At 69.6% G+C, this 57,671-nt stretch carries 32 protein-coding genes (2 of these 32 running past the window's edge); 26 read left to right on the top strand and 6 right to left on the bottom strand.

What is annotated here, in order from left to right; genetic code table 11:
- On the top strand, positions 1–1,011 hold the 3' portion of the coding sequence (locus tag RS84_RS06530; protein WP_045256942.1) for a zinc-binding dehydrogenase. The gene continues 15 nt to the left of window position 1, outside the view; only the last 1,011 of its 1,026 coding nucleotides appear in the window; its start codon lies beyond the left edge, outside the window; it ends in the stop codon at positions 1,009–1,011.
- Between the two features lie 74 nt (positions 1,012–1,085).
- On the opposite strand, the gene RS84_RS06535 is transcribed toward RS84_RS06530, so the two are convergent.
- Complete coding sequence (locus RS84_RS06535) at positions 1,086–1,631, bottom strand: ECF transporter S component (protein ID WP_045256943.1); 546 nt, start codon at positions 1,629–1,631, stop codon at positions 1,086–1,088.
- A 167-nt stretch (positions 1,632–1,798) separates the two neighbouring features.
- Between RS84_RS06535 and RS84_RS06540 the strand changes: the two genes are divergently transcribed.
- Positions 1,799–4,828, top strand: coding sequence for a S8 family serine peptidase (locus tag RS84_RS06540; protein ID WP_052676246.1), 3,030 nt, complete (start codon positions 1,799–1,801; stop codon positions 4,826–4,828).
- Positions 4,829–5,001: 173 nt separating this feature from the next.
- Here RS84_RS06540 and RS84_RS06545 read toward each other — a convergent pair whose 3' ends face one another.
- Positions 5,002–5,940, bottom strand: coding sequence for a pirin family protein (locus RS84_RS06545; RefSeq protein WP_045256944.1), 939 nt, complete (start codon positions 5,938–5,940; stop codon positions 5,002–5,004).
- An 81-nt stretch (positions 5,941–6,021) separates the two neighbouring features.
- Between RS84_RS06545 and RS84_RS06550 the strand changes: the two genes are divergently transcribed.
- The gene (locus RS84_RS06550; protein ID WP_152641771.1) at positions 6,022–6,402 is read left to right on the top strand and encodes a hypothetical protein; all 381 of its coding nucleotides are present in this window, start codon (positions 6,022–6,024) and stop codon (positions 6,400–6,402) included.
- Between the two features lies 1 nt (position 6,403).
- Here the strand turns inward: RS84_RS06550 and RS84_RS06555 are convergent, their stop codons facing one another.
- Positions 6,404–6,712 carry a GNAT family N-acetyltransferase gene (locus RS84_RS06555; protein WP_045256946.1) on the bottom strand — a complete coding sequence of 103 codons (309 nt, stop codon included), beginning with the start codon at positions 6,710–6,712 and terminating at the stop codon, positions 6,404–6,406.
- Between the two features lie 106 nt (positions 6,713–6,818).
- Here RS84_RS06555 and recQ point away from each other — a divergent pair, with 106 nt between their 5' ends.
- A complete protein-coding gene (recQ, locus tag RS84_RS06560) occupies positions 6,819–8,852 on the top strand; it encodes a DNA helicase RecQ (RefSeq protein ID WP_045256947.1) in 2,034 nt (677 codons plus the stop codon).
- Between the two features lie 212 nt (positions 8,853–9,064).
- Positions 9,065–11,758, top strand: a complete 2,694-nt coding sequence (locus RS84_RS06565) for a CshA/CshB family fibrillar adhesin-related protein (protein ID WP_160298163.1) — start codon at positions 9,065–9,067, stop codon at positions 11,756–11,758.
- Between the two features lie 57 nt (positions 11,759–11,815).
- Here the strand turns inward: RS84_RS06565 and RS84_RS06570 are convergent, their stop codons facing one another.
- The gene (locus RS84_RS06570) at positions 11,816–13,078 is read right to left on the bottom strand and encodes a TetR/AcrR family transcriptional regulator (protein ID WP_235281404.1); all 1,263 of its coding nucleotides are present in this window, start codon (positions 13,076–13,078) and stop codon (positions 11,816–11,818) included.
- Between the two features lie 139 nt (positions 13,079–13,217).
- Between RS84_RS06570 and RS84_RS06575 the strand changes: the two genes are divergently transcribed.
- The 8 genes from RS84_RS06575 to RS84_RS06610 all read left to right on the top strand — a co-directional run bounded on the left by RS84_RS06575 (position 13,218) and on the right by RS84_RS06610 (position 32,777).
- Positions 13,218–14,516, top strand: a complete 1,299-nt coding sequence (locus RS84_RS06575; RefSeq protein ID WP_045256950.1) for an MFS transporter — start codon at positions 13,218–13,220, stop codon at positions 14,514–14,516.
- Positions 14,516–16,276 (top strand): glycoside hydrolase family 3 protein, encoded by a 1,761-nt coding sequence (locus RS84_RS06580; protein WP_045256951.1) that lies wholly within the window; start codon positions 14,516–14,518, stop codon positions 16,274–16,276. Before RS84_RS06575 ends, RS84_RS06580 begins: the two co-directional genes overlap by 1 nt.
- Positions 16,277–16,567: 291 nt before the next feature.
- Complete coding sequence (locus RS84_RS06585; RefSeq protein WP_152641773.1) at positions 16,568–23,290, top strand: hypothetical protein; 6,723 nt, start codon at positions 16,568–16,570, stop codon at positions 23,288–23,290.
- Between the two features lie 100 nt (positions 23,291–23,390).
- Positions 23,391–24,728 (top strand): copper amine oxidase, encoded by a 1,338-nt coding sequence (locus RS84_RS06590; protein ID WP_235281405.1) that lies wholly within the window; start codon positions 23,391–23,393, stop codon positions 24,726–24,728.
- Positions 24,729–24,987: 259 nt separating this feature from the next.
- The gene (locus RS84_RS06595) at positions 24,988–28,491 is read left to right on the top strand and encodes a choice-of-anchor G family protein (RefSeq protein WP_160298164.1); all 3,504 of its coding nucleotides are present in this window, start codon (positions 24,988–24,990) and stop codon (positions 28,489–28,491) included.
- Between the two features lie 77 nt (positions 28,492–28,568).
- On the top strand, positions 28,569–29,372 hold the full coding sequence (locus RS84_RS06600) for a DUF5819 family protein (protein WP_045256954.1): 804 nt from the start codon (positions 28,569–28,571) through the stop codon (positions 29,370–29,372).
- 167 nt (positions 29,373–29,539) lie between these two features.
- Positions 29,540–30,538, top strand: a complete 999-nt coding sequence (locus tag RS84_RS06605; protein WP_235281410.1) for an HTTM domain-containing protein — start codon at positions 29,540–29,542, stop codon at positions 30,536–30,538.
- A gap of 196 nt (positions 30,539–30,734) precedes the next feature.
- Positions 30,735–32,777, top strand: a complete 2,043-nt coding sequence (locus RS84_RS06610) for an acyl-CoA dehydrogenase (RefSeq protein ID WP_045256955.1) — start codon at positions 30,735–30,737, stop codon at positions 32,775–32,777.
- An 82-nt stretch (positions 32,778–32,859) separates the two neighbouring features.
- Here RS84_RS06610 and RS84_RS06615 read toward each other — a convergent pair whose 3' ends face one another.
- Positions 32,860–33,882: a hypothetical protein gene (locus RS84_RS06615; RefSeq protein ID WP_045256956.1), complete on the bottom strand. Its 1,023-nt coding sequence runs from the start codon at positions 33,880–33,882 to the stop codon at positions 32,860–32,862.
- Between the two features lie 107 nt (positions 33,883–33,989).
- Here RS84_RS06615 and RS84_RS06620 point away from each other — a divergent pair, with 107 nt between their 5' ends.
- From RS84_RS06620 to RS84_RS06670, 11 genes are all read left to right on the top strand, one after another.
- Positions 33,990–35,030: an NAD(P)-dependent alcohol dehydrogenase gene (locus RS84_RS06620; protein ID WP_045256957.1), complete on the top strand. Its 1,041-nt coding sequence runs from the start codon at positions 33,990–33,992 to the stop codon at positions 35,028–35,030.
- Between the two features lie 123 nt (positions 35,031–35,153).
- On the top strand, positions 35,154–35,723 hold the full coding sequence (locus RS84_RS06625) for a DNA-3-methyladenine glycosylase I (RefSeq protein WP_045256958.1): 570 nt from the start codon (positions 35,154–35,156) through the stop codon (positions 35,721–35,723).
- Positions 35,724–35,826: 103 nt separating this feature from the next.
- Positions 35,827–36,954 carry a serine/threonine-protein kinase gene (locus RS84_RS06630; RefSeq protein WP_235281406.1) on the top strand — a complete coding sequence of 376 codons (1,128 nt, stop codon included), beginning with the start codon at positions 35,827–35,829 and terminating at the stop codon, positions 36,952–36,954.
- Complete coding sequence (locus RS84_RS06635; RefSeq protein WP_052676249.1) at positions 36,954–42,866, top strand: Ig-like domain-containing protein; 5,913 nt, start codon at positions 36,954–36,956, stop codon at positions 42,864–42,866. Before RS84_RS06630 ends, RS84_RS06635 begins: the two co-directional genes overlap by 1 nt.
- 37 nt (positions 42,867–42,903) lie before the next feature.
- Entirely contained in the window at positions 42,904–43,869 is a 966-nt protein-coding gene (locus tag RS84_RS06640) for an AAA family ATPase (RefSeq protein WP_045256959.1), read from the top strand.
- Positions 43,866–45,236, top strand: a complete 1,371-nt coding sequence (locus RS84_RS06645; RefSeq protein WP_045256960.1) for a DUF58 domain-containing protein — start codon at positions 43,866–43,868, stop codon at positions 45,234–45,236. Before RS84_RS06640 ends, RS84_RS06645 begins: the two co-directional genes overlap by 4 nt.
- Positions 45,233–47,767: a transglutaminase domain-containing protein gene (locus RS84_RS06650; RefSeq protein ID WP_052676250.1), complete on the top strand. Its 2,535-nt coding sequence runs from the start codon at positions 45,233–45,235 to the stop codon at positions 47,765–47,767. The genes RS84_RS06645 and RS84_RS06650 overlap by 4 nt, the downstream gene beginning before the upstream one ends.
- Complete coding sequence (locus tag RS84_RS19570) at positions 47,764–49,725, top strand: DUF5684 domain-containing protein (protein ID WP_045256961.1); 1,962 nt, start codon at positions 47,764–47,766, stop codon at positions 49,723–49,725. The genes RS84_RS06650 and RS84_RS19570 overlap by 4 nt, the downstream gene beginning before the upstream one ends.
- Entirely contained in the window at positions 49,722–50,555 is an 834-nt protein-coding gene (locus tag RS84_RS06660) for a PP2C family protein-serine/threonine phosphatase (protein WP_045256962.1), read from the top strand. The genes RS84_RS19570 and RS84_RS06660 overlap by 4 nt, the downstream gene beginning before the upstream one ends.
- Complete coding sequence (locus RS84_RS06665; protein WP_045256963.1) at positions 50,555–51,367, top strand: hypothetical protein; 813 nt, start codon at positions 50,555–50,557, stop codon at positions 51,365–51,367. The genes RS84_RS06660 and RS84_RS06665 overlap by 1 nt, the downstream gene beginning before the upstream one ends.
- A gap of 86 nt (positions 51,368–51,453) precedes the next feature.
- Complete coding sequence (locus RS84_RS06670; RefSeq protein ID WP_045256964.1) at positions 51,454–52,206, top strand: DUF4870 domain-containing protein; 753 nt, start codon at positions 51,454–51,456, stop codon at positions 52,204–52,206.
- Between the two features lie 154 nt (positions 52,207–52,360).
- On the opposite strand, the gene RS84_RS06675 is transcribed toward RS84_RS06670, so the two are convergent.
- The gene (locus RS84_RS06675; RefSeq protein WP_045256965.1) at positions 52,361–53,782 is read right to left on the bottom strand and encodes an HNH endonuclease signature motif containing protein; all 1,422 of its coding nucleotides are present in this window, start codon (positions 53,780–53,782) and stop codon (positions 52,361–52,363) included.
- Between the two features lie 195 nt (positions 53,783–53,977).
- Here RS84_RS06675 and RS84_RS19290 point away from each other — a divergent pair, with 195 nt between their 5' ends.
- The gene (locus tag RS84_RS19290) at positions 53,978–54,139 is read left to right on the top strand and encodes a hypothetical protein (protein WP_160298165.1); all 162 of its coding nucleotides are present in this window, start codon (positions 53,978–53,980) and stop codon (positions 54,137–54,139) included.
- A 190-nt stretch (positions 54,140–54,329) separates the two neighbouring features.
- Positions 54,330–57,671, top strand: the 5' portion of a protein-coding gene (locus RS84_RS06680) for an Ig-like domain-containing protein (protein WP_045256966.1). 2,778 nt of this gene lie beyond the right edge of the window; 3,342 of the gene's 6,120 nt are visible here — the first part of the coding sequence; it begins with the start codon at positions 54,330–54,332; the stop codon falls past the right edge of the window.

Here is a 57,671-nt window from a genome sequence, read left to right on the forward strand (position 1 = left end):
CTGCACGCCCCTGGCGACGTGCGCATCGAAGAGCTTGAGATGCCCGTCATCGTCGAGCCCACCGACGCGATCATCCGCGTCACCGCCACCTGCATCTGCGGCTCGGACCTGTGGCCGTACCGCGGCGTCGAGCAGCTCACCGGCCCGCAGAGGATGGGCCACGAGTACATCGGCGTGGTCGAGAGCGTCGGCGACGCCGTCGCGCTGGTGAAGCCGGGCGATCACGTGGTCGGGTCGTTCGTCGCGTCTGACAACACCTGCGAGATCTGCCGCGCCGGGTATCAGTCGCGCTGCGTGCACCAGGTGATGATGGGCTCGGTGGGCACCCAGGCGCAGTACGCCCGCATCCCGCTCGCCGATGGCACTCTCGTCGTCACGCCGGGCGAGCCTCCTGCGGATCTCGTTCCCTCGCTGCTCGCGGCGTCCGACGTGCTCGGCACCGGCTGGTTCGCAGCAGTGGCTGCGGAGGCCGGCCCCGGCAAGACGGTCGCGGTCGTCGGCGACGGCGCGGTCGGCCTGCTCGCCGTCCTCGCCGCCGCGCAGCTCGGCGCCGAGCGGATCATCGTGATGTCCCGGCACGCCGACCGGCAGGCCCTCGCACGTCGCTTCGGCGCGACCGACATCGTCGCCGAGCGCGGTGAGGAGGGCGTCGCGAAGATCAAGGAGCTCGCCGACGGGCTCGGCGCGCACTCCACGATCGAGGCCGTCGGCACACAGGAGGCCATGGACCAGGCCATCCGCGCCACTCGCGCCGGCGGACATGTCGGGTTCGTCGGTGTCTCGCACGACGTCTCGATCGACGGGCTCGAGCTGTTCTTCTCGAGCGTGCATGTGCACGGCGGCCCGGCACCGGTGCGCCGCTTCCTTCCCGACCTCATCCGATCGATCTGGAACCGCGAGATCGACCCTGGCGCGGTGTTCGATCTGACGCTGCCGCTCGACGAGGCCGCAGAGGGCTACCGGGCCATGGACGAGCGCCGCGCGACCAAGGTGCTGCTCACGACGGACTGAGCGCCCGATCACCGGCTGCCGGGCCCCGGGGGACTCTGTCTTCCGGGGCCTGGCACAAGGGGGAGGCTCCGCGGCTACCGCCGTGTGACGCCCGCGCGGGTGAGTGCTGAGCCGATACTGAGGCCGACGGCCGTCCAGGCGACCGGGCCGAGCACCGCGATCACGAGGTAGGCGATCTGCTCCCAGGTCGGTCTGACCGACAGATCGACGGCGAGATACACGACGACTGCGACGATCACGCCGATCACGGCGGCGGAGATGAAGAAGCGCCATGCGCCCCAGCTGCGGTAGCGGGTGAGCGCAGCCACGCCCTCCTGGATCGCACCGAACAGCAGGGCCGTGCCGAGGAAGCGCATCGTCCACGCCGGATTGAAGGCGCTCGCGATGAGAGCCGCGACCACATGAGTGATCAGGGCGACGAGCGGGCGTCGCAGCACCTCCTGCGCGATGATGCCGGGCAGCACGTGCGAGCCGAGGACCAGGCCGTACAGGAACGCCGGTCCGGCGATCACCGGCACGGTCACCCAGCCGGCGACTCCGCCGAGCATCCCGGTCGCCACTCCGATCGCGGCGCACACGAGCAGCACACGGGTCGACAGCGCGGAGGAGGGGGATGACACCCATCCAGCCTACTGTCGACCATCGGATGCCGAGCCTGGCCGATCGGCCAGGAAGCACCTGTGGATCTGGTGTGAGTCCGAGGGCGCGGCTACGTTGAGCGATGGCGCGGCAACCCAGCCGCGCCGTGATCATCTGGGAGCACCACATGGGTCGAACCCCCCTCCGGATGGCAGCAGCCACAACCCTGGCAACGCTGTTCATCGCGTCGACGGCCACAGCAGGCTACGCAGGCGTGGAGGAGGTGACACATCCCACTCCCGTCGAGGGCACGCCGGGGCACTACATCGTCGTGATGAAGTCCGACCCGCTCGCCAGTTACACCGGCGACGTGAAGGGCCTCAAGGCCACGAAGCCCGCAGAAGGCGAACAGCTCGAGACGGACTCCGCCGAGTCCCAGCGCTACGTGCAGCATCTCGAGACCGAGCAGCAGAGCCTCGCCCAGCAGGTCGGCGTGACACCCGACACCAGCTACCAGGTCGTCCTCAACGGCTTCAGCGCACAGCTCACCGGCGAGCAGGTCGACAAGCTGCGTGCGTCGAAAGACGTGTACGACGTGTACCCCGACGAGATCCGCCACCCCGACGCGCAGACCTCGACCTCGTTCCTCGGGCTCGGCGACGACAAGAAGGGCCGCGGCGGCATCTGGCAGGCGACAGGAGGTGTCGACCGTGCGGGCGAGGGCGTCGTCGTCGGCGTGATCGACACGGGCATCGCGCCGGAGCATCCGTCCTTCGCGGGCAAGAAGCTCAAGAAGCAGAAGAAGCAGCAGAACCGTCACAAGGGCGCAGAGCCCTACACCGACGGCACCTACATCTACTTCGACAAGTCCGACGGCGGGCAGTTCCGCTCGCTGATGGTCGAGGGCCAGGAGTGGGACAGGAGCGACTACTCCTCGAAGATCATCGGCGCGCAGTACTTCTACACGGGCGCCGAGGCCGACGGCTTCGACTTCCAGTACGACTTCCTGTCGCCGCGCGACGGCGCCGGCCACGGCTCGCACACCGCGAGCACGGCGGCCGGGAACTTCGGAGTGCAGGCGTCGATCGAGAATGTCGACTTCGGCAAGATCTCGGGCGTCGCACCCGGCGCGAAGATCTCGGCCTACAAGGCCTGCTACGAGGGCCCCGACCCGGCGGTGACCACGGATGACATCTGCGCGCTCAGCGACCTCGTCGCGGCGATCGATCAGGCCGTCGCCGACGGCGTCGACGTGATCAACTACTCGATCGGCGGAGGAGCAGCCAAGACCGTGCTCGCTCCCGAGGACATCGCGTTCTTCAACGCCGCCGCTGCCGGAGTGTTCGTGTCGGCCAGCGCCGGCAACGACGGCCCCGACGTCTCGACAGCTGACCATGCCTCACCCTGGTACACCACTGTCGCGGCATCCACGATCCCGACCTGGGAGGGCACCGTCACCTTCGACGGGTTCGCGCAGGCCGGGGCTTCGGTGAGCGTGCCGTTCGGCGGCGAGGTGACCGGCCCGTCGATCTATGCGGGTGACGCGGCCGCGGCGGGCGCCGCGAACGCCCAGCTCTGCTACCCCGGCACGCTGGACCCGGCGAAGGTCGCCGGTCACATCGTGGTCTGCGATCGCGGTGGCAACGCGCGCGCCGAGAAGTCGCAGGTCGTGAAGGATGCCGGCAGCATGGGCATGATCCTCGTGAACGTGCCAGGCGGAGCCGACTCGCTCGACAACGACTTCCACGCCGTGCCGACAGTGCACCTGGCCTCCGCCTACCGTGCGGCCGTCCTCGCCTACGTGCAGGGCGGCGCCGACCGGCCCGTCACGCTGATCGGCGAGAACACCACGGGCGTCACGACTCCGGTCCCGCAGATCGCGGGATTCTCGAGCCGCGGCCCGATGCTCGCCGACGGCAGTGACATCATGAAGCCCGATGTCGCCGCGCCCGGCGTGGCGATTCTTGCGGCCACGAACAACGCCGCCGACGAGGCGCCGACCTTCGGCATCCTCTCGGGCACGTCGATGGCTGCTCCGCACGTCGCAGGCCTCGCGGCCCTGTACCTGGGCGAGCGTCCGAACGCGACCCCGGCCGAGATCAAGTCGGCCATGATGACGACGGCCTACGACACCGTGAACGCCGACGGCTCGAAGAACGCCAACCCCTTCGAGCAGGGCGCGGGTGAGGTCGACCCGAAGCGCTACCTGGCACCGGGGCTTCTGTATCTGAACGGCGTGCAGGACTGGGCCGCGTTCCTCGAGGGCAAGGGCCTGGCGCAGTTCGACGGCGTCGACCCGATCGACGGCAGCGATCTCAACATCGCGTCCTTCTCGATCGGTTCGCTCGCGAGCGCGCAGACGGTCACCCGCACGGTGACCTCGACCGAGGCCGGCACGTTCACGGCATCCGTCGATCTGCCCGGCGTCGATGTCACGGTCGAGCCGTCCACGCTGAACTTCAGCAAGGCCGGCGAGACCGCGACCTTCACGGTCACGTTCGACAACGCCACCGCCCCGGTCGAGCAGTGGGCCACCGGCTCGCTCACCTGGTCGAGTGCGAAGAACACGGTGCGCTCGCCGATCGCGGTGTTCCCGGTGACGGCGGATGCTCCGGCCGAGGTGTCCGGCACGGGCCTCGACGGAGCCACCACGGTGGAGATCACGCCGGGTCTGGACGGAGACCTGGCCCTGAACCTGTCGGGCCTCGCACCGTTCCAGCTGCTCGCCGACCCGGATGGCCGGGTCGAGGGGCACTCGGGCGACGAGGCGTCGGGCGACGAGAACAAGGACGTGGCGTGGATCGTGGACGTGCCTGCCGGTACGACGCTGTCGCGCTTCGACCTCGACTCGTCCGACGACACGGGCAGCGACCTCGACCTGTCGGTGTACCACGTGGTGAGCGCGGACGACCTGCGCTACTACGACAAGTGGACGTCGGCGACGGGCTCTGCCGATGAGCAGGTCACGCTCACCGCTCCCGAGGCGGGGACGTACATGGTCGTCGCGAACGTGTACTCGACCTCGGCTCCGATGACGTGGGACATGACCTACGCCAACGTGCTGCCGGCCGGCGAGGGCGCGTTCGCGGTGAACCCGAACCCGATCGCCGCGGTCCGCGGTGAGAAGACGAACTACGAGCTCAGCTGGTCCGGCCTCACCGCCGGCACCCGCTACCTCGGACTCGTCCGGTACGCGGACTCGGCGGTGTCGACCATCCTCACGGTCGACGCGCAGTAGCACTCAGCACACGACGCCCCGTGCTCATCGAGCGCGGGGCGTCGTGCTGCCGGGGTGGTCGTGGGACCGATCGCACCCTTGAATAGGCGCCTGCTAATTCAAGGTTGTTGCTTCTGAACGTGAATATCGCGCCCGCTGTTGGCCGACGCAGAGATCGAGAAGCGATCGGTCGTTCAGATCTTCCGCCCTCGGGGCATCAGCCGCACATCGGGCAGGGGCGGCGCAGGGATGCGCACGTCGTGTCCGTCGACGACGCCGAACCGGCCGGTCGGGCCGCCGGCCGACTCGTTCTCCCAGTCGGTGCGCGCCCGCGCGATCTCGTCATGGCTGCGGCCGGCGAAGTTCCACCACATGACGATCTCGGCCTCGAAGGGCTCGCCGCCCAGCAGGAACAGCAAGGCCCCTTCGGCGCTCGACACGTCGACGTGGTCGCGGGAGTCGCCGAGGTAGAGCAGGTCGTTCAGAGCGAGCGCATGCTGCGCCACGGTGATGTCGCCCTCGACGAGCATCACGGCGTGCTCCCACTCCACGTCGAGCGGCAGCCGAACAGTCGAGCCCGCAGGCACCACGATCTCGGCGCCGACGATCGGCGTGTGCACGGTCGCGGGCGATCGCACGCCGGCGAACTCTCCCAGGACGACCGTGGCCTCGGCATCCGTCCCCTCCACCGCGGGAAGAGCGACGTTCGGCAGATCCGTGTGGCGCTCGAAGCCGGGAGCCCCGTGCCGGGCGGACTCCGGCAGCACGACCCAGAACTGCAGAGCGTCGAGCGGGATCGGGTCATCGCCGATCGAGTACTCGGAGTGCGAGATGCCGTTGCCGGCCGTCATGAGGTTGAGCTGTCCTCGACGAAGATCCGCGTCGCTGCCGAGCGAGTCGCGATGGCGGATCTCTCCGACCAGAGGCCAGGTCACGGTCTGCAAGCCGATGTGCGGGTGCGGCTCGACGCGCATCTTCGTGTCGGCAGGGCCGAAGCGGTCGAGGAAGCACCACGCGCCGATCGTGGGGAGGTTGCGATGGGGGAGCGCACGCAGCACGTTCATGCCGCGGACCCCGCCGAGCGGAACCTCCCTGGGCTCGAGGACGATGCGCCGTTCCCCGACAGATGCCATCGGATGCTCCTTCTTCTGCCGTGGCGGACCGCGCCGCTCGGGGCGGCGGGCCTTGCTCGGCGCCTGGTTAGACTCGACGGCATGCGTGCCGCCGTGTCATCGTCGATTGTGGCCGTCTTCGGCGCTTCCCTCATTCTGAGCGGCTGCGCCTCCGGAGGCAACGCGGGGTTCTGCGGGCCGCTCCTCGACGACACGGAGATCGCCGCCGTCGCGTTCAACCCCGTGGTCCCGGGGATGGACGTCACCGCCCACGTGCGGGACCGGCTCGAGCTGGTCGAGAAGCTCTCGCCCGCAGCCGATCTTGCAGACGAACTCGAAACCTGGAAGGCCTATCTCGAGAAGGTCGTCGATGTCACGGATGCGGACTTGTCGGGGACGTTCGACGCGTACCACGATGACCCGGCGGTGGAGAAGGCCGGGACCGCCCTACGTGATTACTACACCGACGTCTGCTTGAGGTAGCTCAGCCCGCGGCCCCCGGTCGCTTCGGCCAGCGAATCTCGGCACCGGGGATCTCGTGCGTCTCGAGGTACTTCGCGATGTACGGACACAGCGGCACGATCGCGTCGCCGGACGCTGCGGCGTCTGTGAGCGCCGCCTTCGCGAGGATGCCGGCCAGTCCGCGTCCCTGGAACGCGGGGTCGACCTCAGTGTGCGTGAAGCGGATCGCGCCGGGGCGCAGGTCGAACTCGGCGAAGCCGGCGAGCACATCGCCGACCGTGATCTCGTAACGGGACGCGTCGTCGTTGCGGGTGACGGTGGTGTCGGTCATGCGACCAACCTACGCCCGCCGCAGAGCGCGAAGGCCTGGGAAGGGTGCGGATCTCGCCCTGTGGAGAACGCGGCCGGTTGTCGGCGCTGGTCGTTACGCTGGGGGGATGCCGCAGACCTCCCGTGATCCCTACGCAGGATGGGTTCCTGAGCCCGTCGAAGGGTACGCAGACGAGCCCTGGGGTGATGGCTGGGAGCCGAGTGAACCGCCGGAGCCCATGGACTGGGAGCCGCAGGGCGCAGGGTATGAGCCGCCGCTGGACTGGGGTCCGGGCCCTGTGACACCGGTGACGGCATCCGCCTCTGCCGTGAGACGGGCGACGCCGAGCCGATTCGCGACCGCCGGCGAGGCGCTGCACACGGTCTTCGGGTACGAGGAGTTCCGCGGCGACCAGGCCGCGATCGTCGAGCAGGTGATCGGCGGCGGGGATGCCGTCGTGCTGATGCCGACCGGCGGCGGCAAGAGCATCACCTACCAGGTGCCGGCGCTGGTGCGCGAGGGCACCGGTCTCGTGATCAGCCCTCTCATCGCGCTCATGCACGATCAGGTCGACGCACTGCGTGCGAACGGCGTGAAGGCGGCGTACCTGAACTCGACGCAGTCGATCGACGAGCGCCGCGAGGTCGAGCGGGCGTACGTCGCCGGCGAGCTCGATCTCATCTACGTGGCTCCCGAGCGGCTCTCCAGCCCCGCCACGACCTCGCTGCTCCAGCGCGGCACGCTCAGCGTCATCGCGATCGACGAGGCGCACTGCGTGTCGCAGTGGGGTCATGACTTCCGCCCCGACTACCTCGCGCTGGGCGACCTGGGTGAGCGGTTCCCCGGGGTGCCGCGCATGGCGCTCACCGCCACCGCGACCCATGAGACGCACAAGGAGCTCACAGAGCGGCTGCATCTCGACGACGCGAAGCACTTCGTGGCCAGCTTCGACCGTCCGAACATCCAGTACCGGATCGTGCCGAAGGTCGATCCGCGCAAGCAGCTGGTCGCGTTCATCCGGTCTCAGCCCGAGGGCGCGGCCGGCATCGTCTACGCGCTCAGTCGCAAGTCCGTCGAGCAGACCGCGACCTATCTCGCGGCGCAGGGCCTCGACGCCCTGCCGTATCACGCGGGGCTTCCCGCCGAGGTGCGGGCCGCGAACCAGTCGCGCTTCCTGCGCGAGGACGGTGTCGTCATGGTCGCGACGATCGCATTCGGCATGGGCATCGACAAACCAGACGTCCGGTTCGTCGCCCACATCGATCTGCCGAAGTCCGTCGAGGGCTACTACCAGGAGACCGGACGAGCCGGCCGCGACGGCGAGCCGTCCGTCGCCTGGATGGCCTACGGGCTCGGCGACGTCGTGCAGCAGCGCCGCCTGATCGACCAGAGCCCCGGCGACCGCACGTTCAAGATGCGCATGGGGCAGCACCTCGACGCGATGCTCGCGCTGTGCGAGACGGTCGAGTGCCGTCGCCAGAACCTGCTCGGCTATTTCGGCCAGGAGTCGCAGCCGTGCGGCAACTGCGACACATGCCTCGAGCCCTCCGACACCTTCGACGGACTCGTGCCCGCCCAGAAGCTGCTGTCGACCATCGTGCGCCTCAAGCGCGAGCGCAACCAGGCCTTCGGCGCCGGACACCTGATCGACATCCTCCGCGGAGCATCGACCGAGCGCATCCGCCAGCAGGGGCACGAGCAGATCGCGACGTACGGCATCGGCGCCGACCTCTCCGATCAAGACTGGCGCAGCGTGATCCGCCAGCTCCTCGCGCGCGGCATCCTCGTCGCGCAGGGGGAGTACGGCACCCTGGCGCTCGGGGAACCCGCCGCCGGTGTGCTCAAGGGCGAGACCGCGGTGCCGCTGCGCAAGGACACGATCGGCCGGCCCGCATCGTCCTCACGTGCCCGCAAGGCGAGCGCCGCCGACGCGCTGGATGCCGGCGACCGCCCGCTCTTCGAGGCGCTGCGCACCTGGCGTGCCGAGACCGCGCGCGAGCAGGGCGTGCCGGCGTACATCGTCTTCGGCGACGCCACTCTGCGAGCCCTGGCCGAGCACCGTCCGATGTCGATGGATGCTCTCGACGGCATCACGGGCATCGGCGCGAAGAAGCGCGAGGCCTACGGCGAGGGAGTGCTAGCGGTGATCGCCGCGGCCTGAGGGGAGCCCCTCCGCAGCCGCTGATTCTCGGCATGGCAACGTGCGCCTGCGCCGGCTCGGGCTTGGGCGGCCAAGCGCGCTCCGGTACCCTCATGGATGGGAATACGGTCGGCGCCTCTCTGCGCCACCGCGTCGAACCGCTCGGGGGAGTGATCGCGATGCGTCCATCGGACGCGCCTGCCCCCCGGCGGCAGAGAAACTGGGGGAAGCACATGACGTCCATATCGACCGCAGGATCGACGAGGCGCCGCAGGGCAGGATCCATGGTCGTCGCCGCCGCGCTCGCGGCCGCGAGCCTGCTGTTCACGGCCGCTCCGGCATCCGCCACCTACGCCGAAGGCGGAGACGGGCTGTACCGCGGTTCCATCGACTGGATGGAATGGGGCGCGAGCAACACGCCGATCGTGAACGGCTCGGTGGCCGAGACGACCCGTGTCATCGGCGGCCAGACCCTGAAGACGACGTGCACGATCGACGGAGTCTCGGGGAACGTGAAGGCCTACCGCTCCGGTGACTACCGAGGCGACGCGATCGACAACCTGTACAACATCGGCGGCGCCGGCACCGCCAACCAGATGGTCTACGGCCTCGCCAACACGGACAACGGCGCCACCGTGAGCTTCCACTTCTCCTGCGCGACCACCCTCGACGGCCGTGCGGTGCCGCTGAGCGGTCTCGTCGTCGCTGATGCCGAGTCGAGCAACCTGCGCCAGGGCGAGTACATCCAGGCCGACCCCGACGAGACCTCGGCCAGCTGGCGTATCATCGAGCGTGCGCGCAACTGCGCCACGAGCGTCAACGCCACCCTGCAGTCGGGTGGTCAGCTGCGTCTGTCTCCCGACGCCGATCAGTGCTCCCAGCGGGCAGACGGCTACGGGCCCATCGCGATCGGCTTCATGGAGGGGGCGACCGGGGCGAGCGTTCAGATGAAGGGTGGTGGGCGCACCGCCATCGCGCTGGGCGTGATGCTCGACGCCGACTTCGGCGACGCACCCGAGAGCTACGGTGAGGCCGGAGCCCTCCTCGACCGGGACTGGCAGGGCGGCTCTGTGCCGATCGGCACCACGAACGTCTCTGACGACGCCTTCACCCTCGCGACGCCGGGCGCACCGGCGCTCCGGCTCGGTGCATCCGTCGATGCCGAGTCGTCGCACCTGTTCAGTGCCGCCGCTGACGGCGACGACCTCTCCGGATCAGACGACGAAGACGCCGTGGGCGCGATCGGCACGGTCGCGGTGACGCCAGGCGAGCAGTACACGCTGGCCTCGGTCGCGTGCACGGGCAACGGCGTCGTCGCCGGCTGGATCGACTGGAACCGCAACGGCGTGTTCGATGACGGCGAGCGCTCCGCACCCGTGCCGTGCGCCGGGGGCACGTCCACGCTGAGCTGGACCGTGCCGCTCGATGCGAAGAGCGGGGCGAGCTTCGTGCGGCTGCGCATCGCGTCTTCCGAGGCCGAGCTGGCCTCTCCCATCGGCATCACGACCTCGGGCGAGGTCGAGGACCACGCGCTGACCCTCTCGCTGCCTGGTCTGGCGATCGAGAAGATCTCTGATGCGACGGCCGACACTCGTCCCGGCGACACCGTCACGTACACGGTGCGGGCGACGAACACCGGAACGACCCCGTTCACCACGCAGTACCCCGCGGTCGTGGTCGACGACCTCGCGGGTGTGCTCGACGACGCCGACTACGCTGACGATGCGTCGGCCGACCGGGCCGGTACAGTCTCGTACGCCTCGCCGCTTCTGTCGTGGACGGGGGTGCTCGCAGTCGGGGATCGCGTCGAGATCACGTACAGCACGGTCGTGAAGGGCGGCGGCGACGGCACAGCCCGCAACGTCGCCTGGGCGCCGGCCGACCCGAAGAATCCTGTCACGCCCGATTGCGCGGATGCCGTCGACGGCAGGGACCCGGTGACGGGCGAGTCGTGCGCCGAGGCTGTGCACCTGTTGCCGAAGCTCACGGTGAAGAAGACGGCGCTCACGGCCGACCTTCCGGCCGTGGGAGGCGCGGCCCGGTTCCGCGTCGAGCTGACCAACTCCGGGCCTGGCGCCTTCACCGCGGACGCTCCTGCCGTGGTCCGCGACGACCTCATCGAGGTCCTCGACGATGCGACCTTCGACGCCGTGACCTCGGATGTCGACCCGCAGCCCGAGTTCGACGGCGATCGCTACCTCACCTGGCGTGGCGCGCTCGCGAGCGGTCAGACCGTGACGATCGAGTACTCGGTGATCTACCGCGGCACCGGCGACCACCTGCTCTTCAACACCGTGTGCGTCGACCCCGACGACGCGGCGGCATGGGCGGATGCGTGCGATACGGCCCAGGTGCCGGCAGCAGACCCGAGCTGGTGGAAGGAGGTCAAGGCCAGCAGTGACCCTGTCGTGGCCGGGACGACCCTCGACTACACGCTCTGGTTCGCGAACGAAGACGGCCTGGCTTCGGCGGCGATCGACGCGGCGGACCACCTGACGCACGTGCTGGACGACGCCGACGTCACGATCGAGCCGGCATCCGACACCCTCACTGTGACCCGCGAGGGCGAGATCATCTCGATCACGGGGGAGGTCGAACCCGGTGAGCTCGCGTCGGTGACGTATCAGGTCACCGTGCGTGCCGACGGGCAGCGCGGCGACGACATCGCGGCGAACTTCCTGCTCGACGGAGGCACCCCGCCGCCCGCGACGCCGGAGTGCACGCCGCAGGACGCTGAGCGCCCCGACTGCACGGTCACCCCGATCCGCACGCCGGCGCCGACACCTGATCCCACGACGCCGCCTGCCTCGCCGCTCGCGACCACAGGTGGAGCCCTTCCGGTGGCGGCGCTCGTCGTCGGAATCCTCGCCATTGCCGTAGGGGGCGTGTTCCTGTTCCGTCGCCGTCGCCGCGACGACGCGGACTGATCCCCCACTGCCGGGCCGAGCATCCGTTCGATGCTCGGCCCGGCATCGGCCGGCGACTCAGTGTGCAGGCAGCACGTCGTCGAGGTGGGCCCGCAGCTGCTCCGCGACGTCGACCGCCTTCCGGTCGTAGAGCCACTGATACTGCAGGCCGTCCCACAGGGCGATGAGCCAGATCGCCTCGCGCTCGGGATCGCGGTGCTCCGGCAGATCACCGTCGAGTTGCGCGAGCCGGAACATCTCGGTGAAGTAGTCGATGCTGCGGCGGAAGCGATCGGTGAAGTAGTCGTGCGCGGGATGGGAGGCGGGCACCGCCTCGCATGACAGCACGGCGTACACCTCGATCAGGCCCGGCTCGTCGGTGGCGTTGCGCTGTGCGCCCTCGGGCATCCCTCGCAGCACGTCGGCGGCTCGCGCGGTGGCGGTCTCCTCGCCGTGCCCTCGGATCGCCCGGTCGCGCTGGATCAGCACCGCGCTCAGCAGCGCCTCCTTGGTGGGGAAGTGGTGCAGCAGCGTCGACTTCGAGACGCCCACGACCGAGGCGATGTCGCTGAGGCTCGTGTCGCCGTAGCCGCTGCGGGCGAACAGCTGCATGGCGTCGGCGAGGATACGCGCACGCCGGCGACGGCCGGTCGCGTACCCGGAGAGGTCGTCGTCTCCCATCGAGCTGACGGAGAGCTCGGGAAGCGGGCCGGCGCCCTCCGGGCGCGGGTCCGTCTCGTCAGAGGCGCGCCAGCCGACGGGCGTCGCCCAGAGCCCCTCACGCTCTCCCAGCATGTCGACGACGTCGACGCGATCGGGCAGGTACTGTGCGATCAGCTGCAGACCGTCCCATCCCGCGATGGCGCGCGTGGTCTCCGCGGCGACGTCGCGGTCGGGGGCGATGACGCCGAGGTCGACGGCGTCCTGCAGCGCATCCATCGTGAGCGCGCGCATGTTCGCGTATCGCTCGCGCATGCGCTCATGGCTGGGATGGCCGGTGGCGGATGCTTCGCCGGTGAGCGCCGCGAAAAGCTCGAGATAGCCCGGCGTGGTGGCGTTGCGCGCCGCGAGTTCCGAGAACATCAGCGCTCCGGGCTCCGCGGCCGCGACGGCCAGGTCGAACACGTCTGCGTTGTCCTGCTCGAACCGCGCGACGACCTCGGCCAGCAACGCGTCCTTCGAGGGGAAATGACCGAGGAGCCCGGGGTGGCTGACGGATGCCGCGGCGGCGATGTCGCGCAGGGAAGTGGAGCGGTAGCCCTGAGTGACGAACAGCTCGTGAGCAGCCCCGAGGATCCGCTGACGGGTGGCGGCGGATCGGGCGTTGCGGGTGCTGGTCATCGCATCCTCCTGTGACACTCTATCCTCGCGCATTACCAATCGGTCGATATTCACTTACCAAACGGTCGAGATTTCTGTATCCTCGAGTCAGCGCCGAGTCGCCGACGACCGGCTGAGCCCCTGCCCGAAAGGAACTCCCATGACAGAGCTGTCATCGGCCGCGAATGCGGCCGCCGCCGGAACCACCGGCTTCAAGCTGCCCGGAACGACTCCCGCCAAGACGCCGCGCGGCTACACTCCGGGTCTCGCGGCCGTGAACTTCGGCGTCTACCTCGCCCTGCTCACCCCGGTCATGGTCTCGATGGCCTTCAAGGTCCAGCACATCGATCCCGCGAACACCGAGGGCAGCCTGGGACTCGTGATGGGTGTCGGCGCGGCGTTCGCGCTCATCGCGAACCCGCTCGTCGGGCGGCTCTCCGACCGCACCACCTCGCGGTGGGGGATGCGGCGGCCGTGGATCCTCGGCGGCGCGATCGTCGGCCTGGGCGGATTCGCCCTGATCGGCGCCGCATCCTCGGTCTGGATGGTCCTGCTCGCGTGGTGCCTCGTGCAGACCTCGATGAACGCCGTCCTCGCGGCCGCGAACGCCACGCTGCCCGATCAGGTGCCGGTCTCGAGTCGTGGAAAGGTCTCCGGCCTGGTCGGAATCACGACGCCTATCGGAATCCTCGCCGGCAGCTTCCTGGTGAACTTCCTCCCCGGCGACTTCGAGCGCTTCGTCGTCCCCGGCGTGATCAGCCTGATCCTGGCGATCCTCTTCGTCGCGATCCTCAAGGACCGCGTGCTCACCGAGAAGCCGGCCGAGAAGTTCACGATCGGCATGTTCTTCGGCTCGTTCGTCTTCAACCCCCGCACGCACCCCGACTTCGGCTGGACCTGGCTGACGAAGTTCCTGGTGATGTTCGGCTACGCCGGCATCGCAACCTTCCTCCCGCTCTACCTCGTCACCAAGTTCGGCCTCGACGAGGAATCGGCGATCGGCGTCATCCTCGCCGCGAATCTGGCCTCGATGGCTGCCATGGCGATCTCGTCGCCGCTCGGCGGCTTCCTCTCCGACAAGCTCGGCAAGCGCCGTCCTTTCGTCGCGATCGCAGGCGTCATCATGGTCGTCGGACTCGTGATCCTCGCCGTGGCCCCCAGCATCCTGGTCGTGATCATCGGCCAGGCCGTCATCGGACTCGGCGCCGGCTCGTTCTTCTCGGTCGACCTCGCCCTCGCCACCGAGGTGCTGCCCAACCCCGATGACGTCGCGAAGGATCTCGGGGTGCTGAACATCGCCAACGCGCTGCCGCAGTCGATCGCCCCCGCCGTGGCCCCCGCGATCATCGCGCTGGGCGCGGCCACGCCGCTCGGCGGCTACGCCACCTGGTACCTGTTCGGAGCGCTGGTGGCGCTCGCGGGTGCCGTGCTCGTCTATCGCATCAAGGGAGTCAAGTGATGACCGAACCGACCGAACGCCCCTGGCTGAACGCCGAGCTGCCCGTCGAGGAGCGCGTCGAGCTGTTGCTCGGCGAGATGACGCTCGAGGAGAAGGCCGGGCTCTTCTTCCAGACCATGATCGTGATGGGCGAGGGCGGCGAGCTCTCCGAGGGCGATTCGGCCTTCGGCATCCCCTCGAACCGCGAGTACGTGGTCGAGCGCCACATGAACCACTTCAATCTGCTCGGGGTCGCACCGAAGGCGAGCGACATCGCGGCCTGGCACAACAAGCTGCAGGAGCTCGCGGCGTCCACCCGCCTCGGCATCCCGGTGTCGATCTCGACCGACCCCCGCCACTCGTTCAGCGACAACCCCGGCGCGACCATGTTCGCCGGGCCCTTCTCGCAGTGGCCCGAGCCCCTGGGGCTCGCGGCGACCCGCGACGCAGAGCTCGTCGAGCGCTTCGGCGACATCGCGCGCCAGGAGTACACCGCCGTCGGCATCCGCGTCGCCCTGCACCCGCAGGTCGACCTCGCCACGGAGCCGCGCTGGGCGCGTCAGCTGCAGACGTTCGGCGAGGATGCCGCGCTCGCCGGCGAACTGGGAGCCGCCTACGTGCGAGGTTTCCAGGGGGCGTCGTTCGGACCCGGCTCCGTCTCCACGATGACCAAGCACTTCCCCGGGGGCGGTCCGCAGAAGGATGGCGAGGACCCGCATTTCGACTATGGCCGCGAGCAGGTCTACCCCGGCGACAACTTCGAGCATCACCTGCTTCCCTTCGAAGATATCTTCGCCGCGGGTGGCCGCCAGATCATGCCCTATTACGGCATGCCGGTCGGCACGCAGTACGAGGAGGTCGGGTTCGGATTCAACAAGGACGTGCTCACCGGGCTGCTGCGTGAGCGCTTCGGATTCGACGGCATCGTGTGCACCGACTGGGGGCTCGTGACCGACCAGCCGATCATGGGCGCGGACTTCGCGGCACGCGCATGGGGAGTCGAGCACCTCACGCCCGCCGAACGGATGGTGAAGATCCTCGACGCGGGCGCAGACCAGTTCGGCGGCGAGAGCGAGACCGCCATGCTCATCGAGCTGGTGCGGTCGGGCGAGGTGTCCGAGGAGCGCCTCGACGTCTCGGCACGGCGCCTGCTGCGCGAGAAGTTCGCGCTCGGGCTGTTCGAGAACCCCTACGTCGACGTGGCGGCGGCTGATGCGATCGTTGGCTCGGCGGAGTTCCGCGCGGCAGGCGAGCAGGCCCAGCGCGCATCGATCGCGGTGCTGTCGAATGACGGTGTGCTGCCGCTGCGTGCAGGGCTCAAGCTGTACGTCGAGGGCATCGATTCCGAGGTCGCCGCTCGATACGGGGAGGTGGTGGCGACTCCGCAGGAGGCGGATGCTGCGATCCTGCGTCTGCAGGCCCCCTATGAGCAGCGCGCGACGATGTTCGAGAACTTCTTCCACGCGGGCTCTCTCGACTTCCCTGAAGAGGTCGTCGCCCACGTCGCAGAGGTTGCAGCATCCGTCCCGACTGTCGTAGATATGTTCCTCGACCGACCTGCCGTTCTCGGCCCGCTCGTCGACCGCGCGAGCGCGGTCGTCGCGAACTGGGGTGCGAACGCCGGCGCTCTGCTCGACGTGCTCACGGGGCAGGCATCCGCGACCGGCAAGCTGCCGTTCGACGTGCCGCGCTCGATGGCCGCGGTCGAAGCCTCGCGTGCCGATGTGCCCTTCGACACCGCCGATCCGCTCTTCCGCTTCGGGCACGGGCTGTCTCTGTAAGCGCGGGAACGCGAATCGCCCCACGGCTTACGTGGGGCGATTCTGCGTGCGGGCGAGCATGAGCGAAAACACGTGCGGGCGAGCATTCGCGAAAACATCTGTCAGCGCGGGTTTTCCAATACTTCGGAACACCGCTTTCCTGGATGTTCGCCGATATATCTGAATGTTGCCTCTTGACGCGCTCTCAGGGTGCGCTCAGACTCCCTCGTAAGGGAGGGATCCCGTCAGCGACATCGCTGGCTCCTGGGGGGGAGCTCGCCTCATGCGTAATCGGATGAGGAGGGAATGTTCATGCGTGAACATCAAGGAAGCGTCGACCGGAGAAGGGCAGGGCGGCTTCGGCTGCCGCAACTCGTCTCCGGTGTGGCCTTCGGCATCGTAGGAGTACTGTTCGCGTCGAGCGCCGCCTCCGCGGCAGGACTCGACACCTATCCGACCGACCCGACGGAGGCTGAGGCCAGCATCGCGGAGGTCGTTCTCGGCGGCTCGGACGTGCTCGCCCTTGCAGATTCGCACGCCGGATCGACCAGCGCTCCTGGGCCGGTGCGCAAGCCGTTCGCAGGTTCGATCCTCGGCGGCGAGATCGTCGACTTCGGCCCCGGCATCAGCATTCCCCTCGACCAGTTCATCGACTTCGGGCAGGCGGGGGTCCTGCTCAGCGAGTCGACCGCAACCGACGCGCGCAACGGCCAGGGCATCTCCGGCATCGCAGGCGGCGACGGCGGACTCACCCTCGACGGAGCGGATGCCGACTTCGGCACTGCAGACATCGATCTGCTGTCGCTGTTCAGCGCGGCGGGAGTCGACGGCGTGACCGATCTCGCGATCGATCGGGCCGACTTCTCATTCGGTCTGGGTGGTGCCTGGGCGCAGGCCATCGACGGCGTCCTGCAGGACCCCGATGGCGTCGGCGGGCTCGGCCAGTACCGGGTCGGCGACGCGAAGATCGTCATCCACTCGCCCGTGATCGAGCAGGCGGCAGCCGGCGTGAGCACCGCGACCGGCACCCTCGAGCAGAACGTGGTGAGCCTCGTCAACACGACGCTCGGTCTCGGCGCTCTGCTTCCGGGCATGACGGTCAACACGACGGTCCAGACGACTCTGACCCAGGACGTGCTCAACGCGGTCGTGCTCTCACCCATCTCGACGGACGACGGACTCGCGACGATCGACATCGGCGCTGGAACGATCACGATCGACGTCGGCCGCCTCGGCGGCAACGACGACGGCGTGATCCCGAACCGCCCGATCGGCATCAACAACCAGGACCCGAACACCGAGCTGATCGACAGCACGACGTACCCGTTCATCGCATCGAGCGTCCACGACGTCATCGAGAAGGTGCTCGAGGTCGCGACGGACGCTGCGGTCAACTCGCTGAAGGCGATGAAGATCAACGTCGCGGTCACGGCGGCCACCGGCACCACGGCCGGATGGACCATGGACCTCACGGGCGCCATCACCAACCCGTTCTGCACCCCGGCCGCGTTCGACTTCGTCACCTGCCCGCTGGTCGCCACGGCGCGTGCCGCAGCCGGCGTCGCAGCGGCGACGCTCGGCCCGATCATCGCCGACGGCAACAACCCTCTGTACGACGCGTTCACGCTGATCAAGACCGACCTCATCACGGTGCCGGTCAGGGCCGCGGTCGATCCGTTCCTGGATCTGATCGCGAACAACGTGTTCTCGGCGCAGTTGAACCACCAGGTCACCGAGACCTGTACGCCAGCAGGAGGCGGGACCCCGCTCACCTCGGGTCTTGAAGTCTCGGCACTCAGCATCGGCGTCGTGGGAGGCCTCGCTCGGTTCAACGTCGGCAACGCCGGCGTCCGCACCGACGCCTGCAACCTCGCCGCACCGGCTCTGACGGCGACGTCCCCGGCTCCGGCCGGCGGCTCGACGACGCTGACCTCGTGCGGCTGGGCGCCGAACGCGGCGATCTCGTTCCAGCTGACGAATGCCGCTGGCGCGGTCGGCACCCCGCTGTCCGCGACCGCCGACGCCACCGGCTGCATCCCGGCCGCCACCGCCCTGCCGATCCCGGCAGACGCGACCGCCGGTGACTACACGGTCGTCGGAACGGGCCCGGGCGGCGTCCAGGTGACCGCTCCGGTGACCGTCTACGCGCCGACGCTCGATGCGCAGTCCCCGGTCGCACCGGGTGACTGCACGGCGATCACCTCGGGCGGCTGGCTGCCGAACACCCCCGTCACCCTGCAGCTGCAGGACTCGACCGGCACGGCCGTGGGTGCTCCCCTGCCTGTGACCTCCGACGCGACGGGCAACCTTCCCGCGGGCACCTGCCTGACCATCCCGGCGGGCACGCCCGAGGGTGACTACACGGTCGTCGGCACCGACGCGAACGGCGCCGAGATCACCGACACGGTCACGGTCGAGATCGGGGCTCTCACTCCGACCCTCTCGGTCACGTCTCCGGCTCCCGCCGGCGGCGAGACCACGGTGACCTCCACCGGCTGGAACCCGAGCTCCTCGGTCTCCTTCCAGCTGACCGACCCGGCCGGTGACCCGGTCGGCGCTCCGGTGCCGGTCATGACCGACGCCGACGGCGACGTCCCCACGGGCACCACGGTTCCCGTTCCTGCCGGCTCGCCGGCAGGCGACTACACGGTCGTGGGCACGGACGTCGATGGCAACAACGCGACGGCTCCGCTCGCGGTCTACGCTCCGACGCTCGACGCGCAGTCCCCGGTCGCACCCGGCGCCTGCACGGCGATCACCTCGAGCGGCTGGCTCCCGAACTCGCCGGTCTCCTTCCAGCTGACCGACGGCGGCGGTACGGCCATCGGCGCGGCCCTGCCCGTGACGACGGATGCTGCGGGCGTCGTGCCGGCAGGCACCTGCCTCACGATCCCGGCAGGAACGCCTGACGGCGACTACCAGGTCGTCGGCTCCGACGCCAACGGCGCGGAGGTCACCGACGCGGTGACCGTCGCGGCTGACGCGCTCACGCCGACTCTGACGGTCACGTCTCCGGTTCCCGCCGGCGGCACCACCACGGTGACGTCCGACGGGTGGAACCCGGCATCGCTGGTCACCCTGCAGCTGCAGGCTCCTGACGGCTCCGACGTCGGCACCCCGGCGGATGTCACCACTGACGCCGCCGGTGCGGTTCCGGCAGGCACGACGCTGACGGTTCCGGACGGATCCCCGGCCGGTGACTACACGGTCGTCGGCACCGACACAGACGGCAACAACGCTTCGGCGCCGCTCGCCGTCTACGCACCGGTGCTCACGGCATCCTCCCCGGTCCCGGCCGGCGGCTCGACGACGGTGACGTCGTCCGGCTGGCTGCCGAACTCCGCAGTGGAGCTGCAGTTCACCGACGGCGACGGCAACCCCGTCGGCGCTCCGGTGCCCGTCACCACCGACACCACGGGTGCAGTGCCTCCCGGTACGACGATCCCGGTTCCGCTGACGACCACCCCCGGCACCGACTACTCGGTCGTGGGCGCCGACGCCGCAGGCGCCGAGGCCACCGCTCCGGTCGAGGTGACCGCCGCGGTGATCAGCCCGACGCTCACGGCGACGTCTCCGGTTCCGGCCGGCGGCTCCACCACCGTGACCTCGGGTGGCTGGGTTCCCGGTTCGCAGGTGAGCCTGCAGCTGCAGGACCCTGCGGGTGCGGATGTGGGTGCTCCGGTGCCCGTGATGACCGATGGCGATGGCGACATCCCCACCGGCAGCACGGTTCCGGTTCCCGCTGACGCGGTGGGCGGCGACTACACGGTCGTGGGCACCGACCTGGCAGGCAACGAGGCATCCGCCCCGGTGACGGTGTACGCGCCGGTCATCGACGCGGCGTCTCCGGTTCCGGCCGGCGGCACCACCGCGGTCACGTCGTCGGGCTGGCAGCCGAACTCGCCTGTGGCTCTGCAGCTGACGGACGGCGCTGGCGCGCCGCTCGGGGCTCCGGTGAACGTGGTCGCAGACGGCATGGGTGTGATCCCGGCGGGCACGACCGTTCCGGTCCCGGCGGGCACGACGCCCGGCACGGACTACGCGGTCGACGCGACCGACGGCACGGTGACGGTGTCCGACACCGTCGAGGTGACGGCGGCGGGCATCAACCCGACGATCGCGGCGACGTCTCCGGTTCCGGCCGGCGGTGAGACCACGGTGACGTCCGACGGCTGGAACCCGAACGCCCCGGTCACGCTTCAGCTGACCGACGGCGCCGGCGCTCCGGTGGGCGACCCGATCCCGGTCACGACCGACGGCACGGGCTCGTTCCCGGTCGACACCACGGTTCCGGTTCCGGCTGACGCCGCGGCGGGCCCCTACACGGTGGTCGCCACGGATGCAGACGACGTCGAGATCTCGGCCCCGCTCGCCGTCTACGCTCCGACGCTGGACGCGGAGTCTCCTGTGGCTCCCGGCTACTGCTCGCTCGTCACGTCGGGCGGCTGGCTGCCGAACTCGCAGGTCACGCTGCAGCTGAGGGATGCTGACGGAAACCCCGTCGGCGCGCCGGTGACGGTGACGACGGATGCCGCAGGCAACGTCCCCGCCGACACCTGCGTCCCGATCCCCGCTGACGCCGAGCCCGGCGACTACGAGATCGTCGGAACGGACGACAACGGCGCGGAGATCACCGATCCCGTGACGGTCGACCCGACGGCGATCGACCCGACGATCACGGCGACGTCTCCGGTTGCGGCCGGTGGCGAGACCACGGTCACCTCCGCCGGCTGGGTGCCCGCGACCACGGTGAGCCTCCAGCTCACCGATGGCGCAGACGCTCCCGTGGGCGCCCCGGTCGACGTCACGACCGGCGCGGACGGCAGCGTCCCGGCCGACACGACAGTGCCGGTGCCGCTGACGGCGGCACCAGGCGCCGACTACTCGGTGGTCGCGACGGATGAGAACGGCATGGAGGTCTCGGCACCGCTCGAGGTCACCGCGGCGGTTCTCACCCCGACGATGTCGGCGACCTCTCCGGCTCCGGCCGGCGGCGAGACCGTCATCACCTCCACAGGCTGGGTTCCGGCATCCGATGTCACCCTCCAGCTGAAGAGCGGCGGCACCCCCGTCGGTGACCCGGTGCCCGTCACCGTCGACGCCACGGGTGCTCTTCCGACCGGCACCGCGGTGCCGATCCCGGATGACGCGACCGCCGGCGACTACACGGTCGATGCCCTGGACGAGTTCGGCAACGTGGCATCCGCCCCGCTGGCGGTCTACGCTCCGGTGCTCTCCGCCACCTCTCCGGTCACCGCCGGCGGCACCACCACGGTGACGTCGACGGGCTGGCTGCCCAACTCGGCTGTGACTCTGCAGCTGACGGACGGCGCCGGCGCCCCGGTGGGCGCTCCGGTGGATGTCACCGCCGACGGCACGGGTGCGATCCCGGCCGCCACCACGCTGACCGTCCCGGCCGGCACCCCGGCGGGAACGGACTACGAGGTGATCGGCACCGACGCGAACGAGGCGCAGGCCTCCGACGTGATCGAGGTCGTGGCGGCCAACGCTCCGGTCCTGACCGCTTCGTCTCCGGTTCCTGCCGGCGGCGAGTCGGACATCGAGTCCGGCGGCTGGGAGCCGAACACCGAGGTCACGCTTCAGCTGACCGACGGGGACGGCAACCCGGTGGGCGACCCGGTGGTCGTGACGACGGACGGCGACGGCAACGTCCCCGACGGCACCACGGTCCCGGTTCCGGCCGACGCCACGGCGGGCGACTACACGATCGTGGGAACGGATGGTGACACGGTGGTCTCGGCCCCGCTCGCCATCTACGCCCCGACGATCAGCGCGACCTCTCCGGTCACGGCGGGCGGCGCGACGACGGTGACGTCGGCGGGCTGGCAGCCGAACTCGGCGGTGTCGCTGCAGCTGACCGACGGCGGCGGAGCGCCTGTGGGCGCCCCGGTGGACGTGACGACGGACGGCACGGGTGCGATTCCCGCGGCCACCACCGTCCCCGTTCCCGCTGACGCAGTCGCAGGCGCCTACTCGGTGGTCGGCACGGACGAGAACGGCGCGGAGGTCTCGGCACCGGTCGAGGTCGAGGCGGCGGGCACCGCTCCGACGCTGACGGCGACGTCTCCGGTTCCGGCCGGCGGCACGTCGACGGTGACCTCCAGCGGCTGGGACCCGACCGAGTCCGTGAGCATCCAGCTCACGAACCCGGCAGGCGACCCGGTCGGTGCTCCGGTGGAGGTGACCGCAGGCGGCGATGGCAGCATTCCCGCAGGCACCACCGTCCCGATCCCGGCTGACGCCACGGCGGGCACGTACTCCATCGTCGGCACGGGTGAAGGTGACGACGAGGCATCCGCCCCGGTCGCCGTCTACGCTCCGCGACTGCTGGCCGTCTCTCCGGTTCCGGCCGGCGGAACGTCCGCGATCACGTCCGACGGCTGGGTGCCGAACTCCGAGATCACGCTGATGCTGCTCGACGACGGCGGAGACCCGGTGGGCGACCCCGTGGTCACCGACGCTGACGGCGCAGGCGCCGTGCCTGCAGGAACCGCGGTTCCTGTTCCGGCATCTGCCACGCCCGGCGAGTACTCGATCACGGCCGCTGACACGAACGGCGCCGAGCTCGAGGCCCCGCTGACGGTCGTAGCCGCGACCGCGGTCTGCATGAACCCGGCCATCACGGTCAACCCGACTTCGGCTACGGCCGGCTCCACGGTGACGGTGACGGGAACCGGCTTCGCAGCCGGCGGCACGGCGACCGTGCAGCTGTACGACGCGAGCGGCAAGGCCGTGCTGGCCTCGGCGCTCTCGGTTCCGGTCGGCGCGAACTGCGGCTTCACGGTCTCCGTGAAGATCCCCGCAGGAACCGCTCCTGGCACCTACAAGATCGTCGCGACGGACGGCGCCGGCAACGCGGCATCCGTCAACCTGGCGATCACCTCCACCGGCGGCGGCCTGGCGACGACGGGTGGTGAGCCCGGGGTCTACGTGCCGCTGGCGATCATCCTCATCGCGCTCGGCGCCTCGTTCGCCATCATGCGCCGACGCGGCGTGGTGACCGACCAGCTGTAACAGGAAGGAAAGGATGGTGGCGGCCCGCTTGCCGGGTCGCCACCATTCTTTGCGTACACATATATAGATGTCTGTCCGGGGGAGAGCGATGAGAAGGCGCGTGCAGTGGACGGCCGTCGTGGCGATGGGCGGGATGCTCGCGCTCGCCGCGTGCACGGATGCCGGGCCGGACGCCGCCTCCTCACCCTCACCTCATCCGTCCGCCGTCGCCGATCTCGACTGCGCCGACGGGCAGGAGCTCGCCAAGACCCTGTCCAGCGGAGCGACGTGGTCGATGTGCTGGTCGGTGGATCCCGATTTCGGTCTCGTCCTGTCTGACGTGCACATCGCTCCTCCCGGCGCCGAGCCGATCAGCGTCATCTCGTCGATCGCGATCTCCCAGCTCGAGGTGCCCTACGACACGGGCGAGCGTCTCACCAGCGACATCAGCGAGTCCGGCTTCGGCGGCACGAAGATGAAGACCCTCGAGAAGGAGTCGTGCATCGGCGATCGCCTCGCCGCCGACATCCCCGACGTCGGCGACGGCACCTACGGCAAGACACGCAACCGGGAGGTGCTCTGCTCCGAGGTCGTCGACGGCGGGCTCGCCTATCACTCGAGCGAGCTCGTGTCGCCGGCCGTCGCGCGCACCGAGAACTGGCAGCTCTCGACCGTGTCGAGGGTCGGATGGTACGAGTACGTCACGCAGTACGTGTTCGGCGCCGACGGCTCGATCGGCGTGCGCCTGGGCGCGACGGGTGATCTCTCGCCCTTCGACTACACCGACGAGGATCACGGGTCGTCGGTCGGAGAGGGCGATCACGACCACGCCGCCAGCCACTCGCACAACGCGGTCTGGCGGGTGCATTGGGCGCTGGGGGGAGACGGGAGCATGACCGTCGAGCAGTACGACGCCGCGCCGACGGGGGAAGACGGTCCGCAGTCTCCGGTTCTGCAGGGGACGACCACTCCTCTGCCGAATCCCGCGACGGCGGAATGGGTCGACCGGCGCTGGTGGCGGGTGCTCGCGCCCGGTGCGCTCAACGACGACGGGCATCCGATCTCGTACCAGATCGACCTCGAGCGCAGCGACTCGTTCACCTTCGTCGAGGACCATGAGCACGGAGCGGATGCCGGCTACGACGTCGCCTTCACGAACGCTGACGACTGCCAGCTCTACGCGACCCGCAACGCGAAGCTCGGATGCGGCGACGGTGTGCTCGATTTCGTGCAGCGCGGTGCGGGGCAGACGCTCGACGACGTGGTCTCGTGGGTGGCGGTCGGCTTCCACCACGTGCCGCGAGACGAGGATCAGTCGCCCATGGAGATGCACTGGCAGGGGTTCACCCTGCTGCCGCGCGACCTCACGGCGCAGAGATTCGATGTGCCGGAGGGGCATGAGGAGCTCAACGGCGTGCCGAGTGACGAGTGGCTCGACGAGCAGGGCTACGAGGACTGAGCAGGCCTGCTGCCGAGATATGTTGCGATTCGCTACGGAGTTGCGGCGAATCTGAGTGTTGGCTGGACACCGCCGTGTAAATACCGACATACTGGCATGACATGCGCTCTGCCGACTCCTAGTCGGCGCCTGGGGAGGGCCGCGTGACGCGAACGAAGTCCGCATCACACGGGAGAGGCAAATGAAATTGTTTGAGGGGAAGACTCTGCAGCAACGCAGAGCAATAGGTGGGAGCATCGCCGCGGTCACCGCGGGCGCTGTGATTCTCACCAGCGCGTTGGTGCCGATGGGCGCCACCGCAGCGCCGGCGGATGATTCCGAGGCGCTCGGCCAGGTCATCCGCACGGAACTGCTCGGCGGAGACATTCTTGACGTTTCTCAGGCCCTCAGCGGGAACCCGAGCGACATCGGACCGAAGGTCACGCCGCTCAACGTCTCGCTCCTGCAGGGGCTGACGGTCGACCTCGGCGGCGGCCTGCAGCTGCCCCTGATCTCGGGCCCTGCGGGCACCGGGCTGCTCGATCTCGGCGAGCTGGGGGCGCTCAGCTCCTTCGCCGGCTCGCCGACGGCGAACACATCGACCGCGAGCGCCGGCGCGGTCACCGCCGACGGCGCGATCGCCACTGACGTCAACAACCCGGGCGCCTACGGCAACGCGAAGGTCAATCTGACCGACGTGCTCGACCAGCTCGGCGTCGCAGGCATCACCGACCAGGTCGTCGACAACCTCGGCCTCGAGCTCGGCGCCATCGCCTCCACGGCGACTGCCACCGGCTCGACCTCCGACGTCGCGTTCGATTCGCAGTACGCGGTCGCGGACCTCGAGCTCAATGTCTCGAGCCCTCTGGTCGGCACGGTCGCGACTTCGCTCGGCGGCGTGCTCGGCGGCGTGGGCGACACCCTCGATGCGGCCGTCGGGACCGGGGGAGTCCTCGACTCCGTGGTCAGCGCAGTCGACCTCGACCTCGGCATCCCTGCTGTCCTGCAGGTGCAGGTCGGCGGCGGCACGATCTCGATCGACGGTCTCGATGCCGCGATCACGGCCGCGACGAACACGCTCATCACCGAGCCCCTCGCGGACCCGAACGGCATCGTGTCGATCGATCTCGCGAACGGGCTCGTCTCGGTCGACCTCGCGAAGATCGTGAACGGCCCGGGTGCGACCGACCTCAACGGCCTCGACCCGAACACGCTCGTCCTCGACGACACGACGATCACGGCCATCACCTCGGCCGTCTCGGCGGCTCTCGGCACGCTGACCACCAAGGTCACGACCGTCGTCACCGACCTGATCAACAACCTCCAGGTGCACATCGCCCTGGGTGCTCACGTCACGGCTGCCGTCGTGCTCAACGCCGATGTGGACATCACGATCGACGCGAAGCTCGGCCAGCTCACGGGCGCCATCCCCGGCGCACCCGTCGTGGGCGTCGACGGAAACCTGGCAGGAATCGACCTCGGCGGAGTGCTCAGCCTCGTCACCACCCCGGTGATCAACCTGCTGACCAGCACCCTGTCGCCCGTCATCGGCACGCTGCTCACCACGGTGACCAGTGGTCTCGCCCCGGCGATCGACGCGATCATCAACCCGGTCGTGACCGCGCTGAGCCCGCTGTTCGACGCTCTGAACGAGGTCGTCGAGATCACGATCAACGAGCAGCCGACGCCGGGCCTCCTCGGCGCTGAGTCGTTCACGGTCAACGCGATCAGCCTCGAGCTGCTGCCCGGTCTCGGTGCTCTGAACCTCGACCTCGCCTCCTCGACGGTGCGTGCGGCCGAGGTCGCAGCGGTCGACCCGACGGTCGACGCTCAGGACCCGGTCCAGGCCGGCGCCAGCCTGCCCGTGACCGGCGCCGACTGGGTGCCCGGATCCACGGTCACTCTGACGCTGCGTAACGCTGCGAACGACACGATCGGCACTCCCGTGACCGTCACCGTGACCGGCACCGGCGGCTTCCCCGCAGGCACTGTCTACGGCATCCCGGCGAACACCCCGGTGGGCACGGGCTACGTGCTGACCGCGGTCGACAACCAGGACCCGCAGAACATCGCGACCGACACCGTGTCGATCACGGCCGGTGGCGGCGGCGACGTCAACACCAACGCGGCGGCCTCGGCATCCGCGTCGGCTGACGCGACCGCCGACGGTGACCCGTCCGCTCAGGCAGCCGCTGAGGCAGCGGCGTTCTCCGACGCAACCTCGATCGCCTCTGCTGCGGCCACCGCCGACGCTGAGGCCGCCGCGGTTGCAGCCGCCACGGTGACGGCTTCGTCGCAGGCATCGACCACGGCTGACGCCGACGTCAACGCCTCGGCAGCGGTCGCTGCTCAGGCTGCGGCACAGGCGGACAACTCGTCGACCGCGACTGCTGACTCGAGCGCGTCGACGGCGGCCAACGCCAACTCGTCGGTGGCCTCGCAGTCGGCGGCCACGGCCGACGCGTCGACGCAGGCATCGAGCGAAGCATCGACCAACGCCAACGCGGCAGCTTCGGCATCCGCGTCTGCGAACGCCGACGCGTCCAACGACGTCGTGGCACAGGCCGCGGCTCAGGCAGCCGCGTACTCCGACGCTGACGCGTCGACTAGCGCGGCAGCGACCGCAGCGGCCAACGCTGCTGCGCAGGTCGCCGCGAACGCGACCGCATCCACTGCTGCGACTGCCGATGCCACCTCGGCGTCGAATGCGAACGCTGCCGCGGCTGCACAGGCCGCTGCCCTGGCTGATGCATCGTCGAACGTGAACGCTGCCGGATCGACTACAGGCGATCCGAACACCAACGCGTCGACGGCATCGCAGGCTGCTGCCATCTCGGATGCATCGACCACCGCGTCGGCCGACGCAGTGGGAAGCGCCACCTCGTCCGCCACTGCGACGGCTGACCCGAGTGCGACGGCGACCGCCACGGCCGAGGCCAACACCAACGCCTCGGCTTCGGCTGCGGCGTCTGCTCAGGCGGACAACGATAACAATGCGGCGGCTCAGGCGGCTGCGATTGCTGCAGCCACGGTGGACGCTGACTCGAACACTGCGGCTTCGGCTGCGGCGACGGCGAACGCGGAAGCAGCGGCGGCAGTCGCCGCTCAAGCAGAGGCATCCGCCCAGGCGTCCACCGACGCGACGAGCGAGTCGAACGCCCGTGCTGCAGCTGCTGCGCAGTCGTCGGCTGAGGCCGACAGCTCGCAGGCAGCGACTGCCCAGGCGAACGCGAATGCCTCGGCGGCCGCGTCGAACGCAGCCAACGCGGATGCTTCGGTGAACGCCTCGGCTACTGCCGCAGCTGACGCCACGGCTTCGGCCACGGCGTCCGCCACCTCGACCGCGACTGCCTCGGCCACCGCATCCGCCTCGGCGAACGCGAACCCGACGGGCAAGCTCGGCATCACGGTGAAGGTTCCGGTCCTGGAGCGCGGCCAGCAGCAGACCGCTGTCGGCACGGGCTTCAAGCCGGGCGAGGTCGTCACCGGTGTGATGAACTCCGACCCGCTGGCCCTGGGCACCCAGGTCGCAAACGCAGAGGGAACCGTCACCTTCACCTGGGCGATCCCCGCAGGCACCGACCTCGGCACGCACACCGTCACCCTGACCGGCGCAGAGTCGGGCAGTGTCGCGGGTACGTTCCAGGTCGTGGCCAAGGGCCTCGCCACCACCGGTGGTACCGCGCCTAACGGCTGGATCGTTCTCGGAGCCCTGCTCCTGATGTTCGGTCTCGGCACGGCGCTGGTCGCACGCTCCAAGCGTGAGACGATCGCCGCAGAGTAAGCACGCAAGACGCTGACAGAGGTCGGGGTCGCCCGTTCAGGGCGGCCCCGGCCTTCAGTGATGAGAAGGACCTTTCGATGAGCACGAACACTGAACCGGTGCAGAGCGACGCGACCGTCGCCGCCCGACCGCGGCCTACCTGGTGGGTGAAGCTCATCGCATTCGCCGCGTGCCTGCTGACGCTGTGGCACGTCGGCGCCTCTTTCCTGTGGATCGCGCCGTACTCGGCACTGCGCGAGATCCCCACGCAGAACGTGCTCGCCAGCTACATGCTCCCCATGTTCGGGCAGTCGTGGAGCGTTTTCGCACCCGAGCCGATCAACGGCGACTACCACTTCAACGTCCGCGCCGTCATCGAGAAGGACGGCGAGGAGACCGAGACCGGCTGGGTCAGTGCGACCGATGTCGAGCTCTCGATGATCCGCTACAACCTCTTCCCGCCGCGCGCCGGCATCCAGTCCAGCGAGGTCGCGAGCAAGCAGATGAACGCGTACAACGACCTCAACGGCGAACAGCAGGCGGTCGCCGCGCTGGACTTCGCCGAGGACGACTGGGAGGACTGGATGGTCCGCTCCTTCGACAAGCTCGAGGGCGCCGACAACCCCGACACCACGAAGTACATGCAGGCCGAGCACCTCGCCACCGCGTACGCCACACAGGTCGCCTACGCGATCTGGGGAACGGATGCCGTCGTCAAGGTGCAGTACCGGGTGAGCCGGCAGAACGTGGTGCCCTTCGCCGAGCGCAACAACCCCAACGCGCAGCGACCAGACCCCACCTTCTCCACGACGGGCTGGCGACTGCCGCTCGAAGAGAAGGGGCAGAGCCGCGAGGACTTCGCCGATGTCTTCCGCGCACAGTTCGAGAGGACCCAGCAGTGACCGTCGCGCCCGACACCAAGAAGAAGGCGGATGCTGCGCCCAAGAAGTCGGCGACGACGGCATCCGCTCCGAAGAAGACGCCTGCACCCGAGCCCGAGACCCCGCAGGCGTCGCTGCCCGCGCGCCTGCTGACCTTCGCCGCCTCGATGATCACCGGCTTCTGGAACATGGTCCTGTCGGCCGTCGACCGGATCTCGGCGTTCGTGTTCGACTGGCTGTTCGGCGGCAAGAAGGCGCTCTACGGGCTCGCCGTCACCCGCATCCTTTTCGGCGTCACGGCGCTCGGACTGCTGGCGTCGAACTTCGGCACGCGGCTCTACACGTTCGGCGCGGGGTCCGCGTGGAACGGCGAGATGGCGGAGCCGATCAGCGACTTCCCGAAGATCTGGATCTTCAGCGCCTTCCACGCAGCCATGGGCAACGACGTCCTCTACACCGCCCTGTATGTGCTGCTGGCTGCGCTCGCGGTGCTCTTCGTGCTGGGCTGGCGGTTCCGCATCGTGCTGCCGATCTTCTTCTGCATGTGGGTGGGCTTCATCGAGGCCAACGACATGGTCGGCGACCAGGGCGACAACATGTTCCGCATCGCCCTGCTGCTGCTGTTCTTCGCAGACCCGGCCGCGCGCTGGTCGCTCGACGCCCGTCGTCGCGCGGAGAGCGGGGAGTGGTTCGCCCCCGGCAGCCAGCCCGCGCTGCTCGGCACGGTGTTCCACAACCTCGCGCTGGTGGCGCTGACCGCGCAGGTGTGCTTCGTGTACGCGTCGGGTGCGCTGTTCAAGGCCGGCGGCGCTCCGTGGGAGCAGGGCTACGCGGTCTACAACCCGCTGCACACCATGCGGTTCGGCACCTGGCCGGTGCTGAGCGATCTCGTCACGACCTGGGGTCCCATGGTGGTGCTCTTCAGCTGGGGATCCATCCTGCTGCAGGTGGCGTTCCCGCTCGCACTGCTCACGCGACCCACGCGGCTCATCGCGCTCGTCGGCATCCTCTCGTTCCACATCGGCATCGCCGTGCTGATGGGCCTGCCCTGGTTCTCGCTCACGATGATCGCGATCGATTCGATCTTCATCCGTGACCGCACCTGGCAGCGCCTGAGCGCCGGGGTCGTGAAGCGCTGGAACGCGGCGAAGACGGCACCACCACCGCGCACCTCGACCCTCGCCTAGCTCCCCTCGCCCTGAGTGTTCTTGACCACGCACGCCGAGGCGGTGCGTGAGCAGCGAACGACGGGCGACTGTGGAGCGGTGACAACGCGCACGGGAGCGAGGGCGGATCGGGATTGTACGGATGCTATAGACGAGTTCTTCCCCCGTTGTCGCAGACCTACCATTGACGTACTCCTAGTCCTTTGAGAGGAACGCCATGGTCGACGTCGCCACTGTGCCCGATGTGAAGAATCCGCAGCTCGATGTGGAGCAGATCAACCAGCTCCTGATGGGCACCTGGGCCGACACGCGTCGGCAGGCGCGCGAGATGATCAAGGACCCGGCGTTCTGGCGCAAGGACGACCTCGGCAAGGACGAGCACCGCGAGCGCGTGCTCAGCCAGCTGCACCTCCTGGTCGAGAACAAGGCCGTGCACCGGGCGTTCCCGAAGCGTCTCGGCGGCGAGGAGAACAACGGCGGCAACATCGCCGGCTTCGAGGAGCTCGTGGTCGCCGACCCGAGCCTGCAGATCAAGTCGGGGGTGCAGTGGGGGCTGTTCGGCTCAGCCGTGCTGCAGCTCGGAACCGCCGAACACCACGACAAGTGGCTCCCCGGCATCATGAGCCTCGAGATCCCCGGCGCGTTCGCGATGACCGAGATCGGCCACGGCTCCGACGTCGCATCCGTCGGGACCACCGCGACCTACGACCCGAGCACCTCGGAGTTCGTGATCCACACGCCGTTCCGCGCGGCGACCAAGGAGTACCTCGGCAACGCCGCTCTGCACGGTGTCGCCGCGACGGTCTTCGCCCAGCTGATCACGAACGGCGTGAACCACGGCGTGCACTGCTTCTACGTGCCCCTGCGCGGCGACGACGGCGCCGACCTTCCAGGGATCAGACGTGAGGACGACGGCCTCAAGGGCGGTCTCAACGGCATCGACAATGGCCGCTTGAGCTTCGACCACGTGCGCATCCCGCGCACGAATCTGCTCAACCGCTACGGCGACGTCGCCCCCGACGGCACGTACACGAGCCCGATCGACAGCCCCGGCCGCCGCTTCTTCACGATGCTCGGCACGCTCGTGCAGGGCCGGGTGTCGCTCGACGGCGCAGCCTCCTGGGCCTCGGCCCTCGGCCTGAAGATCGCGATCACCTACGCCACCGAGCGTCGCCAGTTCGGCGGAGCCGACGGCCAGGAGGTCGTGCTGCTCGACTACGGCAAGCACCAGCGTCGCCTGCTGCCCCGCCTGGCAACGACGTACGCGCAGATCTTCGCGCACGACGAGTTCCTGCAGAAGTTCGACGGCGTCTTCTCGGGACGCACCGACACCCCGGACGACCGCGAAGACCTCGAGACGCTCGCCGCCGCCCTCAAGCCGCTGTCGACCTGGCATGCCCTCGACACCCTGCAGGAGGCTCGCGAGGCCTGCGGTGGCGCGGGGTTCATGTTCGAGAACCGCCTGGTGGGTCTGCGCGCAGACCTCGACATCTATGTCACCTTCGAGGGCGACAACAACGTCCTGCTGCAACTGGTCGGCAAGCGCCTGCTCACCGATTACGCGGCGCAGTTCAAGGGCAAGGATGCCGCGGCTCTCGCGAAGTTCGCCGTCGGGCAGACCGCGGGCAAGGTGTTCCACGGCGCGGGTCTCCGGCAGCTCGGCCAGGCGGTCGCGGATCTCGGCTCCACGGCTCGCGCGGTCGAGAACGGACTGCGCGAGGAGCAGCAGCACGAGCTTCTCACCGGTCGAGTGCAGCAGATGATCGCCGATATCGCCGGCCGCCTGCGTGCCGCGGGCAAGGACAAGGAACTCGGTGCTCGCCTGTTCAACGAGAACCAGGCCGAGCTCATCGAGGCCGCACGCGCGCACGGTGAGTTGCTCCAGTGGGAGGCGTTCACCGACGGCGTGAATCGCGCGACGGACGCTGAGACCAAGAAGGTGCTGACCTGGCTGCGCGACCTCTTCGGTCTGCAGCTGATCGAGAAGCACCTCGCCTGGTATCTGATCAACGGCCGCCTGTCGACGCAGCGCGCCGCCGCCGTGTCGAGCTACATCGACCGCCTGTGCGCGCGGCTGCGCCCGCATGCACTCGACCTCGTCGACGCGTTCGGCTACGAGCAGGAGCACCTGCGCGCGCCCATCGCGAGCGGCGCGGAGAAGGCCCGGCAGGACGAGGCCCGTGCGTACTACGCCGAGCTCACGGCATCCGGGAACGCCCCGATCAACGAGAAGGCCCTCAAGGCGGCCAAGAAACGCTGACCCGAGTCAGCCGTCGATCTGGCGCCTGTCGCCGGAAGCCCTCGCGGTTTCCGTCGGCAGGCGCCGGATCCGTTTCAGGCCGTCACCCGTTGGCAGGGGGAACGGGCGGCGCCGGAGGCTGGTTCTCCGGGGACGCAGAGGCGTACTGGTCGCCGTCCGCGTGCGCGCCGCCGGGATACGCACCGCCGGGATACATCCCGCCGGGGGCGACGCCGGCGCGAAAACCCTCCTCAGGGCCCGCGAACCCCGGGTGCACCGTCGCCGGAAACCGCGCCGCTCGCGCTCTCGTGCGCACCATCACGAGGGTGTATGCGATGTACAGGACCGCCGCCGCCACGCCCGTGCCCGTCCCGACGATGCCGAGGAGGCCGAGGGCGGCATCGCGATCGATCGGATACACGACGTTGAAGAGCGCGCTGCCCGGCGTGAACAGGAGCGGCGTGATGATGATGACGAAGAGCGCGGGCAGCAGCAGTGCGAACGGCGACCATCGCGTGAAGAAGAGCCCGGCGAGCAGCAGCACGATCCCGCCGAGCAGCAGGCCCAGCGCATCGGGCGCCGGGCTGAGCTCGAACCGCTGCATCGATGTCAGGAAGCGGGCGATGCTGAGGATCACCAGCCACGCCCCCGCGAGCAGCAGCACGGGTGTCGCGAAGAATCCGATGACGTGCAGCGCGGCAGACCGGCTCGGGCGATGGCGGGCGAACCACAGGGCGAGGCCCATGCCGCCGAGAACCGGCAAGAGGGCGGTCGGCAGTCCGTAATAAGCGCCGTCGATCCATTCGCGCGGAACCGGCAGCTGGTAGGCCGACACGGTGATCGAAGGGAACAGCGCGAAGACCAGGGCGATCACCGAGAGCGCGCCGGCGGCGAGGAGACCAGCCGAGCTCCACAAGCCCGTCAGGACGACCACGACCAGCAGGGCGATCCCCGCTATTTGGAGCGCGGTCGGTCCGACGAGCAGCGTGCCGTCGAAACCGCCGTAGCGGGTGAACGTCTGATACCAGATCAGTCCCCCCGAGCTCAGCAATCCGAGTGCGATCGGCGTGACGACGACGCCGATCAGAGCGGTGATGATCCGTGCGGGCACGGTCGATGAGCGCATGGGACTTCCCTCCAGAGTCGTACAGCCACGGTATCGGGCGCCGGGCTGCGCCGGAACCCGCCATGAGCAGGAAGAATAGGAAGGCACGCCACCCGAAAGAGGAGCAGATGACCCGCGTCAACGCCTACGCAGCCCCCCGTGAAGCCGCCCCGCTCGAGAAGACGGTGATCGAGCGTCGGGAACTCGGCCCGAACGACATCCTCATCGACATCGCCTTCGCCGGCATCTGCCACTCCGACATCCACACCGTGCGCGGCGACTGGGGTCCGCAGCGCTACCCGCTCGCACCAGGGCACGAGATCGCCGGAACGGTCGCAGCGGTCGGCGACGCCGTGACGAGGCACCGCGTCGGTGATCGCGTCGGCGTCGGGTGTCTGGTGAACTCGTGTGGCGAATGCCGCAGCTGCCTGCGCGGCGAGGAGCAGTTCTGCGTCAACGGCGCCGTCTTCACCTACGGCAGCACCGACCGCGACGGCACCGTGACCCAGGGCGGCTACTCGGAGCAGGTCGTCGTCACGGAGGGCTTCGCCGTGCGCATCCCGGAGGCCCTGCCTCTCGACAAGGCCGCGCCCCTTCTCTGCGCCGGCATCACCACCTACTCGCCACTGCGTCGCGGGAATGTCGGACCCGGGAGCCGGGTCGCCGTCGTGGGCATGGGCGGGCTCGGCCACATGGGCGTGCAGATCGCGCACGCACTGGGCGCCGAGGTCACCGTCCTTTCGCAGACCCTGAGCAAGAAGGACGACGGCATCCGTCTCGGTGCCGACCACTACTTCGCCACGAGCGACCCCGCGACCTTCAAGGACCTGCGCGGTTCGTTCGACGTCATCCTGAACACCGTGAGCGCGGCGATCGATCTGCGCGCGTACCTCGGCCTGCTCGACGTCGACGGCGCCCTGGTCTGCGTCGGACTGCCTCCTGAGCAGCTCGGCCTGAACGTCGGATCGCTGATCGGCGGCAACAAGTCGATCTCCGGCTCCAACATCGGCGGGATCGCCCAGACCCAGGAGATGCTCGACTTCTGCGCCGAGCACGGGATCGGAGCGGAGATCGAGGTGATCCCTGCATCCGAGATCAACGCCGCCTACGACCGGGTTCTCGCCTCCGACGTGCGCTACCGCTTCGTGATCGACGCCTCCACGATCTGAGGGCCTTCGCTCCCCACGCCCACTCCCGCCGCCGCTTCGCGTCGCCGGGAGCCTCGGGGCGCGTGGGCCCGGCTCAGGGGCCCAGGCGGCGGCGACGTCGGAGGGGGTCGCTAGCCTGAACGGATGACCTCCCTGATCACCGGACCCGACGACACCGCGCGCTGCGCGTGGGTCGGCGACGACGCCGAGTATCGCCGTTACCACGACGAGGAGTGGGGCACCCCGCTGCACGGCAACAGGGCGCTGTTCGAGAAGATGGCGCTCGAGGGGTTCCAGGCCGGCCTCAGCTGGATCACGATCCTGCGCAAGCGCCCGCGGTTCCGGGAGGTGTTCGCCGGCTTCGCCCCCGACATCGTCGCGGAGTTCGGTGAGGCCGACGTCGAGCGCCTGATGGCGGATGCCGGCATCATCCGCAACCGCGCCAAGATCGAGGCCACGATCGGCAACGCCCGCATCGTGAGAGAGATGGCCGAGGGCGAGCTCGACGAGCTGATGTGGTCGTTCGCGCCGCCGGCATCCGGCATCCGTCCTCGGCGCCTGGCCGACGTTCCTGCCGTCACCCCCGAGTCGACCGCGATGAGCAAGGAGCTGCGCAGACGAGGGTTCCGCTTCGTCGGTGCGACCACGATGTACGCGCTGATGCAGTCCGCCGGAATGGTCGACGACCACGTCGAGGGGTGCTGGCGCGCCTGAGCGCTCAAAGACGGCATCGCTCCCCGGATATAATCCCCGGTGGGGGAACTGCGCTATCGGTTCGATGCGCCTCTCGCCGTGATCGAATTCGAGGGGAATCGCAGTGGCCAAGCGCACCATGTCGGCACCACCGGTGCTCGCCGGGTACAGCTATGTGCGCCCGCTCGGCTCAGGCGGCTTCGCCGACGTCTTCCTGTACGAGCAGGATCTTCCTCGCCGGGTGGCGGCGGTCAAGGTGCTGCTCGCGGATGCCGTGAACCCCGAGGTGCTGCGCAACTTCAATGTCGAGGCCGACATCTCGGCCCGACTGAGCGCCCACCCGGCGATCGTGACGATCTACCAGGCTTCGATCTCCTCCGACGGTCGGCCCTACATCGCCATGGAGTACTGCCCCGACAACATGGGCACGCGCTACAAGAAGGGGCCGCTGCCGGTCGCCGAAGTGCTCGACGCCGGCGTGCGCATCGCGGGCGCGCTCGAGACCGTGCACCGCGCGGGCCTGCTGCACCGCGACATCAAGCCCTCCAACGTGCTGATGAGCTCGCTGGGCTCGCCTGTGCTCGCCGACTTCGGCATCGCGGCCGCTGTTGTCGACGAGGGCGACCCCGAGATCATCGCGATGTCGGTGCCGTGGAGCGCCCCCGAGGTGCTGCAGGAGCGCGTCTCGGGCTCGGTCGCCAGCGAGGTGTGGAGCCTCGCCGCCACCCTGTACACCCTGTTCGCGGGACGCACGCCCTTCGAGAGCGACGACCGCTCCGCGAACTCCCGCGCCCAGCTCACCCGTCGCATCGTGAAGGCGCACTACACGCCGGTGCCGGTGCCCGGCTTCCCCCGTGCGATCGACGAGGTGCTCTCGACGGCCATGCAGCGCGACCCCGCCCGCCGCTTCTCGTCGATGGCGGAGTTCGCCGAGCGGCTGCGCTGGGCGCAGTACGACATGGGAACGGCTCCCACCGCATTCGAAGCTGCTTCGGCGGAGTGGGCGGCCGCCGCGCCCGTCAACTTCTCCGATGCGGCGCCGCGCGGCCCCGTGGTGACCACGGTCGACGAAGGAGGGCGCCGCGCCGTGCGCGCTGCCCGTCAGGATCGCAGCCCGCGTGAGCGCGAGGAGCTGCCGGCTCCTTCACGGCAGCGCTCTCCGCTCGCAGCAGGCCTGATCGGCGCCGGGATCGGCATGGCGGTGCTCGCCGCAGGCGGCGTGGCCGTGCTCATGATGACAGGGGTGATCTGATGCCGATCGGCGATCGCACCGCGTCCGAGACCCGGCCCCGTTCGCGCGGCAGGCTGATCGCCGCCGTCTCCGGAATCGCGGCACTTGCGGCCGTCGTCACGTTCGCGGTCACGGCTCAGGGCTACCAGGCGCAGGAGGTTCCGCGGCTGGAGTCGTCGGTGTGGGTCATGCGCGACTCTGGTCAGTACGCCCGCGTGAACACCGACCTCGCCGAGATCGACACGGTGCGCGATGTGGATTCGCCCGAGCACGTCTGGCAGAGCGGGGCGGATGCCGTGCTCTTCAGCCAGGGTTCGCGGCAGCGATGGGACCTCGACCCGGCCGACCCGCAGGACCTCCTGTCCGACTCGGGTGAGGAGGGTGCGCCGTTGGCCTCGCAGCCCACGCCCGTCGGAACCCGTGACATCGTCTCGGCAGGCCCCTACGTCGCGTACCGCACCGACACGGGTCAGGTGTCGGTCACGACTCTCGAGGCCAAGGCCGCCACGGCTCTCGTCGATCCGTTCGCCGACGTCGAGGTCAAGAAGGGCGAGGAGAAGCCCACGTACACGGCCGACGCGATCGGGCTCTCGCCCGACGGCCTTCTCGTGATGTACTCCTCCGAGGAGTCGGCCGTGCGCCGTTTCGACGTCACAGAGCACCGCTTCCTCGGTGACGGCGACAAGATCTCCTCCGCCCCCAAGAGCACGGCGGGCCTCGCCATGACCGTGGTCGGCGACAGCTGGGCCCTCCTTCAGACAGACAAGGGCAGGCTCTGGCTCGCGGGTCAGGGAGATCCGGTGAGTGTCGATCTCGGCGAGGGCGCGCTGCTGCAGAGCGGCGCCGCCTCGGGCGACGAGGTGCTCATCGCCGACGGCGAAGGACTCCTCTCGGTTCGGCTGTCCGGAGGCAAGGCGACGCGTGTCGCCGAGGCGACGGGCGTCCCCGCCGCTCCCGTCGTGATGGGCGATCACACCTTCGCGGCATGGATCGACACCGGTTCGGGAACCCTGTGGGCCGACGGCGACACGGTGCCGCTGACGGTGCCGGATGCGGCGCTCGAATCGGCATCCATCCGTCCTGTGCTGCAGAGCAATGGGGATCGCGCCGTGCTCGTCGAAGCCGGCACCGGCCTGATCTGGACCGCCCCCGAAGGGCGCCTGATCCCGCTCGAGCAGTGGGCGATCGAGGACGAGACGGAGCAGGAGGAGGGCACTGTCGTCGTCGAGGACGTCGCCGAAGAGCTCCCGCCGGTCGCCGTAGACGACTCCTTCGGCGTGCGCAGCGGTCAGCAGGTGATCCTGCCGGTGCTGTTCAACGACCACGACCCGAACAAGAAGGACGTTCTCACGATCGACCCCGCGTCGGTCGGAGCTCTCGCGGACGCGGGGTTCGGCGACGTGTCGCTGGTCGGCAACGGCCAGTCTCTCGTGGTGAACGTGCGCGCCGCATCCGGACAGACGAGCTTCACCTATACGGTGACCGACGGAGTCGCGGTCTCCGAGCCTGCGACCGTCACTCTCACGGTCGTGGATCCCGACGTGAACTCCGCACCCGTGTGGTGCGGGGTCGAAGCCTGCCAGCAGGAGTGGCCGGCGCCGCAGCTGCTGCCGGGTGGCAGCACGATCGTCTCGGCGCTCGCGGGATGGGTCGATCCCGAGGGCGACCCGTTCGTGCTCAGCGACGCCTATGAGACCGACTCCACGGCCCCTGTCATGGTCGTCCCGATGGCCGACGGACGCGTGGCGATCCGCCACACCGACCCCAACGCCTCGGACGCTGCGATCGCCATCACGATCGTCGTGCAGGATTCGCACGGAGCCACGGCCGAGAAGACTCTCGAGGTGCGAGTCACCGGCAGCCCGACGATGGTCGCGTCGCCCGTCGCGCTCACCGTCAAGGTCGATGAGCCCCAGTCCATCGCCATCGCCGACCACCTGTCCGGAGGGTCGGGAACCTATCGACTGCTCGACGCGGTGCAGACCGCCGCTGCCGCCGAAGGTCTCGAGGTCTCGCCGAACACCGCTGCGGGCACCGTCGACATCACGGTCGCCGCGCCGGGGCAGTACGTCGTGACCTACACCGCGCAGGACGTCACGACCCAGGCCGAGAAGTCGGCCGTCATCCGCATCACCGCGGTCGACGGCTCCTCGGCGCTGGCGATGGCGCCGCTCACGGCGTTCGTGCGCGAGGGCGAGGACACCACGGTCGACGTGCTGCGAGCGGTGCAGAACACCAGCGGACGAGTGCTGATCATCTCCGAGGCGTCGAGCTCGACTCCGCGTCTCAACGTCGGCATCGTCGGCAACGAGAGCATCCGCGTCAGCGGCACGACCGAGGACGGCGAGTCGGGAGTGATCGGAACCGCCGGAGTCACGGTCGCCGACGGCGCCGGAGCTGCGGTCAAGGGCACCGTGACGGTCTTCCTCGCGCCGCCGTCATCCGTCACCCGACCCATCATCTTCCCCGATGCGATCACGGTGCGCGCCGGCTCCCTCGCGCGCATCGATGTCGCCGCGAACGACGTCGCACCTCGCGGCGAGGCGCTCATCGTGCGCCCCGAGGTCACCGGCTCGGGCCAGCCCGACGAGCTGGTCTTCGCCGACGGCAACAGCCTGCGCTACCTCGCCCCGAGCACCCCGGGGACCTACCGCCTCACCTACGCCGTCTCGCTCGAGCGCAATCCCTCGCTCTCCGACAACGGGACTGTGACCGTGACCGTGGTCCCGCCCGGCACGAACCGCGCACCCACGCCCACGACTCTCACGGGACGCGTGCTCAACGGCCAGGCCGTCACGCTCACGGTGCCGACGACGGGGATGGATGCAGACGGCGACAGCATCGTGCTCGCAGACGTCGTCCAGCCCGGCAAGGGCCAGGGCACCGCCACCGTGAACGCCGCCGGCGACGCGATCGTGTATCGCGCCCCCGCCGCAGGCGTCGAGGGCGGCCAGGTGTCCTTCAGCTACACGGTGCGCGATCCTCAGGGCGAAGAGGGGACGGGTCTGGTGCGCATCGGCGTGCTCGACGGCAAGATCGACGACGCGGCGCCGGTCACCTACAGCGACTACGTGCGGGTGCAGGCGGGCTCGTCGACGCCTGTGATCCTCGATCCGCGCGCCAACGACCTGGACCCGGCTCAGGGCGATCTCGAACTGATCGACCTCGTGCCGAACGCGCCTCAGGTCGAGGGCAACCCCGACTTCGAGCGGCTCAAGGCTCTCATCGACGACAGCACCTCGCTCGACGACGGCAGGGTCGTCCTGCGTGCGGGTGACACCGAGGGCACCAACTCGTACATCTACACGGTGCGCTCGACCCGCACCCAGAGCACCTCGCAGGGGCTCGTGGTCGTCACGGTGACGGAGGGCGCGGTGACCGATCAGCCGACCGTCACCGACACCGTGCTCACCGCCCGCACCAGGGGAGAGCTGGGCGACGGCGGCATCGACGTCGTCAGCGACCGGGTGCAGTGGACATCGGGCGACACGAACTCCCTCAAGCTCAGCCTGTGGGGCGATCAGCCCGGCTTCAGCGTGAACGGCAAGCGCATCATCGGCGAGGCGCCCGCCGAGGGTGCACTGATCCCGTTCCAGCTGACGGGCACGGCCGAGGGCGGCCGCGACGTGGTCGCCTACGGCTTCCTGCGCATTCCGCCGTTCGACGACCTGCGCGTGCAGCTGAAGCCCGGGGTCACCCCCGTGGTCGTCGACGAGGAGAAGTCCAAGTCCTTCGACGTGATCGACTTCCTCGACCTTCCCTCGTCCGATCGGATCGAGGTCGCGACAGGGGAGTTCACGGTGCAGCGCGCCGCGGCCAGCTGCACCGCAGAGACGAAGGGAGCGGTCAAGTACTCGGCCGGCGCCGACGCCCCGTGGGCGGACACGTGCCTCGTGCAGGTGCGCCTGCAGGGCCAGCAGCGCTGGTCGTCGGTGGAGGTGCCGATCGGCATCCGTCCCGCCGCCCCTCAGGTCGTCCTGACGTCGATCTCGCACACGGTCGCACCAGGTGAGACCGAGACCGTCGACCTGTACTCCTCCATGACCTCGTGGGAGGGCGGCAGGGAAGGCGATCCGAAGTCGCTCGACTTCGGCGTCGTCTACGCCGGCGCATCCTTCACCGTCACGCAGAACGGCTCCTCGGTGTCGATCCTGGCGAACGCTGATGCGAAGCCCGGCACGCGCGAGGACATCGACGTGAACCTGACCGCCTTCGGGGGAGCCTCGGCATCCCTTCGCGTCGTCGTCGGAATCGCCCCGCCCGATGCGCCTCGGGGCGCGACGCTGACGCGTCAGTGCGTCGTGACGAGCGCGAACTGCTCGATCGAGGTCGTCGGCGTGGCGGGCGAGTACGACCCGTTCCAGGGCAAGCCCGGTGCCGGACTCAGCCTCGTCTCACTCGGCGAAGGATCGCGCTGCGACGTCGCGACCGCCTCCGTCTCGGGTGAGCATGCGATCTCGGTGAGCTGGCCGGGCGGCGGCAAGGCCCCCGGCGGCCAGTGCATCTTCCCGTTCGTGGTGGCGGATGCTCAGGGTCGCACCGGCAGCGGAACCCTCACGCTCGACCTCCAGGGCTACCCGCAGGCCCCCGCCAGCGTGACGACCGTCGGCTACACCCGCAGCACCGTCGTGCTCGAAGTGCCGCTTGGCGAGGCCGCGAACGCGCACCCCGCCGTCACCTCGGTGACGATCATGCAGGACGGCGCCCCGGCCAACGCCTCGTGCTCGGCGTCGGGTGCCGTCTATCGCTGCACGGTGAGCGGGCTCGTGACAGGTGCGCCGCACAGCTTCACCGCGGTCGCCGTGAACTCCGTCGGCGCCTCCGCGGCGACCTCCGCCCACACCAGCTGGGCGTACGCGCCGCCTGAGGTGTCGAACGTCACGGCGACGCCTGTCTACCGTCCCGGCGTCACCGACACCACGCGCGGCGTGGCCGCCCTGACGATCGACTCGTCGAACGACGCCGCGTCGTTCCGTGTGCAGGAGACCGGCGAGGTCATCCAGCGCCAGGGGCCGACGACCACCGCAGACATCGTGCTGAGCCCGGGCGGGCAATCGGTCACGATCGTGCCGATCAGCCAGTTCCAGCCGCCGGCCGGCAACATCGGGAACGAGGGCGGGGCGTTCAGCGTCTCTGTCCAGGTCGCAGGTGCGCCGTACTTCGACCCGCGCTCGCCGACCGCGACTCCGGTGTCGAACTCGTCCGTGAACGTCTCGGGCATCGCCGCGCAGGGCAACGGCAGCACGCAGGCGCTGAACGTGGTCTACGTCGCGTGGCGCTCGGGCAACGTGAGCTGCTCGGCCGACGGCAACGGCGGTCTGATCGTCTCCGGCGGCATCACGTCGAGCTCCCCGTCGATCGGCGGTCTCGACCAGTACAAGCGCTACAACGTCAAGGCCTGCGTCTCGAACGGCTTCGGCGTGGGGGAGTCCAACACGACGAGCGTCTTCACCTTCGTCTCCGTCGACGGCCCTGGTGGCAACACCACGTACAGCGTCGCGACCTCCCCTCAGCAGAGCGGCAGCACCTACACCTACGGCCTCGCGTCGGCTCCGTCGCCCACTGTTGAGCCGGAGTTCCAGGCGTGGTACTACCTGTACGGCACGTGGCGCACCGATTTCGTGCTCTCATACGACTCGGCACCGGGGCAGATCTCGGTCAAGGCCTGCAACATCTCCGAGCCGGACAAGTGCTCGGGGACCGCCCCGATCACGGCGGCGACCGCGCCGACCACGGTGAAGGTGACGTTCGACGCCTGTCTGCCGCTCGCGAACCAGCAGAGCGCGGTGCAGGTGTCCGCGGCCGCCAGCGGCTCGTACAGCTTCTCGAAGACCGCCGTTCCCGACACCATCGGCGTCTACGACGTGAAGATCGACTTCACCGGCGCCTACAACACCCTGTCGACCATCACACATCGGATGAACCTGTGCTGAGCGCGCAGCATCCGATCCGAAAGGAAGCCCGGATCTCATGACCATCGCGAAAGAGCAGGCGGCCTGGTTCGCCGAGACGTTCTCGATCCTCGCCGGCAACGTCGAGCAGGCCATCCTCGGCAAGCGCCACGTCGTCGAGCTGGTGCTCGCCGCAGCCGTCACCGGCGGACACGTGCTTCTCGAGGACTTCCCGGGAACGGGAAAGACGGCGCTGGCTCGCTCGATCGGTCAGACGATCAACGGCACGAGCTCGCGCATCCAGTTCACTCCCGACCTGCTCCCCGGAGACGTCACCGGCATCACGGTGTACGACCAGAAGGAGGGCACCTTCGAGTTCCACGCGGGCCCGGTCTTCGCGAACATCGTGCTCGCAGACGAGATCAACCGCGCGAGCCCGAAGACGCAGTCGGCGCTGCTCGAGGTCATGGAGGAGGGCACCGTCACGGTCGACGGCGTCTCGCGCGAGGTGGGCTCGCCGTTCCTCGTGATGGCCACACAGAACCCGATCGAGCAGGGCGGCACGTACCGCCTGCCCGAGGCGCAGCTCGACCGCTTCATGATCAAGACCTCGATCGGCTACCCCGATGATGCCGCGACCATGCGCATCCTGCAGGGGGCGGCGACCGTGAAGCCGCCTCTGAAGGGCATCGCCGGCACAGACACGATCCTCACGATGGCCGAGATGGCTCGCGGCGTGTACGTGAACCCGCTGATCTCCGACTACATCATGCGCATCGTCGACGCGACCCGTCGCGCCTCCGAAGTGCGCCTGGGCGTGAGCGTGCGCGGCGCGCTGGCGCTGTCGCGTCTCGTGATGACCTGGGCGGCGAAGTCGGGCCGCACCTTCGTGACCCCCGACGACGTCCGTGATCTCGCGGTCGTCGCTCTCGCGCACCGTCTGGTGCTCGAGCCCGAGGCGGAATTCGACGGCGTCACGGCTGTCGCCGTGATCGGCCAGATCCTGCTCGACGTCGAACCGCCCCGCGAGAACGGGACTGCGTGAGCTACAGCACCGAATCGCGTATCACGCGCACCGCCGCCGGGACGAGCACCTCGACCCGGACCTCGACGGTCACGCGATACGATCGCACGCGCCGCGGACCTGTCCGCGGCGCGGTGTTCGGCACGCGCAGGATGCTGCGCCGCACCGGTCGGATGCTTCGCCGCGTGTACACGTGGATCGGCGAGACGGTCACCGCGGCCGGCGTGCTCGTGTCGGCGGCGCTGGTGTTGGGCCTGGTCGGCGGACTGCTGTTCGGCTGGGTCGAGGCGTGGGCCGTTGCGGCGATCGCCCTCGTGCTTCTCGTGGCCTGCGTGCCGTTCATCCTGGGCGAGCACGACTACCGCATCGAGCTGGCGCTCGGCCGTGACCGCGTCGTGGCCGGAACCGACATCGGAGCGGTGCTCGACGTGCGCAACAACGGCGCTCGCCTCGCGCTGCCCGGCGTCGTCGACGTGCCGGTGGGCGAGGGGCTCGTCGAGGCCCACGTTCCGCTGCTGAGACCCGCCGGGCACCATCGTGAGGAACTCACCATCGCCGCGCACCGCCGCGGGATCATCGACGTGGGTCCGATGACCATCACCCGGGGCGACCCGATCGGCATCCTCCGCCGCGAACTGAGCTGGCCCGAGGTGCAGCGCATCCACGTGCATCCGGTGACGGTGCGCATTCCCAGCACCAGCGCAGGGCTGATCCGCGACCTCGAGGGCACTCCGAGCTCGGTCCTCGTCGACGCGGACCTCTCCTTCCATGCCGTGCGCGAGTACGTGGTCGGCGATTCGCAGCGCCACGTGCACTGGAAGTCGACGGCCAAGACGGGCAAGCTCATGGTGCGGCAGTATGAAGAGTCGCGTCATGCCCGCATCGCGATCATCCTCGACCTCGCCGCCTCGTCGTACGAGAGCGACGACGAGTTCGAGACGACCGTGAGCGCCGCGGCGTCGCTCGCGCTGCAGGGCGTCACCGAAGGGCGTGACGTGCTGTTCGTGGTCAGCAACGAGATCCCCGAGCACGCGCGCGCGGAGGTGCTGTCGATCAGCACGCTGCCGACCGTCACGCCGAAGGCGCTGCTGGACGCGACCAGCGGAGTGGATGCCGCCGACAACGTCATGCGCCTCGAATCCGTGACGAAGCTCACGGTGCAGTCGTACCCCGATCTGTCGATCGCGTTCTTGATGACCGGCTCGCTCATGCCGCTCGACCGTCTGCGCATGGCTGCGATCTCCCTGCCGGCCGCGGTGGAAGCGGTGGCCGTGCGCTCCGAACTCGGCGAGGAGCCCACGCTGCGCAGCGCGCGCGAGCTCGCGGTGATGACGCTCGGCGCGCTCGGAGACCTGCCGCAGATGCTGGCCCGTGGAGTGCTCAAATGAGCGGCACGGCGGCGCGGCGAGAGCAGGCTTCGCTGTTCAGCGCCCTCAACCTGTGGGGCCTCGGCTACGTCTTCGCGGGCGTGGTGCTCGCGACGCTCGCTGCCTGGCCGGTGTACGACGCGCCCCGCGCCCTGATCGTGGGCATCGTCGGCGGGCTCATCGGAATGGCCGCGGCCGTTCTCGCCCGGATGCTGCGCTGGGGCACGCTGCTGGCGGCCGTGCTCGCGGCAGCGGCCTACGTCGTCGTCGTCGTGCCGCTCGCGATCCCCTCGGCCCTGTCGTCGCCGCCGGCGTTCTTCGGCGGCCTCCGCGACGCAGTGCTCGGCGTGGTGCTCGGCTGGAAGCAGATCCTGACTCTGAAACCGCCGCTCGGCGAGTACCAGGCGGTGCTCATCCCCTTCCTGGTCGTGGTGCTGTTCGGCGCGTTCGTCTCCGCACTCCTGGTGCTGGGCCGCAGCAGTCGTCGCTCGACGTTCGCAGTCATCGTCGTCTCGGCCATGAGCGTCTTCGGCATCGCCTTCGGCGCCACGGGGACGAGTGCTCCCGTCGTGCTGCTGGGCTTCACGCTGCCTGCGCCGCGTGAGTGGCTGATCGGCGTGGCGGTCTTCCTCATCGCGCTCGTCTTCCTGGTCGGCGCCTCCCGCCTCCGCCGCTCGCGGGCCCTGCGGGCGGTCGCCGCGCACAACATCACCCGCCGTGCGACTCCGGCGTGGCTCAGCATCCGCCGCCATCTGCTGTCCGCCGGCCTGATCGTCGTGGCCCTGGTCGCAGGGCTCGCCATCGCACCAGCGGCCGCCGGCTGGTCGGACCGCTCCGTGCTGCGCGACGAGGTCGAGCCGATGATCGTGGTGCAGCAGCAGCCGAGTCCGCTCGGCGAGTACCGCTCGTGGTTCACGGCCGACCGCGCCGACGAGACGGTCGTGAAGATCGACGGTGACCCCGGCGACGTCGAGCGCATCAGGATCGCCACGCTCGACGCTTACGACGGCCAGGACTTCCACATCTCCGCAGACGACCGGTTCACCCGACTGCCGCGTGCCGCGGCCGCGGGCGAGAGCCGCGTCGAGCTCGACATCACAGTGGGCGACGCGTACAGCGGAATCTGGGTGCCGACCCCCTCGGGGCTCGCGCAGGCGCCGACGTTCTCCGGCTCGCGCGCCGACGCACTGGCCGACGGCTTCCACGTGGACGACGGCGGTGACACCGCGATCACGATCGCCGATGCACCGGGGGGAGCCGCAGGACTCGTGCCGGGCGACCGATACCGGGTGCTCGTCGATGCACCGGGCAAGCCCGCCTCGCTGACCGACGTGCAGGGCGGCGACTCGCTGCTCGATGCCGATCAGCATCCCGCGCTGGCCGAATGGGCCGACATGCAGGAGCTGCCGCGCACCGGAGCCGGGTTCCTCGAGCTCATCGAGCGGCTGCGCGCTCGCGGCTACCTCTCGCACGCGCTGCTCGATGACGAGGCCGCAGCCGCCTGGATCGCCGATCTGAAGGCCAAAGAGGGATACTCGTTCGCTCCGAGCTATGCCGGTCACTCCAGCGCGCGGATCGAGGAGCTCTTCACCTCGCTGGTCGACCAGCAGCGCCGCGCCGGGGCCGATGCGACGCCCCAGATGCTCGTGGCGGCGGTCGGCGACGACGAGCAGTTCGCCACGGCGGCGGCGCTCCTCGCGCAGCTCTGGGGACTCGAGTCGCGCGTCGTCCTTGGTGCACGCCTCCCCGCGGCCGCGGAGGTGCCGGGCATCCCCGCCTGTGACACCGTGTGCACGGGATCGAACATGACCGCGTGGGTCGAGGTGCGCGCGTCGGGCGGCGACTGGGTCGCAGTCGACGTGACGCCGCAGTTCTCCCAGCTGCCGAGCCTGATCACCGAGGGCGAGCAGCTGCCCGAGCATCCGACCGTGCCCGAGCAGCCGCACTCCGAGGCTCTCGATCCGCCGCAGGCGCAGAGCGATTCGCACGACGGAGAAGTGCCGCCTGAGCCGGTCGCGTCCGACGCGCTCGCGGTCGTGCTCTTCATCGCCCGCATCGTCGGCCTCAGCCTGCTCACGCTCGCACTGCTGCTGCTGCCGCTGATCGTCCTGCTGGTGGTCAAACGGCACCGCAGCAAGGCTCGACGCACCGCGCCCGACCCCGAGGTGCGACTGGTGGGGGCGTGGGAAGAGCTCGCCGACCTCTATGTCGACCACGAGATCCCGATGGCCACCGCCGGCACTCGCGTGCAGAGCGCGAGCGGGGCCGAGCGCCCCGCCGCCGAGCGCCTGGCACGGGTCGTCGACCAGGCGGTGTTCGCGCCGTATCCTCCGGACGAGGCGGAGGCGGAGCACGCGTGGGGCATCGTCGACGAGGAAAGACAGGCGCTGCGCGCTGAGCAGAGCAGATGGTCGGCACTGCGGTCGCGGCTGCGGCTGAGGTCGTTCCTGGCCCGGATCGCGCCGACACGGAGGATCGCGTTCGGGAGCCGCCACCTGGCACTCGGTACGCTCGCATTGGCCGGTGCGCGCCGGCAGGAGGAGGACGCATGATCGCGGTCGCAGACCCAGGGTTCCTGGCACAGGTCGGCACGCCCGACCTCGTCGCGGCGTCGGCCGTCGTCTCGGGAGTGACCGCGGTGATCGGGCTGGGCGTCTACGTCTGGTACGCGTTCGCCCTGTCGAAGCTGTTCCCGAAGCTCGACCAGGAGAGCTGGAAGGGCTGGGTTCCGGTCGTCAACGAGGCGACGATCCTGCAGATCGGCGGACGCCCTGCGTGGAACGTCGTGTTCTACTTCATCCCGATCGTGCAGCTGTACGGCCTGTACCTCAAGGTGCTCGCGACGCACGACATCAACAAGCGGTTCGGCCGCGGCGCAGGGTTCACGGTGCTCGCCATCCTGCTGCCTCCGGTGTGGGCCACGCTCCTCGCGTGGGGCGCTCCGCCGTACCCCGAGGGCGATCGGCTCGCGGGCCTGCACGGTCCTCGTCGGGTGGGGACGGATGCTGCGCGCGCCGCAGGCGCGCCGGGCGCGCAGGGCTACCTCGCCCCGCCGATCCCGCACGGCGGTCCCGCTCCCGCGACGGGATCGTTCGCGCCGTCCTTCGCACCAGGACAGCCATCGGCGCCCGGAGCGTTCGCGCCAGAGCAGCCCTCGGCGCCCGGAGCGTTCGCGCCGCAGGGATTCGTCCCGCAGCCGCCCCCTCCCGCCACCGATTCGCCGGCAGCGTTCGACCCGCGGTACTCCGACGCGCCGGATGTGACGATCCCCGCGGTGAAGCGCAACGGAGCGGTCGACCCGGTGACGGGCCTACCCGCTCCGGCGTTCGGGCAGGCGGCACCCGCGCAGCCGGAGCCGTTGCCGATCTCGCAGGGGCTGATCGACTCGGTGCCCGGTGTCGCACCCCACGAGCCGCCCCCCGCTGACCAGGCGGCGTCGGAGCCGCCCGCAGCGGCGCCGGCGCCCGAGGCGCCGCAGCCGTTCGTGCCTGCGCAGCCGGTCACGCCCGCGCAGCTCTCCGATTCGGCACCGCCCGCTCCGGTTCAGCCTGCTTTCCCGGCTCCGTCTGCTTTCCCGGCTCCTTCTGTCGCCGATCGGCTGTCGGATCCCGCACAGCCCGCCGCGCCGGCGCCGCCTGCCTGGCAGGCCGCTTCGGCCGCGCCGGCTTCCCCGGTGGAGCCTGTTGCGCCCGCGCAGCAGGAGGTGCCAGCCCGTCCGCTCGCGCCAGTCGAGCCTGCCCCGCCGCAGTCGTTCGAGCAGAGTGCGCCGCCCGCGGCCCCGCCGGCGTCCGCGCAGGTCCCCGACCCCGCGACCGGAGCCGCTCTCGCACCCGAGCCTCCCGCCGCCCTGTCGTCGTCGCCGGCGGCAGAGGCTCCCGCACCGCCGGCTGCGGAGGCCCCTGCGCCGCCGGCTGCGGTCGTCGACCAGACGGCATCCGACCCGTCCGGTGACGCGGCATCCGCTCCTGCTGCGCCCGAGACGCCGGCAGTCGAGCCCTTCGCCGAGCCGCCGCGCCTGCGCGGTGCGGGTCTCGGCACCCGCGCCGACCGCGCGGCATCGATCAGGCCCGTGCCGGTCGTTCTCCCCGTTCCCGAGCAGGCGCAGGCCCCCGCGCCGGCACCTGCTGCCGACCCCGCTGACGACGACGTCGAGGCGACGGTCGTCGTGCAGCGCAACCGCGGTCCGCGGCGTGTGCTGGTGCTCGACGACGGACGCACGTTCGCCCTCTCTGCGACGAGCATCGTGATCGGCCGCAACCCCGAGGGCGCACCTGGCGAGCAGCGTCTGTCGATCCCCGACAAGACCCGCACGCTGTCCAAGACCCATGCGCGTCTCGTCGTGCAGGGCGATGAGTGGCGTCTCACCGACCTTCACTCGACCAACGGCGTCGTCGTGGTCGCCGATGACGGCGCCGAGACCCTGCTCGACGCGGGCGAGAGCGTCACCGGAGCCGGACGTTTCGTCCTCGGCGAGGTGGGCATGCACGTCGCGCTGGAGTCCGGTTCGTGACACTCGAGTCCGTCGTCCTCAATGTGAGCGCGCTCAGCGATCTCGGGCTTAAGCGCGCCGTCAACGAGGATTCGGTGTTCGCCGAGTCGCCGGTCTTCCTCGTCGCCGACGGCATGGGTGGGCATGAGGCGGGAGACAAGGCGAGCCAGGCCGTCGTGGCGGCGTTCGCCCCGCTCGGGGGCACGCGGGTGTCGACGGCCGAGATCGGCGCGGCGCTCGCGCGCGCGAACGAGGCGGTGTCGACGATATCGGCGCAGCACTCGCGCGGTGCCGGCAGCACCGTGGCCGCCGTGGCGCTCGTGGAGTACGAGGATGTTCCGCACTGGCTGGTCTTCAACGTCGGCGACTCGCGCGTGTACCGCCACCACGGCAACGAGCTCGAACAGCTGACGATCGATCACTCGCTCGGCCAGGAGCTCGTCGACGCGGGCGAACTGCGCGCAGAGGACCTCGCGACCTTCCCGCAGCGCAACGTGATCACCCGGGCGATCGGCGCAGACGACAACATGGCCGACAGCTGGCTGGTTCCAGTCGTCAACGGCGAGCGGCTGCTGATCTGCTCCGACGGGCTGAGCGGCGAGGTCAGCGACGAGAGCATCAGGGCGACCCTGACCATGTGCGGGCGGCCCGAGACCGCCGCGGCAGCCCTCGTGCGCCGGGCCAAGCAGGCCGGCGGGCGCGACAACATCTCTGTGGTCGTCGTCGACGTGGTCTCCGGGGGCATCGCCGGTGGCCTGCAGGACTCCACCGACAGCCGCCAGTCCGCGTCGGCGGTGCACACCTCGACCATGCTCGAGGGCACCACGGTCCCGGTGAGGAGGCGCGGCTGATGGAGCCGGATGACGACATCCCCGAAGCGACGGTGCGACTGACTCGCCGGGTTCGTCGGCGCAGCGAGGCGGTCGGCACTGACCCCCAGGTCGACGCCGAGTCCGAGGGCGATGCGGAGGCGATCGAGGATCGCACGGTCGTGATGAGTCGTCGTCGGCGGGGAGCGGACGCCGCTGATGCGGAGCCGGAGGAGGCATCGCTCGAGGACCGCACGGTCGTGATGAGCCGCCGTCGGCGGGGAGCGGATGCCGTCGAGGCGGAGCCCGAGGAGGATTCGCCGCTGGTCGAGGATCGCACTGTGGTGATGAGCCGCCGGCGGTCGGATGCGGATGCTGTCGTCACCGTGGCCGAGGCCGAGGCCGACGACGAGCTCGACGAGCACACCCATATGATCGAGGACCGCACGGTCGCCGTGAAGCGGAGCCGTCGACCGCGCGCGGACGTCCGACCGGTGCCGGAGGAGGATCCCGGCCTCGACGATCGCACGGTCGCCGTCGAGCGTCGCAGGCCCGAGGCGCCCGCCGACAGATCGGCCGAAGACGAGGACCTGTATGAGACGGTGCGGAGAGCTCCGGCATCCGACACGGCACCGCCCCCTGCCATCTACAAGCCGCGCGCAGCTCCGCGCACTCCGCACCGCCCGCCTGCGCAGCCCGAGGCCATCGCGCCCACCCGTGTGATCGACCCGGGCATCGCCTCGGTCGCGAAGGCGAGCCGTCGCCAGAGCGCGCTCGCGGTGGCGGCCGTGGGCGGCGCGTGCGTCGTGTCGGTGGTCGGACTCGCCCTGCTGGGAGTGATGCTCTTCGCCTGAATCGGCCGTCGGCCGCCGCGATTCGGCCGTGCGAGGATGGATGGGGTCGAGCTCAGAGAGCCGGCCGCATCGAGGGGGAGAACAGCATGACCGATGCACACGACGCCGGATATCCGCCAGCACCGCCGCGCCCGCCGCAGGATGCATGGGCCGTTCCGCACACACCGCTGGGGCAGAGCCTGCCCCTCGCGCCGCTGAGCGCGGGCGACGGCACGGCTCTGGGCACTCCACCGCCCCCGCCGGCACCGCCCGCACCGCCCGCACCGCCCGCATACCCGGTGTACGGAGCCGCCCCGTCGGCGCCCCAGCCGCGGTCATATCAGCCGCCGTCGTATCAGCCCACCGCGTTCGGGCAGCCCGGCGCGGCGCCGACGGCGGGCTATCCGTCGGCGCCGGCCTCCGCGTATCCGGTCTCGCACGGCGGCTATCCGGTCCCCGGCCAGACTGCGTACGGGTACATGGCGCCGAGCGGACGCAAGTTCTGGGGTCTGCTGTTCCTCTTCTACATCCCGTACCTGGGATGGCTGGTCACGATCATCGTCGGGCTGGTGCAGCGCTCGTCGGCGAAGCAGTCGCCGATGCCGATCGTGCGCGAGAACGCCCGGTGGGCGTTGAACTGGGCACTCAGCTATGTGATCTATCAGGCGGTCATCCTGGCCCTGATCGTCGCGATCGTCGCCGCATCCCCAGACGGCGAGCCGCCGGCGGTCATCGCCATTCCGGGAACGCTGTTCTTCGGAGTCGGCGTCTACTGCCTCGTCACCATGATCCGCGGCTGCGTCATCTCCGACCGCGTGGTGCACCGCCCGGCACTCGCGCTTCCGCTGTTCCGGGGGTGACGCTGGGCGATACACCGGATCGGCGAGTGGCGAGGCTGGATGATGAGTCGGCGAGCGACTACAGCTCGCGGGTCCGACGGGGCGACCCCGGTGGCCTGGTCGTGACAGACCAGCGCCACCCGCTCGACTGGTGAGCGAGAGGGACAGGTAGCACTCAGACGAACATCACGCGGCGGGGTGGGGGGTCGTCGTAGACCCGCCCGAGCGGACTGGTCCATTGGACCTCGCCACCTGGAAGCTGCCTGGCGGTCCAGCGGTGCCGCTCATCGAGATCGGGATGCTTGAGAACGTGATGACCGACGCAGAACGCGCAGAGATTGTCGATCCGCGTCCTGCCTCCGAGGGCATGGTCGTGGTTGTGGTCGATCTGGCAGCGATGCACCGGCATCCGACATCCCGGGAATCGGCAGTGCGGGTCGCGCGCCCGCAGGAATCGGCGCATCGCGGCGGTCGGGGCGTAGGCATCAGTCTCGACGAGCATGCCGGTCGAGTCGACGAACAGTCGGGACCACAGGTCGGTATGGGCGGCGAGGTCGCGGGCGGCGTCGGGGTGCAGCGGACCGTGCCCGTCGAGTTCTGCAGGCAGATCGTCGTCGCCCGCGAGGGTCGTCGCGCGCAGGGTGACCTGCACCCGCCCGCGGATGCTCTCGGCCACGGTACCGGTGACGGTGGTGGGGTCGGCGCCCAGGAGGAGGTCGGCGGCCAGATCTGCGCGCACCTCGTCGATGCCGCGCCCATCGGCGGCGGGGTGCTCCATGTCGGGGGACGCATCGTCGATTAGCGGATCGGTGGTGAAGGTGTCGGACTCTCCGAAGATGACGCTGTCGCGCCAGCCGGGATCGGCAGGGTCGAGGTTCTTCGGCAGCACCGGGTCTTCGCCGATGTCGAGGACGTCGAGGTCGAGCACCGGGTCTGCGTCGTCGCGGGTGCTGATCACGTGCTGGGCGAACTGGGTGAGCCGGTCGAGGATCGCGACCGCGAGATATTCGGGCAGCACCAGCTGCAGCAGCGCGAGACCGTCGCCCACGCTCCTCATAGTCACGGTCCGCTCGCTCCGCGCGAGCTGGTGCCGCTCGGTCACGCTGACCCCGGCGAGAGCGGCCGCGATCTGACGCACTTGCACCCTCGTCCGCGCCGCGGTCTGCGCTTCGGCGACCACGATGGCGGCCGCCTCATACACCTGCTGCACTCCGGCATCCGCTCGCCCGTCATCGATCGCGTTCTGCACCGTGAACCCGGCGGAGACGATCTCGTGCACGTGCGCGGGCGTCACCTTCCCGGCGACGAACAACGACGCAAGCTCGGGATAATCACGCTCGAGGAAGAACGCGTCGACGAATCCCCGCTCGACCGTCCCCTGCGCGATCCGGCCCGCGGCGGAGTACTCAGCGATCATCGACCGGTGCACCGCATCGCGCTGAAACCCGTCGTGCCGCACCTCGGCGTCGTACACCCGCAGGCGGGCAGCGAGAAGACCCGAGGCCCGCGCCTCCAGCGCCGCGATTTCGCGGCGCACCTCGACCCAGTCGTCGAGCAGCGCCTGTCGCTGCGCGAACTCGTCGTCAAGGGAAGCCATACTCTGAGTATAGAACATAACTTCGATATTAGAAAGGGGTGAATGTCCTCAGATATGGCGCTTCATCGGGGGTTCTGGCTACCGCGAGGGTCGTGGTTCACGCCTGATCCGGGGGGGCTCGAGACGGCGCCGATGAACGCGATACCATCGCGGCCGGTTAGTTGTAGGAGGCCAGGACGTTGTTGACGCGTGCCGATGTTGCGGTTGCGGGCGGCTTTCCGTCGTGTGCGCCGTGGGGTCGAATACGTCACAGCCGACGTCTCCCGCCGCCTGATCAACGCCATGAGCTCTGCGGCCTACGCCGAACTGCTCACCACGCCCGACATGGCAGCCATCAAGCGTCCCGTCACAGCCTGACCCGCAACCGTCCACGACGTCACGGCCGGCAACTGTTGGTTCCGGTCGCCTTCGGCGAACGACGTGTTCGCGCACTCCTGATGGGTAGTCCTCCCCGTGGAGGCCCTCCCTCGGGAAAGGTAAACTCGGTGGATATACCGTCGGCGCTTCGTCGGCGGCTCGGGCCATCGGCCCTGGGGGGAACCGGGCAATGAAGATCTTGACGTGGATGCGCGCGCGTCCGAAGACGCTCGCGTCGGCAGCAGCCGTGGTCGCGGGCACCGTGGCCGTCACCACCATGGCGATCACCTACCAGGGCAACCCCACCACGAAGGTCGACCTGAACGACGGCGGCGTGTGGATCACGAAGACCTCGAGCGTTCTCGTCGGTCATTTCAACCACGAATCGACCCTGCTCGACGGGGGACTTCGGACCACGGGCGAGAACTTCGACATCCTTCAGGACAAGAGCAACATCGTCCTCGTCGACCGCGGGTCCTCCACGATCACGGCGATCGACCCCGCACGGGTCTCGCTCGGCGACAACAGCCGCATCCCGGCATCCGCCAAGGTCGCCCTCGGCGACAAGACCGCCGCGATCCTCGACCAGAAGTCGGGCAAGCTCTGGGTCGTGCCCGTGAAGGGCATCGCCGCGTTCGAGATCGAATCCGCGAAGCCCGCCGCCGACCTCGGCGCCGAGGCCGACGTGACCGTCGCCGACGACGGCACTGTTTTCGGCCTGTCGTCCGAGCGCGGTGAGGTCGTCACGATCCCTGTCGACCGCGAGGGCCAGCAGCTCGAGGCCACGACTGCGTCACTCGGCGACTTCGACGGCTCCGCACCGGCCAGGATCACGGCGGTCGGCCGCATCCCTGTGGTTCTCGATACCGCGTCGGGAACGGTGACCACTCCCGGAGGGTTCCGCACCACCATCACGGATGCGGCGGACGCGGTGCTGCAGCAGGCATCCGCTGCCGCGGACGCCGTCGTCATCTCGACGGCCGACGCGCTGCTGAGCGTTCCGCTCGACGGGAGCGATCCGGTCGTCACCGAGGCAGGCGGCTCCGGCACCCCCGCCGCGCCCGTCTCCCTGCGCGGCTGCACGTACGGCGCGTGGGCGGGATCCGCCCGCTTCGTGCGCGAATGCCCGGGAGCCGAGAACGACGTGGCGGCCCGTATCAGCGGCGCTGAGGGATCGGCCTCGCTCACCTTCCGCGTCAACCGCGACGTCATCGTGCTCAACGACGCAGTGGGCGGAGAGGCGTGGCTGGCGAACGAGAGCCTGCAGCAGGTCGACAACTGGAACGACATCACGCCGCCCGAGGGCGAGACCGAGAACGAAGAGGACTCCACGCAGGAGACGGTCGAGACCACGCTGCCCGACCGGAAGACCGAGAACACGCCTCCGGAGGCCGGCGACGACTCCTTCGGCGTGCGGCCGGGAGCGACGACGCTCCTGCCGGTGCTCGACAACGACAACGACCCCGACGGAGATGTGCTCGTCGGAGAGCTGATCGAGCAGCAGCCGTCGATCGGCGTCGTGCAGTCGATCCAGAACGGCGGTGCCCTGCAGATCGCGGTCGACGAGAAGGCATCGGGCACGGCGTCGTTCACCTACGAGGTGAACGACGGACGCGGCGGCAAGGACACCGCCGTCGTCACCCTCTCCGTGCACGAGCACGACGTCAACGCCGCGCCGGTCGCCAAGCGCAAGACCAGCCTGACCGTCGAGAGCGGCGGGACGATCTCGTACAACATCCTCCCCGACTACATCGACCCCGACGGCGACGACATCTACCTGCAGAACGTCGAGCCGGCAGCGGGCGACGAGGTCGACTTCTCCACCGATGGGCAGATCACGTACAAGGCGACCGCCAGCCTTCAGGGTCGCAAAGACGTGCAGGTCACGATCTCCGACGCAGAGGGCGAGGTCTACACCGGGTCGATCTCGCTCGATGTGCGACCGCAGGGCTCGACCAAGCCGAAGACCAACGCCGACCATGTCGTCACGCGCGTCGGCGAGCAGGTCACGGTCGCCCCGCTGGCCAACGACACCAGCTCCGGACGCGAGCGCCTGCGTCTGGGGCGGGTCGACGAGGTGTCGGGCGCGACCGTGCTCCCCGACTTCACGAACAACACCTTCACGTTCGAGGCCGACGTCCCGAACACCTACTACGTGCAGTACCTCGCGACGGCCGGGCCCGAGAACGGAGAGGGTCTGGTGCGCGTCGATGTGCTCGACGCCGCCGAATCCGACCTGCCGCCGGTGGCGGTGCGCGACGTGGCGCTGCTGCCCACGGGCGGCGACGTGCTGGTGGGCGTGCTCGCCAACGACATCGATCCATCGGGCGGTGTGCTCGTCATCCAGTCGGTGTCGATCGAGGACCGCACCGGCGTCTCCGTCTCGGTCCTCAATCATGAGACGCTGCGGATCACCGATCAGGGTGCGCTGAAGGACCAGGTGCGCATCAGCTACACGATCTCGAACGGCACGAAGTCCGCCGACGGCGAGGTCGTCGTGATCCCGATCCCCGCCCCCGACCGCATCCTGCAGCCGGTCGCGAACCCGGATGTCGTGTACGTGCGTGCGAACGACGTCGTCACGATCCCCGTTCTCGACAACGACACGCATCCGAGCGGCGACGCCCTGCATGTGGCCCCCGCGCTGATCGAGCCGTTCGTCGATCCGGCCGACGGAGAGGCCTTCGTCTCGCAGGACACCGTGCGCTTCAAGGCCGGGTCGGCGGCGAAGACCGTCTACCTCACCTATGAGGCGGTCGACTCGCGCCAGCAGAAGTCGGCTGGTTACGTGACGGTGCAGATCCTGCCGGTGGATGCCGAGACGAATGCGGCGCCCAGCCCGAAGGACATCACGGCCCGCGCCCTGAGCGGCACCGAGATCGACATCGCGATTCCGCTCGACGGAATCGACTCCGACGGCGACTCCGTCGAGCTGCTGAACATCTCGTCGAGCCCGCAGAAGGGGCGCATCAACGAGACCGGCGCCAACTACTTCACCTACGAGGCATTCGAGGGATCGACCGGCGTCGACACCTTCACCTACGTCGTGCGCGACCATCTGGGCAAGGAGAGCACCGCGACGATCCGGGTCGGCATCGCTCCGCCGCAGGACATCAACCAGAAGCCGTATGCCGTGAAGGATGCGGTCGTGGTGCGTCCTGGGCGCGAGATCGCGGTGCCGGTGATGGCGAACGACTCGGACCCTGAGGGCGACAAGATCACTCTGGTGAGCGAGAAGAACGACGGGCTCGAGCTGCCGGACATCGACGGGCTGTCGGCCCGGGTGTCGGGCGACCGGGTGCTGGTCGAGGCACCCGATCATGCCCTCGAGACGTCCCTGCAGTACACGATCCGGGATGCGCGGGGGGCGACGGCATCCGCCGTCCTGCAGATCACCGTCGACGAGGATGTTCCGCTGCTCGCCCCCGTCGCCCGCGATGACCGGGTGCGTCCAGAGGATCTGAAGGACGGCGGGCTCACCGCCGACATCGACATCCTGAAGAACGATGAGGACCCCGACGGCACGACCGAG

The organism is Microbacterium hydrocarbonoxydans (assembly GCF_000956475.1).
GTDB lineage: Bacteria > Actinomycetota > Actinomycetes > Actinomycetales > Microbacteriaceae > Microbacterium > Microbacterium hydrocarbonoxydans_A.

Excerpts from the sequence above, each read along its gene's own strand:
- RS84_RS06540 (WP_052676246.1), top strand. The coding sequence starts at position 1,799 with ATGGCAGCAGCCACAACCCTGGCAACGCTGTTCATCGCGTCGACGGCC.
- RS84_RS06545 (WP_045256944.1), bottom strand. The coding sequence starts at position 5,940 with ATGGCATCTGTCGGGGAACGGCGCATCGTCCTCGAGCCCAGGGAGGTT.
- RS84_RS06550 (WP_152641771.1), top strand. The coding sequence starts at position 6,022 with ATGCGTGCCGCCGTGTCATCGTCGATTGTGGCCGTCTTCGGCGCTTCC.
- RS84_RS06555 (WP_045256946.1), bottom strand. The coding sequence starts at position 6,712 with ATGACCGACACCACCGTCACCCGCAACGACGACGCGTCCCGTTACGAG.
- recQ (WP_045256947.1), top strand. The coding sequence starts at position 6,819 with ATGCCGCAGACCTCCCGTGATCCCTACGCAGGATGGGTTCCTGAGCCC.
- RS84_RS06565 (WP_160298163.1), top strand. The coding sequence starts at position 9,065 with ATGACGTCCATATCGACCGCAGGATCGACGAGGCGCCGCAGGGCAGGA.
- RS84_RS06570 (WP_235281404.1), bottom strand. The coding sequence starts at position 13,078 with ATGACCAGCACCCGCAACGCCCGATCCGCCGCCACCCGTCAGCGGATC.
- RS84_RS06575 (WP_045256950.1), top strand. The coding sequence starts at position 13,218 with ATGACAGAGCTGTCATCGGCCGCGAATGCGGCCGCCGCCGGAACCACC.
- RS84_RS06580 (WP_045256951.1), top strand. The coding sequence starts at position 14,516 with ATGACCGAACCGACCGAACGCCCCTGGCTGAACGCCGAGCTGCCCGTC.
- RS84_RS06585 (WP_152641773.1), top strand. The coding sequence starts at position 16,568 with ATGCGTGAACATCAAGGAAGCGTCGACCGGAGAAGGGCAGGGCGGCTT.
- RS84_RS06600 (WP_045256954.1), top strand. The coding sequence starts at position 28,569 with ATGAGCACGAACACTGAACCGGTGCAGAGCGACGCGACCGTCGCCGCC.
- RS84_RS06605 (WP_235281410.1), top strand. The coding sequence starts at position 29,540 with ATGGTCCTGTCGGCCGTCGACCGGATCTCGGCGTTCGTGTTCGACTGG.
- RS84_RS06610 (WP_045256955.1), top strand. The coding sequence starts at position 30,735 with ATGGTCGACGTCGCCACTGTGCCCGATGTGAAGAATCCGCAGCTCGAT.
- RS84_RS06615 (WP_045256956.1), bottom strand. The coding sequence starts at position 33,882 with ATGCGCTCATCGACCGTGCCCGCACGGATCATCACCGCTCTGATCGGC.
- RS84_RS06620 (WP_045256957.1), top strand. The coding sequence starts at position 33,990 with ATGACCCGCGTCAACGCCTACGCAGCCCCCCGTGAAGCCGCCCCGCTC.
- RS84_RS06625 (WP_045256958.1), top strand. The coding sequence starts at position 35,154 with ATGACCTCCCTGATCACCGGACCCGACGACACCGCGCGCTGCGCGTGG.
- RS84_RS06635 (WP_052676249.1), top strand. The coding sequence starts at position 36,954 with ATGCCGATCGGCGATCGCACCGCGTCCGAGACCCGGCCCCGTTCGCGC.
- RS84_RS06640 (WP_045256959.1), top strand. The coding sequence starts at position 42,904 with ATGACCATCGCGAAAGAGCAGGCGGCCTGGTTCGCCGAGACGTTCTCG.
- RS84_RS06650 (WP_052676250.1), top strand. The coding sequence starts at position 45,233 with ATGAGCGGCACGGCGGCGCGGCGAGAGCAGGCTTCGCTGTTCAGCGCC.
- RS84_RS19570 (WP_045256961.1), top strand. The coding sequence starts at position 47,764 with ATGATCGCGGTCGCAGACCCAGGGTTCCTGGCACAGGTCGGCACGCCC.
- RS84_RS06665 (WP_045256963.1), top strand. The coding sequence starts at position 50,555 with ATGGAGCCGGATGACGACATCCCCGAAGCGACGGTGCGACTGACTCGC.
- RS84_RS06670 (WP_045256964.1), top strand. The coding sequence starts at position 51,454 with ATGACCGATGCACACGACGCCGGATATCCGCCAGCACCGCCGCGCCCG.
- RS84_RS06675 (WP_045256965.1), bottom strand. The coding sequence starts at position 53,782 with ATGGCTTCCCTTGACGACGAGTTCGCGCAGCGACAGGCGCTGCTCGAC.
- RS84_RS19290 (WP_160298165.1), top strand. The coding sequence starts at position 53,978 with ATGTTGCGGTTGCGGGCGGCTTTCCGTCGTGTGCGCCGTGGGGTCGAA.